The following is a 57,671-nucleotide window of genomic DNA, read 5'->3' as shown; positions in this document are numbered from 1 at the left end:
CGTGGCCGTGGAGCTCATTCTGGGCGTGGCGGCCGGAGTCGTGGCCGCCCTGCGGCCCGGTGGCGTGATCGATCACCTCGTCCTTTCCAGCACCTTGCTCGTGATGGCCATCCCGGTCTTCGTGGCTGCCCTGCTGGCGCAGACCGTCCTTGGGGTCCACCTGGGGTGGTTTCCGATAACGTCGGACGGCAGCATCGGCTCGCTGATTCTGCCCGCGATCGTCCTGGGGAGCCTTTCGACGGCGTTCGTAGCCCGCCTCATGCGGTCCAGCCTCATCGAGGGAATGTATGCCGACCACGTCCGCACGGCGGTGGCCAAAGGTTTATCCCGACGCCGAGTGGTGACCGCTCATGGCGTGCGGAACTCGCTCGTCCCGGTCGTCACACTGGTCGGCACCGATTTCGGGAGTTTGCTGGGCGGTGCCGTGGTCATCGAGATGATCTTCAACATCAACGGTCTCGGGACACTTGTGCTGCGTAGCATCCGGGGTGGCGAGATCGGCACCGTGACCGCTGTCGTGACCCTCTTGGTCCTTGCGTTCGTGCTGGTCAATCTCGCGATCGATCTCATCTACCCGCTTCTGGACCCGAGGATCCGCCTTGGCTAGCGCGCCGCACGGCGGGGCGCCGCGGGCTGGAGTGCGCGCGGTGCGACCGCGACCGGTTTGGGCAGCGTTGCGTCGCCGTCCGGCCTTCCTCATCGGGTTGGCTCTCCTGCTCGTCTTGGTGGCGATGGCTCTGGTGCCGGGGCTGTTCACGGCTCGTGACCCCGCGTTCTGCGATGTCGCCCTATCGCGGCGGGGTCCAACCGCCGGCGCCCCGTTCGGTTACAGCCTGCAGGGCTGCGATCTTTATGCGCGGGTGGTGTACGGAACTCGAGCATCCATGGTGGTGGGGGTCTGCGCCACCGCGGCGGTCGTCGTTATCGGCGGATTGGTGGGGCTGGTCGCCGGTTATGCCGGCGGCTGGGTGGACGCGGTGCTGTCCCGGTTGGCCGACGTGTTCTTCGGGATCCCGCTGCTCCTGGGCGCCCTCGTCGTGCTCGTCGCGTTCCCGTCCGACGGCTCCACACCAGCCTGGCAGACCACGGCGAAGGTCGTGTTGGCGCTGACCGTGCTCGGCTGGACCACGCTCGCCAGGATCACTCGATCGACGGCCATACAAGTCAAACAGGCCGACTACGTGTTGGCGGCGCGGTCATTGGGGAGCGGGCATACGCGCATCCTGGCCCGCCATGTGCTGCCCAGCGCCGTCGGGCCGGTTCTGGCGTGGGCAACGATCGCCGTCGGGATGTTCATCGCGGTCGAGGCGACACTGTCATTCATCGGCATCGGCCTGCAGCCACCCGTCGTGTCATGGGGCATCGAGATCGCCGAAGCCCAGCCGTACATCCGGCAGTCACCGCACATGCTGCTGTTCCCGAGTGCGTTCTTGTCGCTGACGGTGTTGGCCTTCGTCCTGATCGGCGACGCGTCGCGAGCGGCGTTGGACCCACGGACCCGTCGCTGACAAGGGGGGCTAGGCAGCGACGGGTCCGCGGAGCGGGGCGGGTTCGTGGCGTGCTGATGGGTGTGGGGCTTACGTGTTTTCAGCACGCCACGAGATTGGGTCCGCCCAACAAGACTGGGTGGACGTGGACGGGTGTCCCGGGACGTCCACCCAGCACTGCGACAAAGATAGCCACGGCGACGTTGCATCTACGTTGCGTCGCAGGTGACGTCCGATGGTGCCACACACTAGAGGGCGGCCAGCTCCGATTCCAGATGGTCGACGGCGGACTGCGCCTCGGCACGCCGGTGTGACCCGTAGGGGAGTCGATCCAGGCATGCCCGCCAGACTTCGAGGTCGTCCCGGCCGGCAGTGGAACGCAGGTACCGCAGCAAGACGTCAGCCCCGGCATGGCGTAGCAACGACTGTCGCAGCCAGCCGTGCAGGTGATCCCGGTACTCGACGACGCCAGGCGCACCGGACTTCGGTAGGACGGTGCCTCGGTACAGGTCGAGTGCACGCCGATGCGCGCCACGTTGGAGACAGTCGGCGACGCCGGCGGCATCACTCGTCATAGAAACCAGCAGGCGGTACGGTGACGCTGGGGCGATCAGCTCGGGCCACGCCTTGCGTAGTCGAGACATCTCCGCACGCACCGTGACCTCGGCGGCGTCATGCTCGTACAGCTTCCAGGCCAGCTCCGCGGCGGAGAGACCATCAGGATGCAGGGATAGTAGGAGCAGCAACTCAGCATGGCGTAGGCCGAGTTCTACCGAGCGCCCGTTGAACCCGAGCTCACCGCGTTCGCGGCCGAGAATCCGCAGGTGAGCAGCTGTACGTGGATGAGCAGCTGGGGAGGCGGTACGGCTGGACCGGAACGTCTCCGGGGATCGGCGAGGGCGGCCTGGGACTCCGGTGTGTTCGTTGGTGGTGATCCGGCCGGGCACGTCGAGTGGGGCAGCAAGGGTGCCGCGCTGTGTGTGCTGTAGGCGTAGCTCGGCCTCGACCGCGGCGATCGTGGAGCGGATGAGCAGCGCCGACTGCGGTGAGGCGACGTCATCACGGCCGGTGATGTCCAGGACACCGCACACCATGCCGGAACGGGGGTCGCGGATCGGGGCGGCGGTGCAACTCCAGGGGTGCACGCGCCGGGCAAAGTGCTCGCTACCGAAGATCTGGACTAGCCCACCCACCTCTAGGGCGGTACCGAGCGCGTTGGTGCCGGCCGTTCCTTCGTGCCACGACGAACCGCTCACGAGGTGGATCGACTCCGCCTTACGGACCAGGTGAGGGTCACCTTCGACCCATAACATGCGCGCCTGTGCGTCGGCGATGGCGACGATGACGCCGGCGTCGGTAGCGGCGTCGACGAGCAGCCGGCGGATGACCGGTAGCGCCTCACGCAGTGGATGCGACCGGCGGGCGTCGTCGAGTTCGTCGACGTCGAGCTGAATAGGTGGTGCGACGTCGGGATCGACGTGATGCGAAAGCGACCGGCGCCAGGAGTCGAGGATCACTCGGCGCAGCTCCGGGGGAGCGGTCGCGGAGTTGAGGAATGTCTCGTGTGCCCGCGCTGTGCTGCGCCAGCGCTGCATAGCGTCGACGCCCTGGGGTAACGCGAGTGCGTGTTTGGACCCTGGGCCCCACGTCTCGCGAATCGAGCTACGCGATTCGTCCATCCCGCCCCCTAGATGTTCGATGCCTGCCGCCACGATCAGGTCTCCCCGGGAGAAAGGGTATCGGGGTCGACGCCGGCGGCGCAGACCTATCGGCCCGGCTGTCACCGTGCGTGGCTATCGTTGCAGTCATGGTCGAAACTGCCGCCCAGCGCCGGCTGCTGCTGGTTCACGCTCATCCGGATGACGAGACGATTGGCACCGGCGCCACTATGGCCCGGTACGTCGCTTCGGGCGCCCACGTCACGCTGGTCACGTGCACTAAAGGCGAGCAGGGTGAGGTCTTGGTCCCTGAACTCGCCCACCTGGCCGCGGATCGTGACGATTCGCTGGGTGATCACCGGGTCAAGGAGCTGGACGCGGCCATGGCGGAGCTGGGGGTCACCGACTATCGCTTCCTGGGCGGAGCTGGGCGTTATCGTGACTCCGGCATGGTGTGGAGCGACGACGGCCGACGGGCTGGCACTCCGGAGAGTATCCGGCCGGACAGCTTCTGGGCGGCGGATCTGCTCGACGCGGCGGGGCACTTGGTCTCCGTCATGCGTGAGGTCCGCCCGCAGGTGGTGGTCACCTATGACGAGAACGGCGGCTACGGGCATCCCGATCACATCCAGGCCCACCGGGTCGCTACCTATGCGATGGCCCTGGCCGCGGCGCCGGGTTACCGGCCGGCATTGGGTCCGGCCTGGCAGGTGCGGAAGATGTACTGGACGGCGACGCCACGAAGCGTGATGCAACGTGCGATCGAACGGATGCGTGACGCCCCCGACAACCCATTTGCGCACGTCGAGTCGGCAGATGAGATGGGCTTCGTGCTCGATGACCGGTACGTGACGACCGCCATCGACGGCACCGCGTGGATGTCGCAGAAAGCGGCGGCTATGCGCGCTTACCCCACTCAGATCGACGTCAGCGGACCGTTTTTTGCCTTGTCGGACAATGTCAGCCATGAGTTGTGGGGCACCGAGTACTTCCAACTGGTCCACGGCAGCACAGGTCCGGTGGATCCGGCTACCGGACTCGAGACCGACCTGTTCGCCGGTCTAGAGCATTAGGGCGAGCTCGTTGGATCTCCTGCGGCGGAGGACCGTTCCGAGCGGCGCGTCACGCCGGTCTCGGCCGACGGCGGTGAGCGGCGCCTATCGGAGGTGGTCCCTTCGGGACGTCGGCCGTGCTCTCCTGGTGGTGGGGCTGTCCGTGGTCGCGGTGGCAGTAGCCGTGGCCGGCGCTTTTATACACCGGTGGGCCGGGATCGTGGGGTTAGGATTAGCGGTTGGTGCGGTCTTGGGGATCATGGTGCTGGCCCGGTACGCTGCTCGTACCCGGGTGGGGATCATGGGTGTCGGGCTAGCCTGGCTGGCGCCGATGTTTATGCTCGCTTTACCGCGGCCTGCGGGGGACATCGTCATCGCTGGGGACGCACCCGGATTGACGCTGTTGTTTGGTGGTGCCGCGACGGTAGCGGTGGCTCTGGGGTTGGGGGTCAGCCGCCACAAGGGGGAAGCAGGGGGCTGAAGATTCGAGGGGAACAAATCGGCACATGTCAAGTAAGATGCGCCGGGGCGGATGATCTCATCCGTACCGCCATGAAGTGGTCGACTGTTAGGTATATGCCCGGTGACCGACAAAAACATGAACGTGGCTAACTCATCTGATAGCAAAACTAACACGGACTCCTCGGCCGGCAACGGCGGCACATCCGCCGACGCCGCGGAGGAAGGCCGTACTGACGCGCCGCACCTGGATCAGCCCGGACCCGCGGATGCGCAGCGAGACGAAGGAAACGCGCCTCGAGACGGCGATCCGCCGGCTGATGCTGCGCCTACCGCAGAAGCCGAGACTACCGAGACTACCGCGGCCGATGCGGCTGAGGACGGCACACCTGCTTCGGGCGCCGAGCCTGCTTCGGATGCTGGTGACGACGGCGCACCGGCCTCGGACGCCGCTGGAGACGGCGCGCGCCCGTCGGATGCTGGTGGGGACGGCCCGGAGAGCGTGGCGGCGGTGCAGGACGGGCCGCCGGTCGCGGATGCCAACGGGTCTGATCCTCAGGGCGCCCCGGTCACACCGGGCGAGGCGCACACCTCGGATGCTGGCGGGGACGGCGTGCCGGCCTCGGACGCCGCTGGAGACGGCGCGCGCCCGTCGGATGCTGGTGGGGACGGCCCGGAGAGCGTGGCGGCGGTGCAGGATGGCCCGCCGGCCCCGGACGTCACCGATGCCGGCCCAGGATCCACATCCGATACGGACGACACCCAGACGCAGGAGATGCCGGCACCAGCCGCGCCTGTGACGCCGAGCCGCGGGCGGCCGCCAGTTGGTGCGCCGACCCACACGTCGTCGGCCACTTCCGTACTCGCCCCGATGCCCATGACTCGAAGCACAGCACCCCCTGCGGCGCAGGAGGGTCTGGCCGCGGGTGCGGCCACCCGCACGGGGGAAGGTGTGGCCGCGGGCGTTTCTCCGGACGGTCCGCCCGACGTGACGGGGCCGTCGGCCGCACCTGTGGACGAGCCGCCGCGGCGGCGCCGCGGCCGGATGGTAGCCGTCGTGGCCGGTGCGGTGATCGTCGTCCTGGGGGCTGTCTATGGCGTCATGTATCTGATGGCGGGAGACAAACTGGCCAGCAACGCCACGGTCGCCGGGGTCGATGTCGGGGGCTTGTCGCCGGCCGAGGCTGAGGCTCGGCTGACAGCTGAATTGCCGGCCATCGTCGACGCGCCCATCCAGCTTCAGCTGGGTGACACCGGCACCACGTACGAGCTGATCCCCTCCGAGGCGGGCCTGGCTGTTGATATCCCCGCCACACTGAGTGCGGTCCCCGGTGGCAGCGCTAATCCGTTGTCGCTGATTCAGGCGCTGTTCGGCGGCGACGAGGTCACCCCCCGGCCGGCGGTTGACGACGACGCCCTGCGCGGCGCCCTGAACGCCATCGCCGAGGAATCGGATACCGCACCGGTCAACGCGGCGGTTGGTTTCGACGATGGTGAGGTCGTCACCAGCGAACCCGTCGCGGGAACCTCCCTCGACGTCGACGGTGCGGCCGAGTTGCTGACCGCTGCTTTCTTCGGCACCGAGGCTCGGGAGATGCCGATCGGTCAGATTGCCGTTCCGGTTGACGAAGTCACGCCGGCTGTCGACGCGGCCGAACTCGAGCGGGCGGTCGCCGAATTCGCCGACCCAGCCATGTCCGGCCCGGTCACGGTGGTCGCCGGCACCGAGAGCGTCGACCTTCCGGCAGCCATGATCGGCGAGGTGTTGTCGTTGTCGCCGGACGAGAATGGCCGGCTGCAGCCGGATCTCGATGGTGCGGCACTGGTCGAGCAGGCCAGTGACCTACTGGCGCAGATCGGGCAGGAAGGCCAGGACGCCACGGTCCGAATCGAAGGTGGTTCCCCCACCGTGGTGCCGGCGCAGTCGGGCCGCGGCGTCGAGACCGACTCCCTGGGCGACCTCGTCCTGCTGGCGCTCACCGAGGACGGCTCCGATCGGCGTGCCGAGGTCGAGCTGGTGGAGGTCGAGCCGGAGCTGACCACTGAAGGCGCGGAGGAGCTCGGCGTCAAAGAGGTGGTGGCCGAGTTCACCACCAACTATCCAGCGGCGCGATACCGGGACGTGAACATCGGACGTGCAGCGGAGCTCATCAACAACACGCTGCTCCTCCCCGGCGACGAGTTCAGCCTGAATGGCACGGTGGGGGAGCGCACCGAGGCGAACGGCTTCACCTCGGGCATCATCATCAACCAGGGGCGCTTGGAGGATGCCATGGGGGGTGGTGTGTCACAGGTCGCCACCACCACCTACCACGCGGCCGCGCTGGCCGGCCTGGAGGACGTGGAGCACTGGCCGCACTCGATCTATTTCGACCGTTATCCGCTTGGTCATGAGGCGACCGTCGCGTGGGGCTCGAAGGACCTACGGTTCAAGAACGACACCCCGTATGGCGTCCTGATCGAGACACGGCACACGTCCAGCGCGGGTGGCGGAAACGGCAGCCTGACGGTACGGATCTGGAGCACCGAGCACTACCGGGTGGAGCTCTCCACGTCGGAACGGGGCAGCTTCACCGCGCCGCGGACCATCCACGACACCAGCTCCAGCTGTCAGGCACAGGCTGGAAGCCAAGGTTTCACGGTCACCGCCTATCGGAAAGTCTGGGGTCCCGACGGCGACCTGGTCAAAGACGAGGCCAACCCGTGGACCTACAACCCCAACCACCGCGTGGTGTGTGGGCCGGAGCCAGGCGACGACTAACACCGCCGCCTTATTGGGCAGGTTGCTGGCGGTAGTGGTAAATGTGATGGTCACCGAAGCCGAGTTTGCGATAGGCCGCCTGCGCCGGGTGGTTCGTCTCCTCCACCTGGAGGTAGACGTCGCCGGCGCCGTGGCTGAGCGCCCATTCGGCTAGGCCGGCCACCACGTGGCTGCCCAGACCTCGGCGGCGGGCCTGCGGGGCTACTTCCACCGCTGCGATACCGAGCCAGAGCCGGCCGCTCGGCGCGGGTGAGATGGCGCCGCGGGCAATAGCGACGCGCTGTCCGGCGTCGTCGACGGAGGCGAAGGCGACCCGTTCGCCGTTGGTCAGGACGTCGACCGCGACGTCGGGCAGTGCGCTGCCCCGGTAGTGGTAGGCCGCCAGCCACTCGTCGTCCGGGTGGTCGCTGATGTGTACTGGTGGGAGGTCGCCTCGGGTTGCGGCGCTGACGTGGTCCGTGGTGGCCGTCATGACCTGTACGGCTTCACTCCGCGACCACTCTGGGGAATCCAGGATCGCCGCCACGCCGCGGCCGAGTAACCCAGGGAGCTGGAACGTGACGGGCAGGCCACGTGCCTGATACCAGTCCCGGACGATGGATAGAGCATCGGGCAACGCCCGGCCTGGGTGGTCGAGCGGGATACACGAGTTGGCCCGGCGAGTGAATCCGCTGGCGGCGCGGAGGGTCCAGCCGCCGATGTGATGTATCTCAAGTGGTCGCCAGCCGAGGGTGGCGGCGGCCTCTAAGTCGCGGATCTCGCGGCGAGTGACCGGCCGGGCCGGGATCGCCTTCACCGCGATCAGGTCCGTTTCGGGGATGGCCTGCGGAGGTTGGTCGCCGCTGCTCACCAGAAGAATCCCGTCCGTCCAGCCGGTCAGGATGCCGAGGATGTCGGTGGCGACATGCGGGCCGGAACGCAGATGACGCCGGACGAGGACACGGCGACCCACGAGCCTGGCCCGTTCCTCCTCGGTGGCTGGCTGTCTCATAGGCTGACCTTCGTTGCATCGGTGTGGGGGTGCAACGCGATACTAGAGGTTGAACGGCGCTCGCAACGCGCCACGACCTGTCTGGAGGAGACCCGTCGTGACATACGTCATCGCGCAGCCGTGCGTGGATCTCAAGGATCTGGGGTGCGTCGAGGAATGCCCTGTCGACTGCATCTACGAGGGGGAACGGATGTTGTACATCCACCCCGACGAGTGCGTCGACTGTGGAGCGTGTGAGCCGGTCTGCCCAGTCGAGGCGATCTTCTATGAGGACGATCTCCCTGAGCAGTGGAAGGACTACTACCAGGCGAACGTCGAGTTCTTCGACGACCTCGGCTCGCCGGGTGGTGCGGCCAAGCTCGGCGCCATCGACAAAGACCACGCGCTGGTGGCGGCCTTGCCGCCGCAGGAAACGGGAGAACACTAGGGCAGCGCGGGCTACGCTCTCGTGATGCCGTCCGCGTATGGAATCAGCCTGCCCGCGTTCCCTTGGGACGCATTGGTGCCGTTCCGGGAACGTGCTCGTGCACATCCCGGAGGCCTGGTCGATCTATCCGTGGGCACACCGGTTGACCCCACTCCGGAGGTAGTACGGCAGGCGCTGATCGCCGCTGCCGACGCGCCGGGCTACCCCACCACAGTGGGCACCCCCGCGCTGCGTGCGGCGGCTGCGGGCTGGCTGCGTCGACGCTTCGGGGTCGCCACAGTCGATCCCGACACCGGTGTGCTGCCCACCATCGGCTCGAAGGAACTGATCGCGTGGCTGCCCACGCTGCTGGGGCTGGGCGCCGACGACGTCGTCGTGCACCCTGAGCTGGCGTACCCGACGTACGACATCGGCGCCCGGCTGGCTGGTGCGCGGCCGCGAGCCGCCGACTCGACCGTTGCGCTGGGGCCGGACCGGCCGCGGCTGGTCTGGTTGAACTCACCGGCCAACCCGCACGGGCGGATCCTCCCGGCCGAGCACCTGGCCAAGATGGTGGCCTGGGCACGTGAGTGTGGAGCTGTGCTCGCCGCCGACGAGTGTTACCTGGAGTTCGGGTGGGACACCACCGCCGTCTCGGTCCTCGATCCCGCGGTCAACGGCGGCTCGCTGGCCGGGATTCTGGCCGTCCATTCGCTGTCCAAGCGGTCCAACCTGGCCGGCTATCGTGCTGGTTTCGTCGCCGGCGACCCCGCGCTGATCAACGTTCTGTTGGAGGCCCGGAAACACGGCGGCATGATGGTGCCGGCGCCAGTCCAGGCGGCCATGACCGCCGCGCTCGACGACGACACCCACGTCGATGGACAGTTGGCGCGCTACCGGCGGCGTCGGACCCTACTCCGGTCCGCCCTCGAGGGTGCAGGCTTCACCATTGATCACTCCGAGGGTTCGCTGTACCTGTGGGCCACTCGTGGTGAGCCGTGCTGGACAACCGTCGACTGGCTGGCCGGCCGCGGCATCCTGGTAGCGCCGGGAGACTTCTACGGTCCAGCCGGCGCCCGCCACGTGCGGGTGGCGCTGACCGCGACTGACGAGCGGGTGGACGCGGCCGTGGCGCGGCTCTCGGCCTGATGATCCGGCCGGGCGCCGGGCCGGATCAGGGCGCGGACACGATGCCCCGGGCGGTGTCCGGATCCGGACCGGTACCGAGAAGCACCTCGCCGTCGGCGCAGCTGATCGCAGCCGACTGGGCGCCGCCGTCGAAGGTTACGATCCCGTCGTTCTCGGCCCTTGTGCTGTCCGGGAAGGCCGCCGCGTAGTACTCGTCGAGGGTGCCGCACAGACCGGGCCGATCGGGATGTTCGGCTAGCGCCAGCGCCATGGCGGTGTCGCCGGCGCGGTCCCAGACCGTGATCCGGCCACCGGCCCACGCTTCGGCCAAGTCTTTAGGGTTGTCGAGTGCGGCGTCGGTGTCGCCGCCGGGTGCCTCCAACAGAAACAGCAGGTCGGCTGCCCCGAACGTGTCGGTGCGGATCTCCGCCCAGCCCGCTGGGGCGGCTGGGGTGTCGACGTCGACCGCGGTTTCGCCGGCCCGATACCGGTCAGGGAACAGGATCTGTGCGCTCGTGGAGGGCAGGTTGGCGTAGGTGTCGTCCACCGCGTCCCAGCCGCCGTCCAGGTAAAGGTGGCAGCTGAACGTCATACCTTCGAGGTAGGGGAACTCCAGGTTGCGCCGGATGAAGTACGGCATCGCGTCCAGCGCGGCCTGGGAATCCGCGGTCTGTGCCTCGAGGGCCAGAAGTTCGCTCATCGGCAAGTGCGCGGAGATGAACATCTGCCCATACAAAGTGGCGTCGCCTTCAATGGCGTTGAGCGCGGCGTAGGCGGCATCGGAGCCGTGTGTTTCGGCCAACTCGGCGGTATCGGGCAGACCGAAGATCTCGTCGGCCAGCGCGTGCACCATCTCGTGGGAGGTGATGTAGGCGCCGAGGCCGTCCATCGTCTCCGAGCCGATCACCAGCTCGCCGGTGTCCGGGTTGTAGAAACCACCAACGCCGGCGTCGAGTGCGTCGAGCTGTGCCTGGACGAGATCGAGCCCGGGTTCGACGGCACCAAGCGCCGCGAGCAGGCGGGCGTCGACGGCTGCCTGCTCGCGGTCGAGTTCGGCCTCGGTCAGCTCGACCGCGCGGCGTTGGACCTCGTCGACAGTCACGAACTCGATGGATAGATCGCTGTTGGTGACCAGTCCGCGTTCGTCCTCGAGGATGTCGCGGACCGCCTGTACCTGGGTCTCGATATCGGCCTCGGGGATGGAACCCGTATTCCCGAGGCCGAGACCACCACCAGGGGACAAACACTGGAACAGGATCGGGTCGATGTCGCCGAAATCGCCGCCCAGCAGGTCACCCAGGTCACCGCCGAGCAGGTCACCGAGGTCGCCCCCGAGCAGGTCACCGAGGCCACCGAGGTCGTCCAGCCCACCCAGCCCACCGAGCAGGTCGCCAAGACCACCAAGGGGGTCGTCGGCCTGCGCTTGTGCATCGGCGAGCTCCGCCCGGACCGTGGCCAGATCGTCTTCGAGACTGGTGATCTGGCGGTCCATGAGGACGTAGACCGTGCCGGACAGGATGAGCCCGAGTCCGGCGGCCACGGCGGTGGCGACCTTCCAGCCGGCCTGACCAGACTGAACGGCGGACGGGCCGGCCGGAGGCGGGTTTTGGTCGACCGGCACGACCGGCTGATCGGGCGACGGGACAGAGCGCTCCGGTGGCGGTGGTGGCGGCGGTGTCTGATTCATCGTCGGTCCACACTATCGACAATCGGAACGTCGGATCGGTTTTTGATCTTGGCTAGAAATTCGGCCACCGAGTTAGCCATCCCGGTCACGTCATCATCGTGAACCCAATGACCACAGCCGCTGAACTCCGCGTACTCGGTTCCCGGCCGGCGTCGCACCATATCGTGCGCCTGTTGTGCGCTCAATACGGTGCTGTCGGCGCCACGGATCAGCAGCGTCGGGCATTGGATGCCGGCCCAATCCGTCCACCATTCGCCGAGAAGTAGCTCCTGCGATCGCATCATCGCCTCCGGTTCGCAGGCCAGACCCCACCCATCGGGGTAGCGCACGGCGCTCTCCAGGAAGTACGACGGATCCGGGATGCCCTGGGCCTGAATCAGCGATCCGAGTTCGGGCAGCGTGTCCGCCCTTCGGGGCCAGCCACGAATGTCGAGAACGGGAGGTTCCACGACGGCTGAGCCTTCCTCGACGATCAGCGCGGGCACGAGTTCAGGATGGCGGGCGGCGAGTTGGAACGCGTTGACGCCGCCCATGGAGTGTCCGAGCACGGCCGATGGGCGCAGTCGAGTGGTGCTCAGGAAGTTCGCCACGTCGGCGACATAGGCATCTCGGCTGAAGGGTCCATCCGAGGGCATGAGTCCATGGCCGCGCTGATCAAGTGCGACGACCCGGACCTGCCCGTGCAGCGCCCTGGCCAACCCGGCGAAGGTGCGGGCACTACCGAAGTGGCCGTGGAGCGCCAACAGCACCGGTCCGTCGCCACCGTAGTCGGTCATCGGCAAGGTGAGAGGCGACGTCATGACGCCGACCCGGCGACGACGTCGATGTGGACGTGATCGAGATGCCGCAGGGTGATGTTCTCGGTGTCACCCGACGGGTGCTCGTACTGCCGCCAGCCATCACCGGATCGCCGAGCGGTCCAGATCATGTCGTCGTAGATCACGGTGGCGACGCCGAGCCGAGACGCGTGGGCCACCGCCCAGTGCGCCACCGCCCACCCCCGCCGGTTCACGTCGGTATCGTCATGCGGGCGGAGCATGACGTCGATCGCCCGGCCGTCGTAATGCGCCGATCCGTCGATGTGTCCCGACGTGACCCCGCCGGGCTGGAAGCCGCCGACGTCGAGCTCGCCGAACACCGCGGTGAGTTCGTCGAGGAGAGTCCTGGTCCGCGGGGTGAGCCCATCGTCGCCCATCTCCTCCGCGGTGAGCTCGCTGAACACCTCCGTGCGGAACTGGCAGTGAAAAGCGCCCGGGGAGTGGCCGGTCAGAGCGGAGGCCAGCGCTCGGGCGTTGCTCTCGTGTTGAGCGTAGGCGTCGGGAAAGGCGCTGCGCTGCACCTCCTGGGCGGCGACGGTGATCTCCATCTCGCGGTAGCCGTTCACCCGGACCAGCGCGTCGTAGAAGGCACTTGCGGCGTAGATCGGATCCTGTACCTGCTCCTCGGTGCCCCAACCCTGCGATGGGCGCTGCTGGAACAGGCCGAGGGAATCGCGGTCACCGTAGTTGAGGTTGTACAGCGTCGATTCTTGGTACGCCGTGGCCAGCGCGATGGTGGCGGCCCGTGCAGGGAGTTCCCGCGCCACGGCGAGACCGGTGATCGTGGCCGCATGTTCGGCCTGCTGGAGGTCGAGGACGGTGCGGTGGTCGCCGACGGAGGCCACACATTGCTCCCTAGGACCAAATACCTGTGAACCTCCGTCGAGGCGCCAAATGAGCAGCGCGGCCAGGCCAAGCCCGAGCACCGCCAACGCGCTCAGGGTCAACAACAGGCGGGCGAAGCGAGGCATGGCGGGCGGGTCCGTCCGGTTCCGCGGTCAGTTGGCGTGAAGAGCGGTGTTGAGCCCGCCCCAGTCGCCCGACCTGGCCAGCGCCTCGACGGTGCCGGTAACGCTGTTGCGACGATAGAGCAGCCCGCCCTGTCCGGTGAGCTCACGCGCCTTGACCACCCGGCTGTCCGGCAGGCTGATCTTGGTACCGGCAGTGATGTAACAGCCGGCTTCGACGACACATCCGTCGCCGAGTGAGATACCGATGCCGGAGTTGGCCCCGAGCAGGCAGCCCTGCCCGATGGTGATCATTTCGGTGCCGCCGCCGGACAGTGTGCCCATGATGGACGCCCCGCCACCGATGTCGGTTCCATCACCAACCACCACACCCGCCGAGATACGTCCCTCGACCATCGAGGCCCCAAGCGTGCCGGCGTTGAAGTTCACGAACCCCTCGTGCATAACCGTGGTTCCGGGTGCGAGGTGGGCGCCGAGCCGGACCCGGTCCGCATCGGCGATCCGGACACCGGATGGCACCACGTAATCGACCATCCGGGGGAACTTGTCGACCCCGTAGACGATGACCGGCCCGCGCTGACGCAGGTGTAGCCGGGTAACCTCGAAGTTCTCGACGGCGCATGGGCCATGGTTGGTCCAGACGACGTTGGACAGGGTGGCGAACAACCCGTCCAGGTTGACTTCGCGGGGCCGCACCAACCGATGCGACAGCAGATGTAGCCGCAGGTATGCGTCCGCGGCGTCAGCGGGTGGTTCGTCCAGATCGATGGTGGCCTGGGTGAGGCGGATCCGAACCCCTCGGTGGGGATCGTCACCCTCCAGGTTGCGCAGCTCGATCAGCGCATCGGAACCAGATGGCGGTTTGTCGACAGACGGTGACGGGTACCAAGCATCGAGAGTTGTGCCGTCCAGGGTTGTGGTGGTGAGTCCGAATCCCCAGGCGAGGCGTGCATCGGGCATGTCTCCAGCCTAGTCGGACGGCTCGGAGTTGCTGCCCAGCGGGGCGGAGGAAGAGGCGATATGAGAACACCGAGGGTATGGATCGGCATCGGGAACCGGTGGGTTTCGGCGTTGGCCGTCGCGGCGGCGGCGTTGTTGATCATGCCGTTCATGGTCGCGGCGACGGCGAGCCCAGCCGGCGGAGCCGACGAGCTCGATGGAGCCCGTGCGGCGGAGATGGCCGACCTGCTCGAACTGCAGCCGGGTGGTGTGCAGGTGTCCGACAATGCACTGGCCTGGGACGACGGCACCGTCGTGGTGTGGCCGGATCCCGGTATGGAGCGGGCTCCGGCCGGCTTGGGCAGCAACGTGCGGCGCGATGCGGCGGAGCGAATGGGCGTGGCCGGGCTGGCTGAATCGGGGGAAGTGTCGCCAATGGGTGTCTACACCTCGTGCCCGTCGAGTTACTACTGCTTCTACACCAGCACCAACTACGACGGTGTGCGGTACCAGTTCTCGAGCACATGCTCCGGGTATGCGTCGAGTTGGGGATTCAACAACCAGACGTCGTCGTGGGTCAACCGATCCGGCAGCAAGAAGATTATTTACGCCTATGAGAGCAACGGCGGCCGGTTGTTGTGGCACCAGCCGCATCCGTCGCAGAGTTCCTACGTCGGGTCCAGCAACAACAACCGGATGAGCTACTGGCGCTGCTCCCACACCTAGAGCCCCCTCCCCATGATCATTGGCTTTTGACTACCGAATTCGGTAGTCAAAAGCCAATGATCACTGGAAGGTGGTGTAGTCGATGACGGCCGGCGCAGCGACGTCCACCGTCTCGACGTCGGCCGTCAGAACCTGCTCGAAGCCGAGGATCAGGCCGTCCTCCGGATCCAGCAGCAACACCTGCCGGACCGGCCACCCCGACACCTCGCTGTCGGCCGCCACGGCGATCGCCGTCCGACCGGCTCGATCGGTGGTACGCCCCAGCTCGATCACACCCGGCTCGGCCGCGAGGACGTCGAGCACTCCTGCGAGGACCGCTCCGGACAGAACCTGCTCGTGCCGCAGTTCGTGAACGGCCAGCAGCAGAGCGCCGGCATCATGGGCCGCATCGGGCCGTTCGGACTCCAAGAGTTCCCGCAACCGGTCTGGTTCAGCCGGGAGGTCGGCAGGGAAGGCGAAAGCGTAACTTCCGGGTGGCATCGTGTCCGAACGCACCACGGAGCCGTGTGGTCCCGGGCGGCCGGCGTCGTCCCAGGCACGTCGGTAGGCGTCGGTGGGGAATTGTGGCTCGCCGCCCACCTCGTGGACACTCACCGCACCATCTTCGTGCCGGGTGAACTCTCGAAGCACCGGGATCACCGCCGTGGTCACTGGAGGCCCGACGACGCCGGACGCTGATCCCTCGCCGTGACTCTCAACGGCCGCACCTTCGGGAGCCGCGCCCTCGGGAGCGGCACCGTCGCCGGGTAACACGCCGACCGTCACCGCCAGCGACCACCGCTCCGTCCGGATGGTGGTGTCGACACCGTCGACCGTTGGTGTGGTGGCCGCCTGCCGGGCCAGCACGCTCAACATGGTGCCGGCGGGGTCACCCGTTGCCACCTCGTGCCCCAAGAGTGGTGGGGTGGCCGCCTGGGCAACCCCACCGTCCGGGCGCAGCACGCCGCCGACGGCCAGCGCCGCGATCGCCAGCACGGACGCCGTAGCCGTCGCCAGTCCGAGCCTGGCCACCTGTCGGCGGGTCCGCCGTGGTCGGCCGGCGCGGCCGCGATCGCCCGCCGGTGCGGCGCCATGGTGGGTATCACGAACCACAGATTCGAGCAGAGCGCGGATAGCGGGTCCACGTTCGAGGGGCTGCCCGCTCGGCGGCGACTCGATGGTCTCGAGCCGAAGGATGGTGGAGCTTGTCACCGTGGTGTAGCCTCCCTGGCGCGCGCAGCGGCCAAGCCGGCCCCGGCAGCGGCCCTTGCCGGCGTTGATGCTTCCATCAGCCGCCTGAGATGTTCATGTGCGCGGGCGAGCCGGGAGCGGGCGGTGCCGACCGGGATGCCAAGTGCGATGGCTGCTTCGGCGGTGGTCCGTTCGCCCCACACGCATAGTGCGAGTACCTCTTGCTCGCGCTGCGGTAGTCGGCGGAACACCCGGAGGATCTGCTTCATCTGCTGTTCGGTCTCGGCCCGGGCGGCGGCGTTGGCCGTCGGGTCGCCGTCGACGACGGCCGGGGGGAGTTTGGCCAACAGCTTGCGGTGCCTGCGCACGGCCCGGGTGCTGTGCCGGGCGACCTGTGAGGCGATCCCGAGTAGCCACGGAACCAAGGTGGCCACGTTCGCCTCTGGCTCGCCCCGGCGCCGCCATGCCTCCAGGAACACGACCGTGGTGAGGTCTTCGGCAGTGTTCCAATTGGCGGTGAGCCGGAAGCAGAACGTATAGACGGTGTGGGCGTGGCGGGTGAACAAGTCACCGAAGGCAGAAGGATCGCCGCGTCGAGCGCGTGACCACAGCTGCTCGTCGCTCGGCTCGCGCGCGGTCGTTTCCTCCTCGACCACACTCATCGATACTAATGTCGCACTCTTCCGGCCCGGATGCCACTGGGCAAGCCGCGACCGGCCTTCGCTGGGCATTATCGTGACCCGCGTGAACACACCACTCGACCTGACTCTGTCCGCTACCGACCTGACGGTGGCTATTTGTGACATCCCGTCCGTGAGCGGCGACGAGAGGACCCTGGCCGACGCCGTCGAGCACACCTTGCGGCAGTTCGGGCACCTGGCGGTGTACCGCGACGGCGACGCGGTGGTGGCCCGCACCGACCGCCCAGGTGCGGCGGGCCGAGTGGTGATAGCCGGGCACCTCGACACCGTCCCGATAGCCGGCAATCTCCCGGTCCGCCGCGAGGGCGACGTCCTGTGGGGCCGGGGCACGGTGGACATGAAAGGTGGTGTCGCCGTGATGCTCCGACTGGCCGCACACGTCACCGAGCCGGCCCGAGACGTCACCTACGTCTTCTACGACAACGAGGAGGTCGCGGCGGAGCACAACGGGCTGGGCCGGGTCAGCCGCAGCCATCCGCGGTGGCTGGCCGGCGAGTTCGCGGTGCTGATGGAGCCCACGTCGGCCACCGTCGAAGGCGGCTGCAACGGCACGCTACGCGCCGAGGTGACGGTGCGGGGCACCGCGGCTCACAGCGCCCGCTGGTGGATGGGGCGTAACGCCATCCATGACGTCGCACCCGTACTCGACCGGCTACGCGCCTACCAACCGGCCCAGGTGGAGGTCGACGGTCTCGTCTACCGCGAAGGCCTGAGCGCGGTCGGCATCGACGGCGGTATCGCCGGGAACGTGATCCCCGACCGGTGCACCGTGTCGGTGAACTACCGATTCGCTCCGGACAAGTCCGAACAGGAGGCGTTCGGCCATGTCCGCGACGTGTTCGACGGCTTCGACGTGGTGCTCGTGGACAGCGCACCGGCTGCCCGGCCCGGGCTCGACGAGCCGGCGGCGGCGGCGTTCGTGGCGGCCGTCGGCGGTACGGTACGAGCCAAGGAAGGCTGGACCGACGTCGCGCGCTTCTCCGAGTTTGGTGTCCCCGCGGTCAACTATGGCCCCGGTGACCCCCTGCTGGCCCATGCCGACGACGAACGGGTCGACGTCGGCGACATCGAAACGTGTGAGACGCGGATGCGAGCGTGGCTCGGCTCTGCCGGCTGAGCGGGCGCTCGGGGCCGTGGCGTTAGGGTCGATACGCTGACGGCGTGACAACCACAAGACATTCCCGCTCCGCTGCCTCTGCCGACACCCCCACCGACCGGCCGGCCGAACGCCACCAAGGGCCGGTCACTCTGCGCGGCTCTCAGATTCACAGCGATACCACCGACCAGCGCCTGCTCGATCACCGCGGCCCCGGCGATTGGGTGCATACCGATCCCTGGCGGGTGCTGCGGATCCAGTCCGAGTTCGTCGAGGGTTTCAGCGCACTCGCCACCCTCGGGCCCGCGATCAGCGTGTTCGGCTCCGCTCGTACACCGGAGGACGATCCGCAGTACGCCGCGGCGGTCGACCTCGGCCGCAGGCTCGTCGAGGCTGGTTTCGCGGTCATCACCGGGGGCGGCCCCGGTATCATGGAGGCGGCGAACAAGGGGGCCAGTCTGGCCGGCGGCACTTCGGTCGGGCTCGGCATCGAGTTGCCTTTCGAGCAGGGGCTCAACGAGTACGTCGACCTCGGTATCGACTTCCGGTATTTCTTCGCCCGTAAGACGATGTTCGTCAAATATGCCCAGGGTTTCGTCGTGTTTCCCGGCGGCTACGGCACCCTCGACGAGTTGTTCGAGTCGCTCACCCTGGTACAGACCGGCAAGGTCACCACGTTCCCTATCGTGCTCGTGGGAACCGAATACTGGCGGGGCATGGTGGACTGGCTGCGCGGTTCACTCGCCGCGGAAGGAAAGATCTCAACCGCCGACATCGACCTGTTCACCGTCACCGACGATCTTGACGTGGTGGTCGACGTGCTGGCCAGCGCCGACGACGACCGGCGGGCCCGGGAGGCAGCCGCGGTCACGAGAACACCGGCCGCCGCGGAGTGAGCGGCGGCTGAGCGCCGGCGCCGGCTTCGAGCGGGAGTCGATCAGGCCAGGCCCCGCCGTGGGGCGCGGGGTGGCAGGTCGCCCTTGATCGCCGCGACCATGTCCAGTACCTGCCGGGTGGCGGCGACGTCGTGCGCCCGGAACACCCGAGCCCCTTGCCAGGCGGCCACCGCGGTGGCCGCGAGGGTGCCGGACAGCCGCTCGTCGACGGGCAAGTCGAGCGTCTCCCCGACGAAGTCCTTCCGCGACATGCTGACCAGCACCGGCCAGCCAGTGTCGACGAGCTCGCCGAGCCGGCGGCTGACCTCCAGCGAATGGTACGTGTTCTTGCCGAAGTCGTGAGTGGGGTCGACGAGGATCCCGTCCGGCCGGACCCCGAGGTCGACGGCCCGGTTGGCCAGTCCGGTCGTGCCGGTGACGACGTCGGCCATGACGTCGTCGTAGGTCACTCGGTGTGGATCGGTGCGCGGCGCGTGTCCACCGGTGTGGCTGCATACGAGACCGGCGTCCCATCGGGCCGCGACCTCCGCCAGCTTGGGATCCGCGCCGGCCCAGGCGTCGTTGACGAGGTGGGCACCGGCTTCGCACAGGACGTCGGCGACACCGGACCGGTACGTGTCGACACTGATCACGATCCGGGGGTAGCGCTCGTGGATGGCCGCCACCAGCCCCACCGTGCGCTCGATCTCGTCCGCTTCGCTGACTGGTGGTCCCACTCCGGCCTTGACGCCACCGACGTCGATGATGTCGGCCCCTTCCTCGACCACGCGATCGACCCGGTCTAGGGCGGCAGCCAGCAGGAATGTGGCGCCGCGGTCGTAGAAGGAGTCGGGGGTGCGATTCACGATCGCCATGACGGCGAACGCGCGGTGGTCGAAGACGGACGACCCCAGACGTAGTGCGGTCAGCTCACGTGGCACGATCTGATTATGTACGCCGTGTTCGCGTTGGTGGTCGCCGCGGTGGTGTTCGCGGTGGTGGCGGTGGCGCTCGGCTGGGGCCGCACGCTGGAGGACGAGGTGCCGGTCACCGCCGGACCGCAGCTCGGTGACGACCCAATGTCCGAAGCCGATGTGGCAGCCCTACGGTTCGCGGTGGTGGCTCGGGGTTACCGGATGGACCAGGTCGACGACGTTCTGCGGCGGCTCGGAGCCGAACTCGCCGAACGCGACGAGCGGATCGAGCGGCTCGAGGACACCGTACGGCGCTGGGTTGGCCCCGAAGCCGTCGAACAGCTGCGCCCGGTCCACCACGAGCCGAGTTGACCACCGGGGAGGTCGGTGGTGCGGACCAGCCCGCCGGCCGGGTCAGGTGGTTCGGGCGACGCACCCAGCCAGGTGATCGTTGACGACGCCGGTCGCCTGCATCGTGGCGTAGGCGGTGGTGGGTCCAACGAACACGAAGCCGCGCCGCTTGAGCGCCTTGGCCAGGGCGGTGGACTCCGGTGTGGTGGCCGGCACGTCGGCCAGGCTACGTGGTGCGGGATGGTCAGCCGAGTCCGGCGCGAACGACCACACCAGCCGGTCCAGGGCTCCGTCGCCCTCGGCCTCGCGTAGGCCGAGCAGCGCCCGGGCGTTGGTGATGGCAGCGTTCACCTTTGCCCGGTTCCGCACGATAGCGGCATCGGTCAACAGCCGAGTGACGTCGTCATCGCCGAATCGGGCGACGACGGTGGGGTCGAACCCGGCGAACGCACGCCGGAAACCGGCACGTTTACGAAGGATGGTCAACCACGACAGGCCAGATTGGAAACCCTCCAGCGTCAGCCGCTCGTACAACTCGGCGTCGCCATGGACCGGCCGGCCCCATTCGTCGTCGTGATACTCGATGTAGTCGGATGTACTCAGCGCCCACGGGCAGCGGAGAAGGCCGTCGGGGCCGGGCGCGGCGCCATCGGGCACGGTGTCGGTCGGCATCACTAACGGCCCTGGAAGGTGGGCTTCTGCTTGGTCAGGAAGGCCTGTACCGCGTCGCGGTGGTCAGCTGTCCGACCGGTGTGTTGCATCAACTCGGCCTCCTTCGTTGTTGCCTCGTCGAAGGTATGAGTAGCTGACCAGTCCAGCGCCTCGCGTAGGGCGGCATAGGCCACGGTTGGCCCGGCGGCGAGCTGCCGCGCCAGCTCGATGGCCCGCGGCACGACGTCGGCGGCGGGTACAACCTCGGTGGCTAACCCGATGGCGTGCGCCTCAGGAGCCTTGACGGTACGTGGCAGCAGCAGCAATTCGCGCGCCTTGGCCCAGCCAACCAGTCGGGGCAGCGTCCACGACGTCCCGGTGTCACAGGACAGCCCGATCCCGGCGAAGGCCAGGTTGAAGCCCGCGGTGTCGGCGACGACCCGGAGATCACACGCGAACGCGTACGACGCGCCGGCACCGGCCGCTATCCCGTTCACCGCCGCGATCACCGGTTTGGGCATCCGGGCGAGGGTACGCACGGTCGGGTTGTAGTACTCGTCGACGATGTCTCCGAGCCCGGTCGAGCCGTCGCGTAACCGCTCGGCGTGTTCCACGAGGTCTTCGCCCGCGCAGAAGGCACGGCCGGTGCCGGCCAGGACAACCGCACGGACCGAGGTGTCGTCGGCCGCCCGGTGGACGTGATCACGCAAGGCCGTCTTGGTAGCGATATCCAGGCTGTTCAGGGCATCGGGCCGGTTGAGCGTGATGACGGCGGTGTGGCCGTCGACGTCGTACAGGACCGGTTCGGTCACGGTGCGGCTCCTCTCGGCTGCTGGGCCATCCGGGTTCTTCCGGATGGTTCGCGAGTGACACCATCCTGCCCCGTCCTGTTCCCTAGACTTGACGCGGTCTCCCCGCAGCGGAGCTGATGCGGGATAATGAGGTTGATCGTGACGTGCCGGGTCGGCTTCCAGATCGGATCTGGAGGCGTCCGGCACGCTTGACAGGAAGGAGTGCGCGGATGGCGGCGATGAAGCCGCGGACTGGCGACGGACCGCTCGAGGTCACAAAGGAGGGACGCGGCATCGTTATGCGTGTCCCGCTGGAGGGCGGAGGCCGACTCGTCGTCGAGATCTCGCTTGACGAGGCTCACGCGCTCAGCGATGCGCTGAAGGACGTCACTGGGTGAGGCCCCGCGTCGGGTGGCAGGCATGCAGCCTGGCGGCGGTTGTTCCCGATGACATAGAAATCCTCTGACGCGCCCCGTCCGGGGTGATCGATCCCGGACGGGGCCGTACTGTGCCCGTATGGGAGGCATTGTGCTCGACCAGAACCCGGTGCGACCAACCACGGTGGTGCCCGACGCCCGGGGCGTCCTCGACGTCGATGCCCCCGTACTGGCCATCCCGGTATGGTCCGCGGATGCCGCCATGACCGCATTGGACGACGACACTCCCGGCGTGGACGACACCTCGGCCACCGGCGATCACGCCGACGGACCATGGATCGGACCTGGCGGTGCGGAGGTCGCCGACGCGCTCCAGCTCGATCTCTTCTGGCTGCTCGAACGGGAGAACGGCACGGGCCGTGCGGGTGAGATCGTCTCGTTGCCGGTCTTCGAGACGGGGCGAGGCGCCAGCAGTGTCGACGGCGACGTCGACGTCACCCGAGTTGTGCTGGTTGGACTCGGCGACGGCTCCCCGGTGGCCTACCGGAAGGCCGGCGCAGCCCTGGCCCGGTCGATGCGCGGGGTAGACAGGCTCGCCACCACTATCGGTGCCGCGGCCGAAGACGACACCCGGCTACGTGCCTTCATCGACGGCCTGATGCTGGCGACCTTCGCCCTGGGAGGTTTCCGCAGCCGTCCGGCAGACCCGGCGAAGGCACCGTTGGGAACGGCGGTGCTGGCCGGTGTCGCCGACGACGGCGCCGCCCCCGTCCGGCGAGCCGCGGTGATCGCCAACGCGACGTGGTTCGCCCGGGAACTGATCCACACCCCGTCCAACGTCAAAGATCCCGCGTGGCTGGCCGAACGGGCCCGGCAGCTCGGACACGACGGTGACCTCGAGGTTCATGTCCGGGACGAGAGGAAGCTGGCCGCGGAGGGGTTCGGCGGACTGGTGGCCGTGGGTATGGGTTCGGCCCGGCCGCCACGGTTGATCGCGGTGCGTTATGAGCCGCCCAGCGTCGGCCCCGACACACCACACGTCGTGCTGGTCGGCAAGGGCATCACCTTCGACTCCGGTGGGCTGTCGCTGAAACCAAGCGCGTCCATGGTGACCATGAAGACGGACATGTCCGGCGCGGCCGTCGTGCTCGGGGTGCTGTCCGCGCTGGCCGAGCTGGGCGTCACGGTGCGGGTGACCGGCCTGATCGCCGCGGCGGAGAACATGCCCGGAGCGACGGCGCAACGGCCCAGCGACGTGATCACCCAGTACGACGGCACAACGGTCGAAGTCCTCAACACCGATGCCGAAGGCCGCCTTGTGCTGGCCGACGCGTTGGCGTATGCCGTGGCGGAATTGGAACCGACCGCGTTGGTCGACATCGCCACCCTGACCGGTGCCGCCCTGGTGGCGCTGGGCCGTACCCACGCCGCCCTCTACGCCACCGACGACAGCTTGGCCGACGAGCTGATCGACGCCGGCGCCCGGGCGGGTGAGCGGATGTGGCGGCTGCCGCTCGTCGAGGACTATCGCGAGGGGCTGGACTCCGCCGTCGCCGACGTCGCGCACATCGATACCGGTGGGTTCGGCGCCTCGTCGATCTCGGCCGCGTTGTTCCTCGAACGCTTCACCGGTGACGTACCGTGGGCACACCTCGACATCGCCGGTGCTGGCCGCGCCGAAAAGAACAAGGTCGAGCTGGTCAAAGGTGGTACCGCGTTCGGCGTCCGGGCCCTGCTCACCTGGCTCGAATCACTCGGTGCGTCCTCCGCCCGATGACGGCGGAGCGTGCCACCCCGGGCAGTGCACCGGCTCGGTGGCGAGTACCGTCACCGAGCGACACGAGGAGAGGTAGGGCGGCAACATGTACGGATTGACGGTGCGGTGGTCGCTGGTCGACGCGGGGGCCGGTGTCGACGACGAACTACGCGAGTATGTGCACGGCACGTCACTGGAGCGGTTCACCGGCCTACCCGGGTTGCGCTTCAAGACCTGGCGGACGCGGCCCGGTGAATGGTTCGAGGGCACCTACGTGTTCGCCACTGCCGAGGCGCGTGATGCGTTCGCCGCGGACTTCGCGACGAAGGCCGCCGGTTCCCCGGGTTCGGCGATCATCGGCTCGGCTCCGGTGCTTCAGGAGACGTTCGACGTCGTCGCGGTGGCCGAAGGCGCGGACGGCTTCGCCGCCGGGCCCGGTCCGGTGAGTGGGGCTGCGGACCCCGGATGAGCACCCCGGGCCGGACCTATCCGGCCACCGGTTCGAGCCGGATCACCACTGACTTCGACGCCGGAGTGTTGCTGATATCGGCCGTGTGGTCGAGCGGAACGAGCGGGTTCGTCTCCGGATAGTAGGCGGCAGCGCAACCCCGCGCTGTCGGGAACGCCACGACCCGGAACGCGGGGGCGCGTCGCTCGCCGTCTTTCCATTCGCTGACGAGGTCGACGGACGCGCCGTCGGCGATACCTAGTTCGTCCAGATCATGGTGGCTGACGAAGACCACACGGCGGCCGTTGAACACACCCCGGTAGCGGTCGTCCAGGCCGTAGATGGTGGTGTTGAACTGGTCGTGGGACCGGATGGTCTGCAGGATGAGCCGGCCCGGAGGCACCGTCACGACGTCGAGCTCGTTGGCGGTGAAGCGGGCTTTGCCGTCGATGGTGGCGAAGCGTCGTTCGTCGCGCGGTGGGTGTGGCAGGACGAATCCGCCGGGAGTGGCGACCCGCCGCTCGAAGTCCTCGAACCCCGGCACCACCCGCGAGATCCGCTCGCGGATGGTGGTGTAGTCGGCGTTGAATTGTTCCCACGGCGTGGTGTCGTCGGGGCCCAGCACTCGACGGGCCAGCCCACAGATGATGGCGACCTCGCTGCGGAGTTCGGGGGCGGCCGGCGGCAGGTTGCCACGAGACGCGTGCACCATCGACATGGAGTCTTCGACCGTGACGAACTGCTTGCCGGCCGCCTGAACGTCGATCTCGGTCCGGCCGAGACAGGGCAGGATCAGCGATCGCCGTCCGGGAACGACGTGTGAGCGGTTGAGCTTGGTGGATACGTGCACCGTCAGTGGGACCGCCCGCAACGCCTCGGCGGTGCGATCGCTGTCTGGGGTAGCCGCGGCGAAGTTTCCACCTACCGCCATGAACAGCCGAATCTTGCCGTCGAGCATGGCCCGGATGGTGTCGACGGTGTCGAGGCCGGGTTCGCGTGGGGGTGTGAAGTCGAACTCGGTGGCCAGAGCGTCGAGGAAACTCTCCGGCATCTTCTCCCAGATACCCATGGTGCGATCGCCCTGGACGTTGCTGTGTCCGCGCACCGGGCAGGCACCTGCACCCGGACGGCCGATGTTGCCCCGCAGAAGCAGGAAGTTCATCACCTCGCGGATGGTGGGGACCGAATTCTTGTGCTGCGTCAGCCCCATGGCCCAGCACACCACGATGCTGTTCGCGGCGATCACCTCGTCGACGAACGCGCCGATCTGCCGCGAGTTCAGACCGGTCGCGGCGGCGACGGCCGCCGGATCGAGGTCTCGCCAAGCGGCCATGGCGTCGTCGAGTCCGCTGGTGTGCGCGTCGATGAACTCGTGGTCGAGGACGTCGCCGGTGCGTTCGTCGGCATCGATCAACAGGCGGTTGACGGCCTGGAACAGCGCGAGGTCGCCGCCGACGCGGATCTGGAGGAAGAGGTCGGCCAGTGGAGTGCCCTTGCCGATGACACCGCGTACCTTCTGTGGGTTCTTGAAGGTACGTAGGCCGGTCTCCGGCAGCGGGTTGATCGCCACGATACGTGCGCCCCGCCGCTTGGCCTCTTCCAGCGCGGAAAGCATGCGCGGGTGGTTGGTGCCGGGATTCTGGCCGACGACGACGATGAGGTCCGTATGGTCGGTGATGTCGGTTAGCGTCACGCTGCCTTTGCCGATGCCGATCGCCTCGTTGAGTGCGGCCCCCGACGACTCATGGCACATGTTCGAGCAGTCGGGCAAGTTGTTGGTGCCCAACTTGCGGGCGAACAGCTGGTAGAGAAAGGCCGCTTCGTTGCTGGTGCGTCCGGAGGTGTAGAAGGCGGCCTGGTCGGGGCGGTCGAGGCTCGCTACTTCGTCGGCGATCACCGAGAAGGCGTCATCCCACGAGATCGGCCGGTAATGGTCGCCGTCGGTGTCGCGGAACACGGGTGTGGTCAGCCGGCCCTGCTGGCCAAGCCAGTAGTCGGTTTTGGTGGTGAGGTCGCTGATGGGATGGGTGGCGAAGAACTCGGTACCGATGCGTCGCAGGGTCGCTTCCTCGGCCACCGCCTTGGCGCCGTTCTCACAGAACTCGGCCAGGTGGGGTTTGTCCGGCTCGGGCCAGGCACACCCGGGACAGTCGAAGCCGCGCTGCTGGTTGAGCGCGAGCAGCGTCTTCGTCCCACGGCGCACACCAGCCTGGTCGAGGACGTCGCGCAGGCCGTGAACGACTCCGGGTACACCGGCCGCTGCCCGCTTGGGTGAACGGACATTGAGCTCGGAATCGTCATAGTCGTGTTCCGGGGCGCCCTTCGTCATCCTTTGACGGTAAGACCGCACACTGCTGTTTGACCAGCGCGGGTTCGTCACACCCGGATGTACGGCGCGTGTGTTGAGGTCGTGGAAGCGGCAGCAGGCGGGATGAGCAGGAGGCTGGAGCCGTTGTGCGCGGTGGGTGGTCAATTCCGTGCGGAGTTTGGCGAAATCGCGCCAAACTGGGTTCACGGCCGCATATAGTCGCGCACACGTACCGAAGATCGTGGCAAGATGATCATGAAATGATTAACTTGTTCATCGTTTTGTGAGGAGGTCACCCTGCGTGTGTTCGCTGTTCCGGCGCCTGTGCGGGTCGTCGTGCAGCATATGAACACCTGATACTGGTGTGCGGAGCGCTGCTGTCAGGTGCCGGTGAGACTTATGGTCATGACCATAAGGATGGGCGGAGCGGTCAAAACTAGACGAAGGTGGGTCTATGGGGCGCATGACGACACGACAGCCGGTCCTCCGGTTGCGGGCGGGGCGGGCCGCGAGCCGGCCCGATACGCTGGCGATCGAGGAGCCGCTGGTCGTGCGCATCGGTGCGGAGATCGTGACCTTGACCATGCGGACACCTGGCCAAGACTTCGATCTCGTGGCCGGATGGCTGGTCAGCGAAGGCGCGGTGGCGGCCCCGGCCGACATCGTGTCGATGCGATTGTGCAGAGAAGAGGAAAATACCGTCGAGGTGGTGCTGGCGCCTGACGTCGTCCCACCGCGACCACGAGCGTTCGCCACCACAAGCGCGTGCGGCGTGTGTGGCGCGGACAGTATCGAAGCGGTACGTACCGCGATGCGCTGGCCGGTGCTCGAGGACGACACTCGATTCGACGTCGGGGTGTTGTCGTCGTTGCCCGACTTACTCCGGTCGGAGCAGAAGATCTTCGATCGCACCGGAGGTCTGCATGCCGCCGGGCTGTTCACCGCTGCCGGCGAGTGCCTGGTGGTACGTGAGGACGTCGGCCGGCACAACGCGGTCGACAAGGTGGTCGGGTCAGCTTTGAGAGACGGTCGGCTGCCGTTGTCGGCACACGTGCTACAGGTCAGTGGCCGCGCATCATTCGAGCTGGTGCACAAGGCCGCGGCGGCGGGTATCCCAGTGATCGCCGCGGTGTCGGCACCGTCGAGCCTGGCGGTCGACCTCGCCGACGAGTGCGGGCTGACCCTGCTCGGCTTCGTTCGGGGTGGCGGTATGAACGTCTACACCCACCAAGAACGGGTCCGTGTTGGCCCCTTTCCGCGGCAGCGGAACGTGTCTTAGGTCGCGGCAGCGGGCCGGTCACTGGGGCTTGGTGCGCTGGCAGCCATCAACGACGGAGCACTTCAGGACGGTGCAACTCACGACGCTGTGACCGATCGGTAGACGTCGACGGTTCGGACGGCGATCTCCGCCCAATCGAAGTCGGCCTCCGCCCGGGCCCGGCCGGCGTGGCCCATCCGGGCGGCCAGCTCCGGTTCCTCAGCGAGCTTGGTGATCGCTGCCGCGAGATCGGCCTCGAACACCTCGGGCGCGGCCTCGTCGTAATGCACCAGTAGGCCGCTGACGCCGTCGTCCACCACCTCCGGGATGCCGCCGACATCGCTGGCGACCACGGCCGTCGCGCACGCCATAGCTTCGAGATTGACGATGCCGAGTGGTTCGTAGATCGATGGACAGCAGAAGACGGTGGCGTGGCTGAGCACCTGCCGGACGTCCGCGCGCGGCAGCATCTCGCTGACGAGCACCACACCGGTCCGTTCCGCTCGGAGCCGGGCGACCAAGGCGTCGGTTTCGGCTGCGAGCTCGGGGGTATCCGCGTTGCCGGCCAGCAAGACCACCTGGACATCGGCGGGTAGACGCAGGGCGGCTCGCAGCAGGTGTGGTACCCCTTTTTGCCGGGTGATGCGGCCGACGAAGGTCACGTACGGCCGTCGTACGTCGACACCTAGCCGGTCCAACACGTCGGTGGCTGGCGTCGGACGGTAGAAGGTGGTGTCGATGCCGTTGTGGACGACGTGCACTCGGTCCGGGTCGACTCCCGCGTAGGCGTCGAGGATGTCGGCACGCATCCCGTGGCTGACCGCGATGATGGCGTCGGCGCTCTCGAAGGCGGTGCGCTCCACCCATGACGACAGCTGGTAGCCGCCACCCAGTTGTTCGGCTTTCCATGGCCGTCGAGGCTCCAGCGAATGCGCGGTCACGACGTGTGGTGTGTTGTACAGCAGGCGGGCGAGTTGGCCGGCGGAGTTGGCGTACCAGGTGTGGGAATGGACGACGTCGAGGCCGTCGAGCCGGGCGGCCATCGCGACGTCGGCACTGAGGATGCGCAGCGCCGGATTGGCATCCGCCAGTCGGGTGTCGTCTTCGCTGTAGGTGTCCGCGCCTGGGCGCTCCGGTCCGATGGCGTGGACGTCCACCGCGATGTCCGGCTGCACTCGAAGGTGTTGGACCAGGAAGTCGACGTGAACGCCGGCCCCGCCGTACACGTAGGGAGGAAATTCCCGAGTTAGCACTCCAACGCGCATGCCAGCAGCATAGAGGTGTCGCATGGGTCCGGCGATCGTTGGCCGCGACAGGTCTAGGGGGTTGGGTACGTCGGCGGTTGGGCTTAAAGTGCGGTCATGTCGAAGCGGCGGCCACATGTCCTGGGAATCGTTCTGGCCGGAGGCGAAGGCCGGCGGCTCATGCCGTTGACCGCTGACCGGGCCAAACCGGCGGTGCCCTTCGGAGGCAGCTACCGGCTGATCGACTTCGTGCTGTCCAACCTGGTCAACGGAGAGATCGACCGCATCTGTGTACTCACCCAATACAAATCCCACTCGTTGGACCGGCACATCTCCGTCACCTGGCGGATGAGCACCATCCTCGGCCAGTACGTCACGCCGGTGCCCGCACAACAGCGGCTTGGCCCACGCTGGTATCAGGGCAGCGCGGACGCGATTCACCAGTCGCTGAACCTCGTGTACGACGAGCGTCCGGACCACATCGTCGTGTTCGGCGCCGACCACGTCTACCGGATGGATCCACGGCAGCTGCTCGAAGCCCACATCGACAGCGGCATGGAGGCCACGGTGGCCGGCATCCGGGTTCCGCGTGCCGGGGCGAGTGCGTTCGGCATCATCGATACCCCCGACGGCCGGCGGATTGAAGGGTTCTTGGAGAAACCCGCCGATCCGCCGGGGCTTCCCGACGATCCCGAGCAGAGCCTGGCGTCGATGGGTAACTATGTCTTCACCGCCGACGCCCTGGTGGAGGCGTTGCGTGCGGACGCGGATAACCCGGCTTCCGCACACGACATGGGTGGCGACATCGTTCCGCTCATGGTCGAGAGGGGGACGGCGGGCGTCTATGACTTCGCGGACAACGACGTGCCCGGCAGTACCGACCGTGACCGCGGCTATTGGCGTGACGTCGGCAGCCTCGACGCGTATCACGAGTCCCACATGGACCTCGTCTCCGTGGTGCCGGTGTTCAACCTCTACAACCAGGAATGGCCCATCCTCACCAGCCATCCGCAGCTGCCTGGGGCGAAGTTCGTCGAAGGTGGCCACGCCCGCGAGTCGATCGTGGCGCCGGGGTGCATTCTGTCCGGTTGTCTAGTGGATCATTCGGTACTGGCACCGGGGGCGTTCATCGAGGAGGGCGCGGCCGTGTCGCGTTCTGTGCTGCTGGATGGCGTGCGTGTGGGGCCGCGAGCGACCGTCCGCGACGCGATCCTGGACAAGAACGTCGTGATACGCGCCGGGGCGACGGTGGGGGTCGACAAACGGGTCGACAAAGAGCGCGGGTTCACGGTCAGCGCGGGCGGTATCACCGCCGTCGGCAAAGGTGTCATCGTTGGCTGACGAGTGCCCCAAGCCGGTGCGGCAGACCCCCCAGCCACTGGGGTGCGGGCAGGGTGGTCAGTGGCGCTTCACCGCGGCGAGCAAACCGTCGCCGACGGGAAGTAGCGCGGGGGTCAAGGCGTCGTGGTCGGCGACCAGGCGGCCCAGTTCACGTACGGCCAGCGTCTCCGGGTCGCGTTGCGTGGGGTCGGCCACCCGGTTGTGCCACAGTGCGTTGTCGAAGGCCACCACGCCACCCGGCCGGAGCAGCCGCAGCGCCTGCTCAAGATAGTCGGGATACTCCGCCTTATCCGCGTCGCAGAACACGACGTCGTAGGCGGCGTCGGTGAGCCTCGGCAAGACATCTAGTGCGGAACCCGAGATGAGTCGGGTCCGGTTCGATGCGATGCCGGCCTCGGCGAACGCCTCACGGGCCAAACGTTGGTGTTCGGACTCGATGTCGACGCTCGTCAAGACACCGTCGGCCTGCATACCAGCAAGCAAGTACAGTGCGGACACGCCAGCCCCGGTGCCAACTTCGACCACGGTGCGTGCGTCGATGGCGGCGGTGAGCATGCGGAGCACGGCCCCCGCGCCGGGACTGATGGGGACGGCGCCTACCTCGGCGGCTCGCTGCCGGGCGTTGGCGGCCGCGGGATCCTCGGCGAGGTATGCCTCGGTGTAGGCCCACGATTCTGGGCTCGGCGGGTTGATGTCGCCGGCAGAGATAGCGGCCTCCTGCGAAGCTTGAGCGCACGACGTGCGCGCGGACGTATCCAGGCCGAAGCTTAGAGCATTCGGGCCGGTGCGTGGAGAGGGCCGACACGCTGCGGGTTCTTAGTGCCGAATCGGGCCGTGCGCCACGGTGCGGAACCCGGACCGGTCGTGAGCCGTTGGAATCGATAGGTCCGCGAGTACGTCGCACCGGATGTGGTTGTCCGGGACGAGGACGACCGGACGAAGACAACCAGCGTAATTGGCCAGGAAAGGGGGCGATGGGACACTATGACGGTAGTGCTCACGCGCCTGGTCGAGGGAGGTAAGCCGGTGGCGGACGTGGAAACTTGGACCCCACCGAGCTGGGAGGAGATCGTCCGCCAGCATTCGGCCCGGGTCTACCGGCTCGCCTATCGGCTCACCGGCAACGCCCACGATGCCGAAGACCTCACTCAGGACGTCTTCGTCCGGGTCTTCCGTTCGTTGTCGTCGTACACGCCAGGCACGTTCGAGGGCTGGTTGCACCGCATCACCACCAATCTCTTCCTCGACACGGTGCGGCGCAAGCAGCGCATTCGCTTCGACGCCCTCAGCGACGACGCGAGCGAGCGGCTGCATGGCCGCGAGCCCACCCCGGAGCGGGTTCTCACCGACCGGATGCTGGAGGCCGACATCCAGGCCGCACTCGATGCCATGGCGCCCGATTTCCGGGTGGCCGTGGTGCTGTGTGACATCGAGGGTCTGTCCTACGAGGAGATCGCGGCCACTCTCGGCATCAAGCTCGGCACGGTGCGTAGCCGGATCCACCGTGGGCGCGCCCAGCTTCGGGCAGCGCTGGAGCACCGCGCTCCGGACGACGCGCGTGACCTGGAATCCGGCGTCCGTCAGGACTCGCCGGGAGAACCGAACGGTTCCGGGGAGCATGCATGAAACACCTCGATGACCGCGTCAGCGATCTTGTCGACGACCGCCTCGATCACGAAGAGCGTGACCGCGCACTCGCGCACGTCGCCGGCTGCGCGCACTGCCGCGAAGCCGTCGATATGGAGCGTTACGCCAAAGGCGTCTTGACCTCGCTTCCGGACATCACTCCTCCGGCCGGGCTGACGTCGACACTGATCGGTCTGGCCGAGCCGGGCGGCCTGCTGCCGCCGGACGACCACCCGTCCGACGCCGCCGTCGAGGTGGCGCCGTGGGGACCGTCCCGCTCGACGCGCCCTGATCACCTCGGTGTCGGCACAGGTCGCCGACCCGGCATGCAGCGTAGCCACCAGCCGTCCCGGCCTAAGTTCATCGACCGGCATCGCCGGGGGGTCCGGGTCGCCGCCAGCGGCATGGTGTCGACGGGAGCGCTGTTGGTCTTGCTGGCCTCGCTCGGCGCGCCGTCCACCAACGGCCGGGATCAGACGCCTGCCTCCGTTGTACCCCCGATGGAGGAGTTCACCATGGAGCACGCGCGGTCCACCGGTGGGCTGCCGTTCGCCGAGCCGGCGTCCATCATCGTCCCGGCGTTGCGCAGCGTTGACGACGGCACGTCCGGCGTGGGGACCGCGTCTCCGGGTGCCGAGTTGCCTGGCACCCCCGGCCTGGGGCCGGCCGGGCTCGGGTGGAGCACCACGGTTGACGGAACGAGCTTGACCGGAGACGGCCCGTGAATCAGCTCTGCCGTGACCGCCTAGGGGACCGGCGAACCATCCGGCCCCGTGGCAGCCTCGGATTGCTGGCTGCGCCGATGCTGCTGGGAGCGCTGATCTTGCTCTTGCCGCCGGCGACCGCCGCTGCCGGCCCGGACAATCTGGCCGGGACCGACGATCAGCGAGCTGTCGAACTGCTGGCCCGGTCGGCCGCCGCTCCTCAGCAGACGTCGTACCACGGCACGCAGTATGTCTCGGCGTGGTCGGTGCTGGCCAAGACAGGTGCGTCGAAGAGCGCCGTGGTCCAGGTCCGGCATCAGGCCGGCGGCGCCACGGAGATCGGTCTACAGAACACTCAGACGTCCATTCTGCAGGGTCGCGACGGCACCACCTGGTTGGCTGACGGCGGCGGTCCGATCGATCTGCTGATCGACACCTACGATGTCCGGATGGCTGGCGAGGGGCAGGTCGCCGGGCGTGCGGCAGACGTCGTCGAGGCGGTCCGGGCGGACGGCTCGATTGCCGCGCGGCTGTGGCTGGACCGACAGACGAGTCTGTCGCTGCGCCGGGAGGCCTACACCCACGACGGCCACCTGCTCAGCGCTAGTGCGTTCGTGGAGATTTCGCTGGCCGCGGTTCCACCCTGTTGCCTGCGCAGCGGGATGCAGGCGATTGGCGCTCCCGCTCCCACACATGACCAGGCGGTGCTCCGGTGGGACGACATCGAACGGCTCCGCGACCAGGGCTACCACTGCATGGAGGAGTTGGCCGACGGTTTCGTGCTTTATGAGGCCCGACAACTCGGTGATGCCGTGCAGCTCAGCTACTCCGACGGCGTGATGTCGATCTCGGTGTTCGAGCAGCCGGGACGGCTTGATCCCGGGCACCTCGAGGGTTATGTGGTGAGCGAGGTCGGCGACGGCTTCGTCTATGCCAGCCCGGGGCCGCCGGCGCGATTTACGTGGTCGTCGCAGGGGAGGGTGATCACGGTCGTCGCCGATGCCCCGTTGGAGATGGTCGACGGGATTCTGGCCGCGTTGCCCCCGGATGGACCGGAGCCGGAGGAAGACAACGGCGTCATTTCCCGCATCGGCCGGGGTGCGCAGAAGGTCGGCACCTGGTTGAACCCGTTCAACTGAGCCGCCCATCCCCGTGATCATCGCGGGATTTCTGCCCTCAGACGCGGTGATCGTCGTCGCTTTCATGTCGCCCCAGCGACCCAATCGTGGTTTTGATCACTGGTGGCCAGCGTCACGAAACCGGCAACGATCACCGCTGTGAGCGATGAGCGCCCCGGAAGCCGAACCCGTATGATTAGGTCCTGTGAAGGGCGGATGGTCCATTCCCGACGACGAGACGCCGGGCGGCCCGGCGTCTGGATCGCCGCGTCGAGTAGATCCCTGGGCGAGGGGAGATTGGACTGTCGCCGCGCCAGGTGTGCGTCCTTCACCGCCCGCCGGGCGAGACGGTCTTACCGGCACTGAGCCGTCGGAGTCGACTGGAAACGTCCGCCCACGGGTGGTCCCGGACCGTGGATCCGGTTGGCAGGCCCCGCAGGCCACCTCCATCCTTTCCGATGCGGGTGTGCAGCCGTGGCCGGGTGGATCACCCAGCCACGTAGGTGGGGCTCGGCCGCCCGTGGCCACCGGACCTCGGCGAACTCGACGGTGGACGGTCGCCGTCGGCATGGTTGCCATCGCGCTGGTCGCCGGCGCGGCGGGGGGCATCGTGGGTATTCAGCTCACCGAATCCGAGTCCGGCTCGAACGAGACCGTCACCGTCATCGGTTCGGACCCGGCCAACGTCGGCGAGCGCCCGGACACCTCGACCGCGGGTGTCGCGAGTATGGTGCTGCCCAGTGTGGTGTCCATCGCCGCGGCCGACGGCAACGGATCGGGCTTCATCATCTCCGACGACGGCTACATTCTGACCAACCATCATGTCGTCGCTGCCGGGGCTGGTATCGACGGTGGAGCCATTGGTGTCGAATTGTTCGACGGCCGGGAGTTCGACGCCGATGTCGTCGGCAGCAGCCCGAGCTACGACCTCGCGGTGGTACGGATCGACGCCGACGAGTTGCAGCCAGTGGTCCTCGGAGAGTCCGCGTCGGTGGCCGTCGGAGATCCGGTCATCGCTATCGGTAGTCCGCTCGGCCTGGACAGCACGGTCACCAGTGGCATCGTGTCGGCTCTGGACCGCCCGGTCACCGCGGGCGAACGATCCGAGCAGTCGTACATCAACGCCTTGCAGACCGACGCGGCCATCAATCCGGGCAATTCCGGTGGACCTCTGGTCGACTCCGGTGGACGGGTCGTGGGAGTCAACTCGGCTATTGCCACGTTGGGTTTCGGTGGCGACATCGGCAGCATCGGGCTTGGCTTCGCGATCCCGATCGACCAGGCACGTCGCACCGCTGAGCAGATCATCAGCAGCGGAGAAGCGGTCTACCCGATCATCGGCGCGTTGTTGGAGAACGGACACCAAGGCCCGGGCGCGCGGGTGGCCTCGGACGACGACGAACAACCGGGAATCACGCCGGGCGGGCCCGCCGACGAAGCCGGTGTGCGCTCCGGCGATGTCATCACCGAGATCAACGGCGACCGAGTGCGCGGCCCGGGCGAGCTGATCGTCATGCTGCGCTCATACGAACCGGGCGATGAGATCACCCTGACCGTCGATCGTGACGGCGACGTCATGGAGATCGCGGTCACCCTGGGCGCGAACGTAGGTTGACCGTGCACGTACCCTGGACGTACGCGCTGGACGAGTGAGGTGAGCGACATCGGTATCGGCGAGATCGCTGTCATCCTGGTGGTGGCCCTGCTCGTCTTCGGGCCAGACAAACTGCCTACCATGATCAAGCAGGCCGCGTCGTTTGTCAGTGACCTCCGAAAGATGGTCACCAGCGCCCGGCGTGATCTGACGGAGAGCGTCGGTGATCTTGGGATCGACGAGCAAGATCTCAAGATGTTGACCGACCTGCGTAATCCGAAGTCGTACCTGCGGCAGAAGGTATTGGACGGAGTCGATCCGAAAGACCTCGGCCTCGACGAGTTCGAAGAACTCGGTGAGCAACTGGAACTCCCAGGCAGGAACAAGCGCCGACCCAGCGCCAACGGCACTACGCGCCGCTCCGGCGCGGCCACCAAGCCGGCCGCCAAAAACACCACCAAACCGGCTACCAAGAGTGCCACCAAACCGGCTTCCCGCGCTGAGTCGCCGTCGACCACCGAACCATCAGGTTCCGCGCCGGCCGAGGCGGTCCGAGCATCGGCGACGGATACCGCTGGTGATCCGACGCCGGCTCCGTCGAATCCGGTCACGGCCCCCAGTGGGGCCCGGTTCGACCCCGAGACCACCTGATCGCGGCCGCACGTGTGCGGCCCCAGCGCTACCCCGAACCCCAGACGTCGGGCAACGATCACCCGGCCGGGCTGAGGTCCAATGACATGCCGGACAGACCGCGCTCGCGGTGTGACAGCCGGTGGGCAACCGCCCGCAGCGCCGTGGAAGCAGGCGCCTCCGGCTCTTTGAGCACGAAGGGGATGCCGACGTCGCTGCTCTCGCGCAGACCGGTGTCGATGGGCACCTCTCCCAGCAGCGGAACCGTGGTACCGAGGCGTCGGCTCAACCCGTCGGCGACCTGTTGTCCGCCGCCGGAGCCGAACAACTCGAGCCGATGCTCCGGTCCGCAGTGTGGACACGGTAGGTACGACATGTTCTCGATGACCCCGTTGACCTGCTGATGGGTCTGGAGCGCGATCGACCCGGCCCGCTCCGCGACCTCGGCCGCGGCGAGCTGTGGTGTGGTGACGACGACGATCTCCGCGTTGGGCATGAGCTGTGCCAGCGAGATGGCGACGTCGCCGGTGCCGGGCGGGAGGTCGAGCAGCAGAATGTCGAGGTCGCCCCAGAAGACGTCGGTGAGGAACTGCTGAAGGGCGCGGTGCAGCATGGGACCGCGCCAGGCGACCGGGGTGTCGCGGTCCGGTTTGAACATCTCGGTGGAGACCAGTTTTACGCCGTGGGCGGGTACCGGCATGATCATGTTGTCGACGACGGTGGGCCGGGAGCCGTCGACCCCGAGCATGCGGGGGGCCGAGTGACCGTAGATGTCGGCGTCGACCAGGCCGACCCGGACACCGTCAGCGGCCATCGCGGCCGCGAGATTGGCCGTGATCGACGACTTGCCCACGCCGCCTTTGCCGGAGGCGATCGCATACACACGGGTCAGCGAACCGGCTTGGACGAACGGGTTCTCCTTCTCCGGCCGACCCCCGCGCAACTGCTGCGAGAGCTCCTTACGTTGCTCGTCGGACATGACGTCCAGCACCACGTCGACGGAGGTGACTCCGTCAAGGGCTTGAACGGCGGTGGTGACGTCGCGGGTGATGGTCTCGCGCAGCGGACAGCCGGCGATGGTCAGGTACACCTCGACCCGCACGGTGCCGTCATCCCCCACATCGACGGACTTCACCATGCCGAGTTCGGTGATAGGGCGTTTGATCTCCGGGTCTTTCACACCCGCGAGCGCCTCGGTGACACGCTCGGCGGTGGGCAACGACGTCATGCCACCGATGCTACGTCGCCACCTGGTCGCTACGCTCACGCCGCCCCCACCGGCCGAGCCGTCCGAGGGTACGGAGCTGGATCAGCGCGATGCCGAGGGCGGCGATACAGAGCCCGGCGACCTCGCGGGCGCCGAGCTGTTCGTCGAGGAAGATCCACGCGAGAATGGCGATCTGGATCAACATGGTGTTGTTGATCGCGCTGGACTCGGTCGCACTGAGGATGCGCAGCGTGAGGTTCCACAGCGTGAAGGCGAAGGCCGTGTTGATCACCGCGAGCCATCCGACGATCGCCCAACTGCTCACGCTCAGCGTCGGCAGGCCCTGGGTGCTGACCCCGCTGACCAGCAGAATCGCTGAGCCGACACCCATACTGATCACGGTGACGACGAGTGGACTGAGCTGACCCCCGCGGTTGGCCGAGCGGCCGAGCACCGCGGCGGCGGCATTGGCGAGGAGCCCACCGACGGCGATCACGATGCCGATGATCTGCTGAGCGGGAAAATCGACCGGGTAGAGGAACACCGCGGCGCCGACCAGGTAGAGGCACACGCCCACCCATTGCAGGCTACGCAAGCGCTCGGCGAGAAACACCATCCCCAGCAGCGCCACCATCGCTGGCGTGAAGCTGAGCAGCAGACTCGTGGTGGTGGCCGGCAGCCGGTCCAGGGCGAGGAACTGCGCCCCTTGAGTGGCGGTGTACATGACGACACCGAGCGCCGTCAGCCGAGCCCAGTCGCGCCGGGTCAGCCGGCGGATCTGCCTGCGATGGTGCGGGCGTAAGGCGAACGGGAGCAGGCACAGGAACGCGAGGACGTATCGCAGGCCGGCGAACGTCAGCGGCGGGATCTCGTCCAGTCCGGTCTTGATCAGGATCCATGACGTGGACCACAGGAACGTGACGAGAAGCGCCTGTAGCAGGGCAGACAGGTGCGAGTGGCCGTGGTGAGGGACGAGTGGTGCAACAGGAGGCACGAGGATCAGCCTTTCGGTGCGAAGTGGGCACACGTAACCGTGTGTCCACGTCTCCCCTCGAGGCTTTTATCCCAAATAAGGTGCGGGCCGACGCCTGGGGTGCCCTCCTTGTGTCATGGTGCACGTCGATGTCGACGCGCAGCGGGCGCTCCACCACGTCGGCGTTCTATGGCGCTTGGACCAGACCGGTCAACTAGCCACCACACCGGGCACTAGTAAGCCGCGGAACCCTAGCCATCCTTCAGCGGACGAGACTCAGCATAGTGTCAGGCGAGGCCCCGCGTCACGGTGCCGGTGGCTTCTTCCACGCAGGCGTGCGGTAGAGGGTGACGGCGTCGGTCACCGGCGTTCTCGGAGAACGTCGAGATTGCGAAAGACGGGCGGTTCATCACACAGTTCGGCCATCCGGGTGGCGAAGTCGTGGGTAGCCGGGAGGTCGTTGTTCTTCTGCGCGTCCTCATAGGAGTCCCAGACGACGATACCTACGTAGGTATCCGGCCGGTCGCGGTCGGTGCCCCAGAACTCGACGCTGTATGGGCGGGCTCCCTCGGTCCGCTCCGTCCATTCCTGGTCCAGTTCCATGATCTCGTCCAGTCGCCCGGTCTTCAGTTCGATGACCTGTGCGAACTTCATATGGTTCTCCTTGTTGGATGATGGCCGGCAAGCCTGGTGACCCACCGAATCCACGTGCCGGCCGACGTTCCACCTCGGTCAAGCCAACCGTCAACTTCTCGCCGTGGGCCGGGCCACCACCGGTCACCACCGGGACCAGCACCGACCTAAGTCCGACCCGCAGCCCCGCCAAGCGACCCCTGGGCCGTTGGCGGTCTACCGCCGGCTGTGACGGCGTTGCCGTGCAAAGCCCCCCGAGGCCTACGCACATCACAGCCGGCGGTCATAGAGCCAGCATCTGGGCTGACCCTAGCCCCCTGCGATACTGTGGCCCCGAACGGTCAAGGATCGGTCATAACCGGGTAAAGGCCGACGGCTGGCGGGTGACTGTGGGCATAGCGCAGGGGATCCAACTCCGAGTGCTGGGGCCGCTCGAGGCGCGGCGGGCGGGCCGTCCGGTTGCCGTTCCCGGTGCCAAGCCGCGTTCGCTCTTGACTGTTCTGGCGCTCAACGCGGGTCAGGTACTCCCCGCCCCCTACCTTCAGGCGGTGCTGTGGGGCGACGAGACCCCGCGAACGGCGCACAAAGCGTTGCAGACTCACATCTCCGCACTGCGGCGGGTGCTGGGCGAGACCGCTCTGATCACCCGTGGAGCAGGCTGGCTGCTGTCGGTCGAGGCCACCGATGCCGGGGAATTCCAGCGCGCCGCCCGAGCGGGCCGGGAAGCCACCGATCTGGGAGACATGGCTGGGGCGGTAGCCCATTTCACGGCGGGTCTGCGGATGTGGCGCGGATCCCTGGAGCTGCCGGCGACGCCGCGAGCACAGGCCGAAATCACCCGCTGGGATGAGGCCCATGACTCTGTCGTAGACGACCGTACCGACGCCCTGCTGGCCTGCGGACAAGCCGCGGAGTTGGTCGGCGATCTCGAATCGGCGGTCGCCGAGGCGCCCCTGCGGGAGCGTCGCTGGGCTCAGTTGTGCTTGGCGTTGTATCGCGCCGGGCGGCAAGCCGACGCCCTTGCGGCTTATCAGCGCGCGCGGGTAGTGCTGGCTGACGAACTGGGAGTAGAGCCTGGACCGGAGCTGCGCCGGTTGGAGGCGGCGATTCTGGCACAAGACGCCACGCTCGACGTTCCGGCGGTGCGTACCCTGCTGACTCGCGGTGCCCAGGCGGAGGTCGTCGAAGCCGGCACCAACCCGTCAGATGGTGCGACGGTCCCCGCGTCGGTCGGCGCGTCGAAGGCTGAGACGGACCGCTCGGACGGATCTCCCGCGGAAGTGGACACGGAGGAAGTGGCGACGGACGGAGTCCCCGGCGGCCACGAGCCCGTCACCGCTCACGGCGACGACGCTGACGAGCCAGCAAGCATTGTTGCCGGGGTGCCCTCCACGACGTTCGTCGGCCGCGGCGCCGAGCTGGAGCAAATAGACCGGCTGTTGGCCGCGCACCGGTTGGTCACCGTGGTCGGCCCCGGGGGTGTCGGCAAGACCCGCCTTGCCGTGGCGGCCGCTGATGCCGCCTCGGTTCCGTTCCCGGCCGGGGTACATTTCGTCGACCTCGCGGCATGTGAACGACTGTTGCCCGAGGCGGTTGCCGCCGCGATCGGCATCGTCGAGCGGCCTGGTCGGCCGTTGGAACGGGCCGTGTACGAGTTCCTCGGTACTCGGCGTTCCCTGCTGATCCTCGACAACTGCGAGCGTCTGGTCGGAGAGGCCGGCTCGTTCGCCGAACGATTGGTCGCGGCGTGTCCGCACGTCGTTGTTCTCGTCACCAGCCGGGAACGCCTGGGGGTGCCGGGGGAGCAGGTGCTGCGCGTGCCACCACTGTCGATGGTGGCACCGGGTACCGGCGGGCCCAAGGGATCGGACGCGGAGACACTCTTCCTGGACCGGGCGCGGGCAGTCGAGCCGGAGTTCGACGCCGACCCGCAGTTGATCGCGGACGTCTGTGCCCGCTGCGACGGGTTACCGCTGGCTATCGAGTTGGCCGCGGCACGGTGTGGGTCGCTGGGTATCGATGGCCTGCTGACCGGCCTGGACGACCGGCTGCGGCTGCTCGTGGGTGGACGGGGGACGGCCGGCCGGCACCGATCGCTGCGGACGGTGCTCGACTGGAGCCATGACCTCCTCGATCCGGACGAGCAAACGGCCTTCCGCCGGATCGGTGTCTTCGCCGGCAGCGCTGACCTGCCCGCGCTTGCCGCGGTGATCGGCGATCAGAGCGTTCCGGAGCAGCGGACCGGTTCCTCGCCGGCTGCCGTGTCCACCGTCGGTTCCGCATCGGCGAGCGGCCACCACACTGCCGGCGGGTGCGGATCCGCGGGACGTTCCGCGCTGGCCGATGCGGCCGACGTCGTCGGCCGGCTGACCGACAAGAACCTGCTGAGCCACGAGGCAAGTTCGGTCGGCAGCCGCTGGCGAATGCTCGACGTCGTGCGGAGTTACGCGCGTGACCGATTGGGTGCCAGCGGAGACGCACCCGCGGCGTGGGGACGCTACCTGCGGTGGGCCCGCAGTACGGCGGTCGATCTGGAGCGTCGCTTGGACACTGGTGTTGCCTGGCGGGACGATTTCGACGCCGTCGCGGTCGATCTGCATTCGGCGTTGACGTCGACGGGCGGGCCGCCGGGCGGGCCGTTGGTGACCACCCCCGACGGGGAATCCGGTAACCCGGACCGTTTACACCTTGCCCTGGCTCTCGCGCGGCTGGAGGCGCGGCGTGGTGCGTTCACGCTGGCCCAGACGGCGTACGAGGAGGTTGTCTCGATGGCCCGGGCGGCCGGTGACGCCGAGCAGCTCGCCCAGGCCGCGCTGGGCGCGTCGATGGCCGGGATGTTGTTCGGGGTGACCCAATCCGGTCGCGTGTCGCTGCTCGAGGAGGCGCTCGCGGCATATGGCACGGAGCCGACGGCCACGCGGGCCAGGCTGCTGGCTCGGCTGGGTACCGAACTCTATTGGGCACCGGATCGTAGCCGGAGCCTGGCGCTGGCCGACGAGGCGCAGGAGGTGGCGGAGAAGCTGGGCGACGACAGCGCCCGCGCCCACGCGTTGTACGCCCGCTACTACGTGACGAGGGGGCCAGGGCCAGGGCAGGCGCGGCTGCTACTCGCCGAGCAGATCATGACGTTGTCTCGGCGGGCCGGAGAGAGTCAGCTCGAGCTGGCCGGGCTGGCCGCTCACGTCGTCGGCAACCTGGAGGCCGGCAACATCGTCGCCGCCGAGTCCGATATCGCCGCTCTGAGGGAGGGCGCCGACGGGCTGCACTATCCGGAGTTCCGGTGGTACGCCGCGGTCTACCAGCTCGTCCTGGCGTTGCTGGCAGGGCGTTACGGCGAGGCCGATCAGCTGGCCGCGGATGCGGCCGTCTCCGGACAGCAGGCTCCGGAGTTCCCCGTCGATCTGTTCTTCGCCATGGCGGTGACCGATCTTCGACAGCTGACGGGCATCGCGCTGCGGCAGCGTCGGTCGAGACTGACCGAGATGGCTCGGAGATTTCCCCGGGTAGTGGTGTGGCAATGCCTTGGCCTCCTTGACGACATCGCGGCGGACCGGCGGATCGGAACCGGGGAGCAGACCGCTTCGCTGGTCGATGAGGTGCTCGACCAGCCACGGGACGGGCACTGGCTCGTGGCCTGCTGCCTGTTGGCGGAGGCCGCGGCGGCGCTGCGACAGCAGGAGCTGTCGGTGAGACTGGCCGACGCTCTGGCTCCCTACCGTGAGGACCTCGCCGTCGCCGGTCGGGTGGCCGCGTTCCGCGGTTCGGTGGCACACGCATTGGGAGTCCTGGCGCTCGCGGCCGGCGACGTCGAGCAAGCAGTGGAGACGCTCGAGGTGGCCGTCGAACACCACCGTCGGATGGGCGCGCAACCGTTCCTGGCGCGCAGCCTAGGTGCGCTGGCCGACGCATACGGAGTTCGGGCGGCCGACGGCGATCGCACCCGTGCCGCAGCCATCCGCAGGCAGCTAACGAACCACTAGTGCCGTGCCCCGGATCTCCGGCGCGACACACTAGGCGAGTGCATGCCATCGCGGGATAGAAGGGTGGGGTGTCTGGGGCGGGGGCTGGTGTTCTCTTAGGTGGGTGTCGGCCGTTGTGGGCCGGTGTTTGTTGGGTTGGTTTGTGTGGGTGTGTTGGGGGCGATGCGGGGGAGGGTGACTGTGCTGGTGTGGCCGGTGGGGCTGGTCCATTGTTGGCGGCCGTTGCCGAGGTGTTGGATGGTCCATCCGGCGCGGTGTTTCTGTATGTGGCAGGGTTTGCACAACGCTGAGCAGTTGCACGCTGAGGTGGGGCCGTTGGGCCAGGGGGTGCGGTGGTCGATCTCGCATCGTTGGGCGGGGTGGTGGCAGCCGGGTGCGATGCATTCACGGTCACGGAGGAGGACGAAGTCCACGAGCTCTTGGGGTGGGGTGTAGCGGGTGGTGCCGTAGTTGAGGGCGTGTCCGCCGGCGGGGTGGGTGCCGACCCAGCGCCATACTCCGGTGGCGGCGAGGGTGCGGGTGGTGTCGGCGTCGATGGGGCCGTAGCCGTCGAGGTGGGCGGGGTGTTCGTCGAGGCCGAGCAGGGTGGACATGGGTAGGGTGAGGTTGACCGTGACCGGGCGGGCGTGGGTCGTGGATAGGCGGGTTCCGGCCGGGGCGCCACAACTAGCGCATTCGCGGCCGCCCAGGTGTCCGGTGGTCAGCGACATCCACCCGAACGAGGCCAACGCGTCCGCACGCCGCTGCCCCCTCGTCCGGGCGCCGTGTTCTGTCCGGGTGTCCCGCCCCGTCCGGGGGTCCTGTTCCGTCCGGGCGCCGTGTTCTGTGTGGGTGTCCTGCTCCGGGTGCGGGTTACGGGTGGTGCCGGAGCCGTGTCCCGGGTGGGGGTTATGGGTGGTGGCGGCGTTGAGTGCGGCCATGATGGCGGTGGCTTCTTCGGCGGGTAGGTAGGCGATCAGCCAGGCCATGCCGTCCTCGCCGGGTTCTACCCATACCCCGCGGCGGTCGCGGGCTTGGCGGTGTCGGCGTTTGGTTCCGGCGGTGTCGAGTTCGTGGAGTAGCTCGTTGATCACGCGGGACAGTTTCACCTCGGTCCAGGTGTGCACGAACGGCAGCACGGCCTTCTGGATCAACGCGGCCACGTCGGGGTCGCATTTGGTCAGGGCACGGGTCACGATCCGGGCCTTGGACACGTCCAAGCGTCCTTCGTCCAGCGCGCGGTGCACGCCGGGGTAGTCCTCGACCAGGGTGACTGCCTGATCGACCAGTTTCTCGGCTTGGGGTTTGGTCCACGGCCACACCACACACAACGCCGCCGCGGTCACCGGCACCGGATGCAACGAGGAGAACCGGCCACCGCCGTCGTCCGGGCGTAGCTCCCGGCGATGGGTCAACTCCGCCACCGCTTCGGCCTGTTTCGCCGCGCACCAGGCGATCATCCGTTCCCACGCCGCTACCGTGTCGGCCAGCTCATGCACACTCAACCCGGCCGGGCGGGCAGCATCCAACGCCACGGCCAGCTCGGTTCCCGGCACGACCCCCGCGAACCTCGACCCGTCCACCCCCGGGATCGGCCCCACCACCCCGTCCAACCCGTCCTGGCTGTGCGGGCCATCACGGACCCCGTGCGGGTCGTCGCGGTGCAGCCCGTCCGCGGCAGCGCCATAAAGCCGGGCCGGGTCGTCGTCCAGCTCATCCGGGCCGGCATCGGGGCCAGGCGGTGAGAACCACCGGCCCGCACGATCTGCACCGTCGCGATCTGCGCCGGTGTTATCGGTGGCGTCCCGCCACACATCAACCGGCTCAAACCTGCCCAGCTCGGTGGCCACCAGCCGCGCCCATTCAGCATCCACATCGTCTGCACCACCAGCTACACCAGCCTGGCCCGCCAGCGGTGTCGGTTGCGCGGCGGCGTCGGTGCGGGGTGCGTCCGTACCCACACAATAATCGAACATCAGTTCTGATTCAATCGAATAAACTGGAATGATAGTGGCCAGTCGGGGGTGTATGGTGGGTGGGGTGGCTGGAGGGTAAGGGAAGGGAGGTGGTGGCCAGGTGAGGTCTCCTGCGGGCAGAGTTCGCCCTGGCTAGGCCGCGCCCAGTACAGCGGACGTCCGGCAATCACGTCTAGTTCGGGCAGTCACGGCGCGCCCTGCACCGTGCGAGTGATTTCCTTGTTCGGTTTTGAGTGGCGTGGCGACGTCGCTTCAGGGCGGAGCTGGAACACTGGCGGTGACCTGTCGTGAAGGGCGTCGGTACAGGTGTCGTGACCCGCTCCGTGGTGGATCCTGATACATCGGGTAACGAATTGGTCGCGGACGATGCACAGTTGTGCCCGCCTGTTTACCCGTTGTTCGCCTCCAAGTAGCATCCGATGCTCTACCTGGCGAAAGTGTGGGTTTTCGGCACACCGGGTGTCTCGCCGGAGAGTTTCCGGTACGGGACGCTCACCACCGGTGAGTTGAACGACTCGTCACGGGCGGGTGATGTGCTGAATATAAGGTGTCCGGTGTTTTCGGCCTCGTCGCAAGGAGTGAGTATTCGATGAAGATCACGAAATGGCTCGCGGTAGCCGCCGCGGTGGCATTGTTAGCCGCGTGCGGTGGCGACGACAACGGTAACGGCGACGACGCTGACACCGACGTCACCACCGACGACAACGGGGAGGCCGAAGGCGAACCCGAGGCGGGGGCCGACTGGCCGGACGAACTCGTCCTGGTCTTCACCCCGTCGAGGGAAGCACAGCAACTCGTCGATGACGCCGGGCCGCTGGCCGAGATGCTGGAGGAGCGCCTCGACATATCGATCGATCCGTTCGTCGCCACGGACTACGCCGGGGTGATCGTCGCGCTGGAGGCGGGGCAGGCTGGCATCGCTGGTGGCCTCGGACCGCAACAGATGGTGCAGGCTGAGGCTCAGGCCGGGGCCGACCTGATTCTCCAATCGGAGCGCTTCGGCGACGTCCAGTACGTCACCCAGTGGTTCACCAACGACCCCGATACCTACTGCGACACCGACCCGGTCGACGTCGATGGGTTCCTGTTCTGCAATGGTGTCGAAGACGCGACCGGCCCCGGCGACGGCCCCATCGGCGAGGACGCCATCGCCCGGGCCGCCGGTGAGCCGGTGGCGTTCGTCTCCCAGGGGTCGGCGTCCGGTCACCTCGTGCCGTCGTTGCAGCTGTTCGAGGCCGGGATCGATCCCCAGACCGGGGTCGAGCCGATCTTCGCCGGTGGTCACGACAACGCGGTTCTCGCCGTCTACCGAGGTGATGCGGCCGTTGGTGTGTCGTTCAACGACGCGCGCGGTGAAGTAGTCGACCAGTTCGAGGACGTCGGCGAGGAAGTCGTCGTGTTCGCGTGGTCGCCGCCGATTCCCAACGACGGCTTCGCCGTGGCCCGTGACCTGCCGGACGATCTGAAGCAGGCGATCACCGACGCGTTGATCGAGATCGCGGAGACCGATGAGGGCCGTGAGGTGCTGAACAGCCTGTACAACATCGACGGCCTGGTCCCGGTCGACTCCGCGGCCTACGATCCCATCCGTACGCTGGTGTCCGAGCTCGGCGAGCTGCTGGACGATTGAGTGTGAGTCTGGGGCCGTCGGCCTGTGATGTACTCGACCCACCCGAACGGCGGGCCACTGCCAGCATGGGGTCGGGCGGTCCACGTACCGCCCGACCCGCGGGTTTGCCGTGGCGGCTGGACGGTGGTTCACCACCTCGACAAGGGGGACTGGCATGATCCGCTTCGAACAGGCGACGGTGACCTACCCCGGTGGCGTGAAAGCGCTGGACGGCGTGGATCTGGAGATCCCCGACGGTGAGTTCGTCGTCATCGTGGGCTTGTCTGGTGCCGGCAAGTCCACTCTGATCCGCACGGTGAACGGATTGGTGCCACCCACCGGGGGTTCAGTCCACGTCGGAGACCGCGAAGTTGGTCAGCTCTCGAAGCGCCAGCTACGTGCCCTCCGGGCAGACGTCGGCATGATCTTTCAGCACTTCAACCTGGTGAACCGGACCACCGTGCTGAACAACGTCTTGATGGGGCGGCTGAACCGGGTCCCGAGTTGGCGTTCGCTGCTCGGCTGGTGGGGCGCGGCCGAGGTCGAGGTGGCCATGCAGGCTCTGGAGGTCGTCGAGATCGTCGACAAGGCCTACGTACGGGCGGCGAACCTCTCTGGCGGACAGCAGCAGCGGGTCGGCATCGCTCGGGCATTGGCTCAGCGGCCCACGGTGCTGCTCGCCGACGAGCCGGTCGCGTCACTCGACCCGCCCACGTCGCACTCGGTGATGCGGTACCTGCAGAAGGTCAACCGCGAACTCGGGATCACCACCCTGGTCAATCTGCACTTTCTGGACCTGGCCAGGGAATACGCGGATCGGGTGATCGGCCTGCGGGGCGGTCGGCTGGTGTTCGACGGGCCGGGCCGGGAAGCCGACGAGAAAGTCTTCGAGCAGATCTATGGCCGGAGCCTGACGGCCGACGACGTCCTCGAGGCCGAGGCGGCCTTGTGAACGAGCCGGACTCCGCGCCCGGCGCTGAGCTGAGCACTGCGGCCGCGGACCGTCCCCGTACCGAGCGCCCAAAGAAGCCCCGGCCGAGCCTGTTCATGCTGGGTGGCCTGATCGGGCTGGCCGCCGTGACCATCGCCGCCGGCGCGGACTGGCGGTTCGGCGTCGGGTTTTCTCTGACCGAGATCTGGGACGGGTTGACCAGGCCCAACGCACCGATGCGCGGGCTCGGCGAGATCGACTTCGGTGTGCTCACCGGAACCCGGGCCCGCAACGGCTTCCTGGAGACGCTGCAGATGGCGTTGGTGAGCACCATCTCCGGTGCCCTGGTCGCGTTGCCGCTGGCCCTGTTCAACTCCAAGCTGGGCGCGCCGAACCGGATCGCGTATGCGGCGATCAAACTGTTCAACAACGTCATCCGGTCGATTCCCGACCTGCTGTGGGCTTTGCTGTTCGTCGCGGCGGTCGGCATCGGTGCTCTGCCGGGCATGCTCGCTCTGTTCTTCTTCTCCATCGGCGTGGTGACGAAGCTGACGTCCGACACCATCGACGGGATCGATCACGGCCCGGTCGAGGCGGCCCGGGCAAGTGGCGCATCACACCTGCAAATGCTCCGGACGGCAGTGTTCCCGCAGGTACTGCCCGCCTACACGTCGTTCTCCATGTATTGCTTCGAGCTGAATCTGCGGGCGTCGGCGGTACTGGGCTTCGTCGGCGCCGGTGGCATCGGCGCTGTCATCAACGACTACCGGATAAGCGGCCAGTGGGACCGGGTCTGGGGTGTCGTCGTCGGCTTCCTCATCGTCGTCATCGTTGTGGAGAGGATCTCGATGATGTTGCGGAGGCGGCTGCTGTGAGCCGGGCGCGGATCCAAACAGCCAACGAAGCGCGGTTCGAGCGGGCAGTACGCCCGGAAAAACCGTTCAACTGGTTCCGGCTGGTCGTCACGGTGGCCGTGGTCGGCGGCTTCCTCGGCGCCGCCCTCAGTGTGGACGCCAGGTGGGAACGGCTGCCGGAGGCACCGGGCCAGCTGTGGAACATCGCTAGGTTGATGTTCACCGATCTCGACCTCGATGACCTGCCCGACGCGCTGGAATCGATGTGGGAGTCGGTCGCCATTGCCTGGCTCGGCACCATGATCGCGGCGGTGCTCTCCTTCCCGCTGGCGTTTCTTGCCGCGCAGAACATCTCCGGGCGGGTCAGCGTCGTCGTCACCCGTCAGTTGCTGAACATCCCCAGAGCCATCCCGGAGATCATCTTCGCGGTGGCGCTCATTCCGATCTTCGGGCTGGGGCCCCTCGCGGGGACGGTCGCCATTGGGCTCAGTTCTACCGGCACCATCGGCAAACTCTCGGCTGAGATCATCGAAGGGTGCGGCAAAGGCCCGGTCGAAGCGGCCGCGGCGGCGGGTGGCTCGAAGGTTCAGCGCATCAGATGGGCGGTAATTCCGCAGGTGATGCCGGAGATCGTCGCGTTCTGGCTGTACCGATTCGAGATCAACATCCGGGCGTCGGCCGTCCTCGGGGTCGTGGGCGCCGGTGGAATCGGGACGATGTTGCAGCAGAACATCGAGTTCCGCAACTGGGGCACCGCCGGGATGGCGCTGATCGTCGTCGTGCTCGTCACCATCATCATCGACACCGTCTCCGGGGCGATCCGGCGACGGATCATCCGGGGCCCGCGGTCGGTGTACGGCCATGTGGTCCAGGATCCCCAGCAGATCGTCTGATCAGGTCGACCGGCAGCCGATGCCAGTACCGGGAAGTCATCGACGGCATCCGACACCATGGCACTAGGAACGAAAGTCACCGCCACCTCTGGCTGCGGCTGGCGATTCGGCTAGCCGTGAACGAGTGAAAGCCTGGCCCCGCGGTGCCTCGTGGACTCGGTGAGTGGGGAGACCCTCGCCGTCGGCTTCGTAGCAGCAAAGGAGTGGAAGTTGAGACCAGCCCGACCCGGGTGATGGTGGCCCGCAAAGGGGCATGGAGGCCAGCTCACAGCTCTTTCAGCGCTCCGGCAAGGTCATCAATTGGGTACCATGTAAACGCCTTTCCTATCTTGATTTTTCGCATAAGATCCATATGTTCAAGGGCTAGTAGGTCTTGCCTGGCAGTCTCAACCGTGATGTTGTGGCTGCTGGCGTGCGATTGTGCGGTGTACTGCGCAGATGGGTTGTGAACGGCATGCTCGAGGACTGACAGTTGACGATGGTTGAACTGCCCCGGCCGAAGCGCAAGGGAGCGTTGGAATTCTCGAACCTCAAACATCTTCCGTTTCAGGTACTCATTCAGGCCTTTAATGGCCCGTTCAAGGACTCCGAGCTGATATATATAGAAGTATGTTAGGTCGCTCTCGTCTTGCTCTGTGTGGAGATAGCTGCGAGCGTATTTTGCTGGAGCGTTCTTCAGAATCTGTGAAATGGTAACGAACTCCGTCAGCCAATATCCCTGCTTGAGCATCGACCAGTAGAAGAGCAACCTCGCGGTGCGCCCGTTGCCATCCTCGAACGGATGATCGTAACCGATCATGAAGTGGCTCGTGATCGCACGTAATACGGGCGGTAGGTAGCCGCCATCTTCTTGACCATTCGCAAATCGGCACAGGCGATCCAGGCGCTCCGGCAGCTCGACCGCGGGTGGGGGTTCATGAAGCACCTGGCTGTATCCATCGTCATACACGGCAACTCGAACTTCATCCTCATGCTGTAATCGACCTGCTGCAGATGGCTCGTCAAGCGTGCCCTCGGTGACGATTCGGTGGAGCTCAAGGATTCGGTCAGGCGTGAACTCGGCGTCTCGCAGTTCCGTAACGCGCCGCATTGCATTGAAGTTGTTGAGGATCATTTGTTCGCTGCGGTCGACTGGTGCGCGCCCAGTCCTGATCATCTCTTTCGCGACTAAGCGGGATGTTGAGGCGCCTTCGAGCTGACTTGACGTGATCGCCTCTTCGATCAGTGAACTAATAAGATACCTGTCGCGTGTGGCTGGATTAGTTACCTGCTCGCTCAGGGAAATGTTGCCGCTCAAGCTGCTGTTGACGGACTCGATTGACTTGAGCACTACGTCGGGCAGCGTGTAGTTGAACTGTGAGCTGTTCTTGTCCAGCAGTGGCAACATCCTTCGCATGCCGCGCCGGGTAAACTTGACGCGCAGCCACCATTCTTCGGATGTGAGGCCATCCGGAGGTTGTCGATGCCTGAGTTCGTCCCACGGTAGGTATGGGTCGGCGGCTCCATCACCTTCGCCCATGGCCCGAAGCACTTCCATCATGCGGCCACGTTGCTCAAGATCACGCAGGATGTCTTGGACAGCGGGCGGCGGCATCGGTATCCGCACGTGGACCTCCACAACTCCAACTCCAAGCCACGCTTGGACTAGGAGTAAGAGCTTACTGCTAGTTGCTGCTAATTGCTCCAAGTCTTGGAGCAACGTATCGCGTGTATCCGCATGAGCATCCGCAACATCACTGCCCTCGGCTTCATCGCCGTGGGCGGTGTTGGTGTAACTGGTATGCCGGGGTCGCGCGAGTCTCGCGCCAACGGCTAGTTGCTGCTAGTTGCTCCACGTCTTGGAGCAACGCGTCGTGCGTACATAGGCTGGTGGCCCCGAGTGACGAGCCGTGGGGCAAGCTGTACCGATCGACGCAGTGTTTCTTATGGGGGCGCTGGGGGCCGCCCGGGCTCGACGTGATCCATCCGCGGATGGTAGGCGAGCACTGACGTGACGCAGCTCGTCTACCCTCGCTGAGAACGTGCATGGTTGGTGGAGGATCTACGGCAGGGGTGGCGTATCGTGAGATGGATGTCTCGCATCATGGACGGATGGCGCTAGATCCTCCGCCGTTCGCCGACACTGGATCCGGTCGATGTTAGAGGAGGACGCACATGAGCACTCCAGGGCCCGTCCTGCGCGTGGCGCTCCTTGGTTGTGGCGTCGTCGGGTCCGAGGTTGCCCGGCAGCTCAACGATCACTCCACGGACCTGGCCGCGCGCATCGGCGCCCGGCTCGAGCTGGCCGGGGTGGCGGTGCGCCGCCTCGACCGCGACCGATCCGATACCGGCATCGACCCGAGCCTGTTCACGGCCGACGCCGCCGGCTTGGTCGCCCGGGACGACGTCGATCTCGTCATCGAAGTGGTGGGCGGGATCGAGCCGGCCCGTAGCCTCATCCTGACCGCCATGGAGCGCGGCAAGTCGGTTGTCACCGCCAACAAGGCATTACTCGCCGACGACGGATACGCGCTGCACACGGCCGCCGACAAACACGGCGTCGACCTCTACTACGAAGCTGCCGTGGCCGGCGCCATCCCACTGCTGCGCCCCTTGCGCGAGTCGTTGGCCGGCGACCACATCACCCGTGTGTTGGGCATCGTCAACGGCACCACCAACTACATCCTGGACCAGATGGACTCCCAGGGCACCGGGTTCGCCGAGGCTCTGGAGGAGGCCCAGGCACTCGGGTACGCCGAAGCTGACCCCACCGCTGACGTCGACGGTTTCGACGCCGCGGCGAAAGCCGCGATCCTGGCGGGGATCGCCTTCCACTCGCCGGTGAGCGCCGCCGACGTGCACCGCGAGGGTATCTCCGACGTCACCACCGCCGACGTCGCCAGCGCCAAGGCGATGGGTGCGGTCGTCAAACTCCTCGCCATCTGTGAACTCACCGGCGACGGCAGCACCGTCGGCGTGCGGGTGCACCCGGCCATGATCCCGCGCTCGCATCCACTCGCCGGCGTACGTGGCGCCTACAACGCCGTCTTCGTCGAAGCCGCGGCAGCCGGTCAGCTGATGTTCTATGGCCCGGGAGCCGGCGGGGCCCCCACTGCCAGCGCGGTCCTCGGTGACGTCGTGACGGTGGCTCGGCATCGGGTCGGCGGTGTCACCGGTCCGGGAGGGTCCTGGTATGCCGACCGTCCAGTCCGGTCCATGGGGCAGACCGTCACCCGCTACCACATCAGCCTCGACGTCGACGATCGTCCGGGTGTGCTGGCCGCGGTAGCCACCGAGTTCGCCCGGCACGACGTCTCCATCGAGACCGTGCGGCAGCGCACCGAGGGCCCGGACGGCGCCGACCTCGTGATCGTCACTCATCAGGCCACCGACGAGGCCCTGACCGCCACCGTCAACGGGCTCAGCCAGTTGGACACGGTCCGCGAGGTCATGTCGGTGATGCGCGTCGAAGGCGAGTAGCTTTCGTGCCATCCGGCCATCCGCCCCAGGTTGCAGCCCGGGCTGGCTCGCTGGCCGGTCGGGTGGATAATGGACGTCGTGCCTAATGGACCTGGTGGAATGGTGAAGACCCGGAGCCGGCTGTGGGGCGGCGTGATCGAGGAGTACCGGGAGCGGCTCCCGGTCACCTCCAGCACCCCCGTCGTCACGCTCCGCGAAGGTGGCACCCCGCTGGTGCCGGCGCCGTGGTTGTCCGAGCAGACCGGGTGTGAGGTCCACCTCAAGGTCGAAGGGGTCAACCCGACGGGTTCGTTCAAGGATCGCGGTATGACGGTGGCCATCTCCAAGGCCGCCGAAGAGGGCGCCGAGGCCGTCGTCTGCGCCTCGACCGGTAACACCAGCGCGTCGATGGCCGCGTACGCGGTACGGGCCGGCATGCGGCCGGTGGTGTTGGTGCCGGACGGCAAGATCGCCGGCCCCAAGCTCGCGCAGGCCGTCGTGCACGGCGGGGTCATCGCCGCCGTCGACGGCAACTTCGACGACTGCCTGCGATTGGCTCGAGAGTTGGCCGAGACGTATCCGGTGGCGCTAGTCAACTCCGTCAACCCGTACCGGATAGCGGGGCAGAAGACAGCCGCGTTCGAGGTGGTCGATGACCTCGGTGACGCACCCGACATCCACGTACTCCCGGTGGGCAACGCCGGCAATATCTCGGCGTACTGGTTGGGGTACACCGAATACGCCGCCGACGGCCCCGCCACCCATCGCCCACGCATGTGGGGGTTTCAGGCCGCTGGCGCGGCTCCGCTGGTGGATGGGGTTCCCGTGGCCGCACCCGAGACGGTGGCAAGCGCGATCCGGATCGGCAATCCCGCCTCCTGGGAGACCGCCGTGCAGGCGCGGGATCAGTCTGGTGGCCTCATCGAGGCCGTCACCGACGAGCAGATCCTTGCCGCGCAGCAGGAGCTGTCGGGTCGCGAAGGCCTGTTCGTCGAACCCGCGTCCGCCGCGGGAGTGGCCGGCCTACTTCAGTTGGCGCAGCAGGGCCGGATCAACCGCGGGCAGCGCGTCGTCGTCACGGTCACCGGGCACGGCTTGAAGGACGTCGACACCGCCAGTTCGTTCTACGGCGAGATCCGCCCGTACCGGATCGCAGCCGAAGCTTCCGCGGCCGCGGAGGCGCTCGGGCTCGGTGAATGACCAGGAGCCGGACGTGACCACCTCGGCGCACCGCTGGGTCCGGGTGCGGGTACCGGCCACCAGCGCGAACCTAGGGCCTGGGTTCGACGCCTTCGGACTCGCCTTGGGCCTGCACGACGTCGTCGAGGTGCGGGTCGGCGGTGCGCCCAGTGCGGCTGGAGCGCCTACGATCTCCGTGTCGGTTCAGGGTGCGGGTGCCGGCGAGGTCCCGCTCGACGATGGGCACCTCGTCGTCCGGGCCGTGCAGGCGGGCTTCGCCGCAGCCGGCGCCACACTGGGCGGGCTTGAGTTGACCTGCCACAACGTGCTCCCTCACGGACGTGGCCTGGGCTCGTCGGCCGCCGCCATCGTGGCGGGAGTCCTGGCCGCCCATGTGCTGACCGCGGACCAGCCGGTCGACGACGAGTCGCGGGCCGGCCTGCTGGGTCTGGCCAGCCACCTGGAAGGGCACCCCGACAACGTCGCACCATGTCTCGTGGGAGGTCTGACGATCGCCTGGACCGATAGGTCCGGTGTGGTACGGGTCACGCGGCTCGAGGTCCATCCCGACGTCACCCCGGTGGTGTGTATCGCCCCGGAGGCGGTTTCCACCAAAGCAGCGCGTGGCCTGTTGCCCGCGTCGGTGCCGCATGCGGACGCGGCCCGCAACGCCGGCCGGGCGGCGCTGCTCGTCGAGGCGCTGACCCGTCAGCCCAGCCTCCTGCTCGACGCAACCGAGGACCATCTACACCAGGAGTACCGGAGGCCGGCGATGCCGGCCACGTTGACACTGGTCAGCGCCTTGCGAGAGCAAGGTTTGGCGGCGGTGGTGTCCGGCGCCGGACCGACCGTACTCGTCCTAGGACGGGCTGGCGACGTCGCCCGGGTGCGCGGGATCGCCACCGGATGGGATGTCCGCGAGCTACCCGTCGACGCCGCGGGAGCGACCGTCGAGGCGTCCTCCGGAGGACTAGTGGAAGAGGGCTTCGACGTGGGTGTAAAAGGCGGGTCAGGATCGGCGGTCGGCCCGAGATGAATTGGGCGTGGCGAGTCTGGGTCAAACGGCCTGTGGCGTGCTACGCTCGGTTACGCACCGACGCACTGCACGGTCGGTAACCATGGCATAGCGGATTCTCCGCAGCGGGCCGTGGATCTGAAACCTCTTCCAGGGCTTGCCTGTGCTAGTTCCGAAGCAGGGTTGACCATCAGTTGCATCGTGCAATATCACGTACTCGGGGATACATCCCCGAGGTGTTAGACGCGCCGGCAGATCTAGCCGGTGCTGCCCCAGGGAAGGACCCTGAGTGACAAACACCGAGATTCCCGGCGTCTCCGAGGCGCTGGACTCCACCACGGCACCATCAGCCGCGGGCGACGGCACTGCGCCCAAGCGGCAACGTAAACGTGCGCCTGGTCTGGACGGCATGGTGCTGGCTGAACTCCAGCAGGTGGCGGCCCAGCTGGGTATCAAGGGCTCCGGCCGGATGCGCAAGGCACAGCTCGTCGACGCGATCAAAGCGACGCAGGCCAATCTCCCGGCCGCGGGCGCTGCGCCGTCGAAACAGAAGGCTCCGGCCAGCCAACCGGCCCTGGGTAACGACGCTCCGGCTACCGCGCCGTCGGCAGCGGCCAGCGGGGATTCCACTAGTGGCGAGACCGACGGCGAGCCGGCCGTCGCGCCGGCCCGTTCGAGCCGGCGCGGACCGCGCCGGGCCACCAGGCCGCAGGCCGCACCAGAAACCCACGGTGACGACACCCCCTCGATGACGGACGACGCGTCGACCGCCGGTGCGCAGGCAGCCGCCACCGACCAGCAGGCGCGCTCCGACCAGCAGAACCGCGACGAGCGGCCGGCAGCCGAGTCGGACGAAGGACGTGGCGATAACCGCCGGCAGGACAACCGTCGGCAGGACAACCGCCGCTCGGAGAATCGTCGGCCGGACAACCGTCAGGATGATCGTCGGCCGGACAACCGTCAGGACGACCGTCGCCAGGACAACCGCCAGGATGATCGTCGGCCGGACAACCGCCCGGACGACCGTCGCCAGGACAACCGCCAGGACGGCCGCGACGCCGACTCCGACCGGCGGCGTGACCGCGTCGACGATGACGACGAGGCTGGGCGGGGCCGCCGCCGGCGACGTGACCGCGGGCGTAACAGCCGGGACCGTCGCAGCAGCGGAGGCGGCCGGGAGCGGCCCGAGGAGCCACAGATCCTCGAGGACGACGTCCTGATTCCCGTCGCCGGGATTATCGACATCCTCGACAACTACGCGTTCGTCCGGACGTCCGGTTACCTGCCTGGCCCGAACGACGTGTACGTGTCGTTAGCTCTGGTTCGCCGGCATGGTCTGCGGAAGGGCGACGCCGTCACCGGTGCTGTGCGCCAGCCGCGGGAAGGCGAGAAACAGCAGAAGTTCAACGCCCTGGTCCGGGTCGATACCGTCAACGGCGCTGACCCGGAGGCGGCCAAGCAGCGCCCCGATTTCGCCCGGCTCACTCCGCTGTACCCGCAGGACCGGCTCCGTCTGGAGACAGAGGCCGGTGTCCTGTCCACCCGCATCGTCGACCTCGTGGCGCCCATCGGCAAGGGGCAGCGTGGGCTCATCGTCTCGCCGCCGAAAGCCGGCAAGACGCTGTTCATGCAGGCGCTGGCCAATGCGATCACCACGAACAACCCCGAGGCCCACCTCATGGTGGTGCTCGTGGACGAGCGGCCGGAAGAGGTCACCGACTTCCAGCGTTCGGTGAAGGGCGAGGTGATCGCATCCACGTTCGATCGCCCGGCTGACGATCACACCACGGTCGCGGAGCTGGCTATCGAGCGGGCTAAGCGGCTGGTTGAACTCGGCCACGACGTCGTCATCCTGCTGGACGGCATCACCCGGCTCGGGCGGGCCTACAACCTCGCGGCACCGGCCAGCGGACGTATCTTGTCCGGTGGTGTCGACTCCGCGGCGCTGTACCCGCCGAAGAAGTTCTTCGGAGCGGCCCGCAACATCGAGAACGGCGGCTCGCTGACCATCTTGGCGACCGCGCTCATCGAGACCGGCTCCAAGATGGACGAGGTTATCTTCGAGGAGTTCAAGGGCACCGGCAACATGGAGCTGCGGTTGCGCCGTGACCTCGCCGACAAGCGCCTTTACCCGGCTATCGATGTCGACGCGTCCAGTACTCGGCGCGAGGAGATCTTGGTCTCGAAGGAAGAGCTGGTCATCATGTGGCAGCTGCGCCGGGTCTTGTCGGCCTTGGATCCGCAGCAGGCCATCGAGCTCATGCTGGACCGGTTGAAGAAGACGAAGAGCAACGCCGAGTTCCTCATGAACGTCCAGAAGACCACGCCCACCATCGGCGGGAACGGCTCGAAGGACGACGAGTAGACGTTGCCCCACCCCCGGTGATCGAACCCAAGATGAGGTCGCTATAGCGACCTGAAGGCGGCAACGATCACCGGGGGTAGTTGGTACTCGGCTGAGTGTGACCGAGCACGTTCGGCGCGAGTGGTAGGCCCGGTTTGGTGCAGACGTGACGGGCTGGAATACTTGATAGGCGGTGCCGGTTCACGGCTGGGCACGTCCGCCCTGACCGACCCGGCGCTCGTCGAGACCCAGGAGTGCATGACATGAAAAACGACATCCACCCGCCGTACGTGGAGACCACGGTCACGTGTACCTGTGGTAACACGTTCACCACGCGGAGCACGTCGGCCAATGGCGTCATCCACGCCGACATCTGCTCCAACTGCCACCCCTTCTACACGGGTAAGCAGAAGATCCTCGACACCGGTGGCCGGGTTGCCCGGTTCGAGTCCCGGTACGGCAAGAAGAAGTCCGACTAGGAGTTCGACTCGGAGCACTAGTCGACATAAGGCGGGTGCACGCACAACGAGCGTGCACCCGCCGTAGTCGTCTTGTAGAGGTGATCGTTGCCGGTTTCGGGTCGCTATAGCGACCCGCAACCCGCAAAGAACACGGCCGGGGTGGAGA

At 67.4% G+C, this 57,671-nt stretch carries 50 protein-coding genes (1 of these 50 running past the window's edge); 31 read left to right on the top strand and 19 right to left on the bottom strand.

What is annotated here, in order from left to right; translation table 11 throughout:
* Both G8760_RS07040 and G8760_RS07035 read left to right on the top strand, forming a co-directional pair.
* Positions 1-607, top strand: the 3' portion of a protein-coding gene (locus G8760_RS07040; RefSeq protein WP_166348891.1) for an ABC transporter permease. The gene continues 311 nt to the left of window position 1, outside the view; the window shows 607 of its 918 coding nt (coding positions 312-918); its start codon lies off the left edge, out of view; the stop codon is at positions 605-607.
* A gap of 40 nt (positions 608-647) precedes the next feature.
* Positions 648-1,508 carry an ABC transporter permease gene (locus G8760_RS07035; protein ID WP_166348888.1) on the top strand — a complete coding sequence of 287 codons (861 nt, stop codon included), beginning with the start codon at positions 648-650 and terminating at the stop codon, positions 1,506-1,508.
* 227 nt (positions 1,509-1,735) lie between these two features.
* On the opposite strand, the gene G8760_RS07030 is transcribed toward G8760_RS07035, so the two are convergent.
* Complete coding sequence (locus G8760_RS07030) at positions 1,736-3,199, bottom strand: sigma-54-dependent transcriptional regulator family protein (RefSeq protein ID WP_166348885.1); 1,464 nt, start codon at positions 3,197-3,199, stop codon at positions 1,736-1,738.
* Between the two features lie 95 nt (positions 3,200-3,294).
* On the opposite strand from G8760_RS07030, the gene mshB reads away from it, so the two are divergent.
* From mshB to G8760_RS07015, 3 genes are all read left to right on the top strand, one after another.
* Positions 3,295-4,218, top strand: a complete 924-nt coding sequence (gene mshB / locus G8760_RS07025) for an N-acetyl-1-D-myo-inositol-2-amino-2-deoxy-alpha-D-glucopyranoside deacetylase (protein WP_166348882.1) — start codon at positions 3,295-3,297, stop codon at positions 4,216-4,218.
* A gap of 73 nt (positions 4,219-4,291) precedes the next feature.
* Positions 4,292-4,678, top strand: coding sequence for a DUF6113 family protein (locus tag G8760_RS07020; protein ID WP_207782100.1), 387 nt, complete (start codon positions 4,292-4,294; stop codon positions 4,676-4,678).
* A 123-nt stretch (positions 4,679-4,801) separates the two neighbouring features.
* Positions 4,802-7,417, top strand: coding sequence for a VanW family protein (locus tag G8760_RS07015; protein ID WP_166348875.1), 2,616 nt, complete (start codon positions 4,802-4,804; stop codon positions 7,415-7,417).
* 10 nt (positions 7,418-7,427) lie between these two features.
* On the opposite strand, the gene G8760_RS07010 is transcribed toward G8760_RS07015, so the two are convergent.
* Positions 7,428-8,408: a GNAT family N-acetyltransferase gene (locus tag G8760_RS07010; protein WP_166348871.1), complete on the bottom strand. Its 981-nt coding sequence runs from the start codon at positions 8,406-8,408 to the stop codon at positions 7,428-7,430.
* Between the two features lie 97 nt (positions 8,409-8,505).
* Here G8760_RS07010 and fdxA point away from each other — a divergent pair, with 97 nt between their 5' ends.
* The gene (gene fdxA / locus G8760_RS07005) at positions 8,506-8,835 is read left to right on the top strand and encodes a ferredoxin (protein WP_166348868.1); all 330 of its coding nucleotides are present in this window, start codon (positions 8,506-8,508) and stop codon (positions 8,833-8,835) included.
* A gap of 24 nt (positions 8,836-8,859) precedes the next feature.
* A complete protein-coding gene (dapC, locus tag G8760_RS07000) occupies positions 8,860-9,963 on the top strand; it encodes a succinyldiaminopimelate transaminase (protein WP_166348865.1) in 1,104 nt (367 codons plus the stop codon).
* A gap of 25 nt (positions 9,964-9,988) precedes the next feature.
* On the opposite strand, the gene G8760_RS06995 is transcribed toward dapC, so the two are convergent.
* From G8760_RS06995 to dapD, 4 genes are read right to left on the bottom strand one after another with little or no spacing between them, the layout of a single operon-like run.
* Positions 9,989-11,629, bottom strand: coding sequence for a hypothetical protein (locus G8760_RS06995; protein WP_166348221.1), 1,641 nt, complete (start codon positions 11,627-11,629; stop codon positions 9,989-9,991).
* On the bottom strand, positions 11,626-12,429 hold the full coding sequence (locus tag G8760_RS06990; RefSeq protein ID WP_166348861.1) for an alpha/beta fold hydrolase: 804 nt from the start codon (positions 12,427-12,429) through the stop codon (positions 11,626-11,628). The genes G8760_RS06995 and G8760_RS06990 overlap by 4 nt, the downstream gene beginning before the upstream one ends.
* Complete coding sequence (locus G8760_RS06985) at positions 12,426-13,418, bottom strand: VldE C-terminal domain-containing protein (protein ID WP_166348858.1); 993 nt, start codon at positions 13,416-13,418, stop codon at positions 12,426-12,428. The genes G8760_RS06990 and G8760_RS06985 overlap by 4 nt, the downstream gene beginning before the upstream one ends.
* Before the next feature lie 27 nt (positions 13,419-13,445).
* Positions 13,446-14,375, bottom strand: a complete 930-nt coding sequence (dapD, locus tag G8760_RS06980; protein WP_166348855.1) for a 2,3,4,5-tetrahydropyridine-2,6-dicarboxylate N-succinyltransferase — start codon at positions 14,373-14,375, stop codon at positions 13,446-13,448.
* A gap of 60 nt (positions 14,376-14,435) precedes the next feature.
* On the opposite strand from dapD, the gene G8760_RS06975 reads away from it, so the two are divergent.
* Positions 14,436-15,080: a peptidase inhibitor family I36 protein gene (locus tag G8760_RS06975; protein WP_166348852.1), complete on the top strand. Its 645-nt coding sequence runs from the start codon at positions 14,436-14,438 to the stop codon at positions 15,078-15,080.
* 60 nt (positions 15,081-15,140) lie between these two features.
* Here G8760_RS06975 and G8760_RS06970 read toward each other — a convergent pair whose 3' ends face one another.
* Together G8760_RS06970 and G8760_RS06965 are read right to left on the bottom strand one after the other, a co-directional pair.
* Complete coding sequence (locus tag G8760_RS06970) at positions 15,141-16,271, bottom strand: hypothetical protein (protein WP_166348849.1); 1,131 nt, start codon at positions 16,269-16,271, stop codon at positions 15,141-15,143.
* Entirely contained in the window at positions 16,268-16,912 is a 645-nt protein-coding gene (locus tag G8760_RS06965; protein WP_166348845.1) for an RNA polymerase sigma factor, read from the bottom strand. The genes G8760_RS06970 and G8760_RS06965 overlap by 4 nt, the downstream gene beginning before the upstream one ends.
* Positions 16,913-16,994: 82 nt before the next feature.
* Here G8760_RS06965 and dapE point away from each other — a divergent pair, with 82 nt between their 5' ends.
* Together dapE and G8760_RS06955 are read left to right on the top strand one after the other, a co-directional pair.
* Complete coding sequence (gene dapE, locus G8760_RS06960; RefSeq protein WP_166348842.1) at positions 16,995-18,068, top strand: succinyl-diaminopimelate desuccinylase; 1,074 nt, start codon at positions 16,995-16,997, stop codon at positions 18,066-18,068.
* Between the two features lie 44 nt (positions 18,069-18,112).
* Positions 18,113-18,943, top strand: a complete 831-nt coding sequence (locus G8760_RS06955; protein ID WP_207782099.1) for an LOG family protein — start codon at positions 18,113-18,115, stop codon at positions 18,941-18,943.
* Between the two features lie 41 nt (positions 18,944-18,984).
* Here the strand turns inward: G8760_RS06955 and folP are convergent, their stop codons facing one another.
* Positions 18,985-19,797: a dihydropteroate synthase gene (gene folP, locus G8760_RS06950; RefSeq protein WP_166349970.1), complete on the bottom strand. Its 813-nt coding sequence runs from the start codon at positions 19,795-19,797 to the stop codon at positions 18,985-18,987.
* Positions 19,798-19,872: 75 nt separating this feature from the next.
* Between folP and G8760_RS06945 the strand changes: the two genes are divergently transcribed.
* Positions 19,873-20,208: a DivIVA domain-containing protein gene (locus tag G8760_RS06945; RefSeq protein WP_166348838.1), complete on the top strand. Its 336-nt coding sequence runs from the start codon at positions 19,873-19,875 to the stop codon at positions 20,206-20,208.
* A gap of 42 nt (positions 20,209-20,250) precedes the next feature.
* On the opposite strand, the gene G8760_RS06940 is transcribed toward G8760_RS06945, so the two are convergent.
* Together G8760_RS06940 and G8760_RS06935 are read right to left on the bottom strand one after the other, a co-directional pair.
* Positions 20,251-20,859, bottom strand: a complete 609-nt coding sequence (locus G8760_RS06940) for a DNA-3-methyladenine glycosylase I (RefSeq protein ID WP_166348835.1) — start codon at positions 20,857-20,859, stop codon at positions 20,251-20,253.
* A 2-nt stretch (positions 20,860-20,861) separates the two neighbouring features.
* Positions 20,862-21,650: an enoyl-CoA hydratase-related protein gene (locus G8760_RS06935; protein WP_166348832.1), complete on the bottom strand. Its 789-nt coding sequence runs from the start codon at positions 21,648-21,650 to the stop codon at positions 20,862-20,864.
* 209 nt (positions 21,651-21,859) lie between these two features.
* Between G8760_RS06935 and G8760_RS29765 the strand changes: the two genes are divergently transcribed.
* From G8760_RS29765 to G8760_RS06920, 3 genes are all read left to right on the top strand, one after another.
* Positions 21,860-22,027 (top strand): DUF3117 domain-containing protein, encoded by a 168-nt coding sequence (locus G8760_RS29765; RefSeq protein ID WP_162452433.1) that lies wholly within the window; start codon positions 21,860-21,862, stop codon positions 22,025-22,027.
* A gap of 118 nt (positions 22,028-22,145) precedes the next feature.
* Complete coding sequence (locus G8760_RS06925; RefSeq protein ID WP_166348826.1) at positions 22,146-23,783, top strand: leucyl aminopeptidase; 1,638 nt, start codon at positions 22,146-22,148, stop codon at positions 23,781-23,783.
* An 85-nt stretch (positions 23,784-23,868) separates the two neighbouring features.
* On the top strand, positions 23,869-24,231 hold the full coding sequence (locus tag G8760_RS06920; RefSeq protein WP_166348823.1) for a hypothetical protein: 363 nt from the start codon (positions 23,869-23,871) through the stop codon (positions 24,229-24,231).
* Between the two features lie 16 nt (positions 24,232-24,247).
* Here G8760_RS06920 and G8760_RS06915 read toward each other — a convergent pair whose 3' ends face one another.
* Positions 24,248-26,539, bottom strand: a complete 2,292-nt coding sequence (locus G8760_RS06915; RefSeq protein ID WP_166348821.1) for an FdhF/YdeP family oxidoreductase — start codon at positions 26,537-26,539, stop codon at positions 24,248-24,250.
* A 433-nt stretch (positions 26,540-26,972) separates the two neighbouring features.
* Here G8760_RS06915 and fdhD point away from each other — a divergent pair, with 433 nt between their 5' ends.
* On the top strand, positions 26,973-27,797 hold the full coding sequence (fdhD, locus tag G8760_RS06910) for a formate dehydrogenase accessory sulfurtransferase FdhD (RefSeq protein WP_207782098.1): 825 nt from the start codon (positions 26,973-26,975) through the stop codon (positions 27,795-27,797).
* Between the two features lie 77 nt (positions 27,798-27,874).
* Here the strand turns inward: fdhD and glgA are convergent, their stop codons facing one another.
* Positions 27,875-29,041, bottom strand: coding sequence for a glycogen synthase (gene glgA, locus G8760_RS06905; protein WP_246222463.1), 1,167 nt, complete (start codon positions 29,039-29,041; stop codon positions 27,875-27,877).
* 96 nt (positions 29,042-29,137) lie between these two features.
* Here glgA and glgC point away from each other — a divergent pair, with 96 nt between their 5' ends.
* Entirely contained in the window at positions 29,138-30,361 is a 1,224-nt protein-coding gene (gene glgC, locus G8760_RS06900) for a glucose-1-phosphate adenylyltransferase (protein ID WP_166348815.1), read from the top strand.
* A gap of 57 nt (positions 30,362-30,418) precedes the next feature.
* Here the strand turns inward: glgC and G8760_RS06895 are convergent, their stop codons facing one another.
* Entirely contained in the window at positions 30,419-31,069 is a 651-nt protein-coding gene (locus G8760_RS06895; protein WP_166349969.1) for a class I SAM-dependent methyltransferase, read from the bottom strand.
* Between the two features lie 285 nt (positions 31,070-31,354).
* Between G8760_RS06895 and sigE the strand changes: the two genes are divergently transcribed.
* The 5 genes from sigE (at position 31,355) to tatB (ending at position 36,054) form a co-directional block, all read left to right on the top strand.
* Positions 31,355-31,987, top strand: a complete 633-nt coding sequence (gene sigE, locus G8760_RS06890; protein WP_246222461.1) for an RNA polymerase sigma factor SigE — start codon at positions 31,355-31,357, stop codon at positions 31,985-31,987.
* The gene (locus G8760_RS06885; RefSeq protein ID WP_166348812.1) at positions 31,984-32,712 is read left to right on the top strand and encodes a zf-HC2 domain-containing protein; all 729 of its coding nucleotides are present in this window, start codon (positions 31,984-31,986) and stop codon (positions 32,710-32,712) included. The genes sigE and G8760_RS06885 overlap by 4 nt, the downstream gene beginning before the upstream one ends.
* The gene (locus tag G8760_RS06880) at positions 32,709-33,830 is read left to right on the top strand and encodes a sigma-E factor regulatory protein RseB domain-containing protein (protein ID WP_166348810.1); all 1,122 of its coding nucleotides are present in this window, start codon (positions 32,709-32,711) and stop codon (positions 33,828-33,830) included. Before G8760_RS06885 ends, G8760_RS06880 begins: the two co-directional genes overlap by 4 nt.
* A gap of 499 nt (positions 33,831-34,329) precedes the next feature.
* Positions 34,330-35,424 (top strand): S1C family serine protease, encoded by a 1,095-nt coding sequence (locus tag G8760_RS06875; protein WP_166348808.1) that lies wholly within the window; start codon positions 34,330-34,332, stop codon positions 35,422-35,424.
* Between the two features lie 39 nt (positions 35,425-35,463).
* On the top strand, positions 35,464-36,054 hold the full coding sequence (tatB, locus tag G8760_RS06870; RefSeq protein ID WP_166348805.1) for a Sec-independent protein translocase protein TatB: 591 nt from the start codon (positions 35,464-35,466) through the stop codon (positions 36,052-36,054).
* Positions 36,055-36,112: 58 nt separating this feature from the next.
* Here tatB and G8760_RS06865 read toward each other — a convergent pair whose 3' ends face one another.
* The 3 genes from G8760_RS06865 to G8760_RS06855 all read right to left on the bottom strand — a co-directional run bounded on the left by G8760_RS06865 (position 36,113) and on the right by G8760_RS06855 (position 38,867).
* Positions 36,113-37,261, bottom strand: a complete 1,149-nt coding sequence (locus G8760_RS06865) for an Mrp/NBP35 family ATP-binding protein (protein WP_207782097.1) — start codon at positions 37,259-37,261, stop codon at positions 36,113-36,115.
* Between the two features lie 10 nt (positions 37,262-37,271).
* Positions 37,272-38,234: a DMT family transporter gene (locus G8760_RS06860; protein WP_166348802.1), complete on the bottom strand. Its 963-nt coding sequence runs from the start codon at positions 38,232-38,234 to the stop codon at positions 37,272-37,274.
* A 339-nt stretch (positions 38,235-38,573) separates the two neighbouring features.
* Positions 38,574-38,867, bottom strand: a complete 294-nt coding sequence (locus tag G8760_RS06855) for a hypothetical protein (protein ID WP_166348799.1) — start codon at positions 38,865-38,867, stop codon at positions 38,574-38,576.
* 362 nt (positions 38,868-39,229) lie between these two features.
* On the opposite strand from G8760_RS06855, the gene G8760_RS06850 reads away from it, so the two are divergent.
* Positions 39,230-42,826: an AfsR/SARP family transcriptional regulator gene (locus tag G8760_RS06850; RefSeq protein WP_166348796.1), complete on the top strand. Its 3,597-nt coding sequence runs from the start codon at positions 39,230-39,232 to the stop codon at positions 42,824-42,826.
* 95 nt (positions 42,827-42,921) lie between these two features.
* On the opposite strand, the gene G8760_RS06845 is transcribed toward G8760_RS06850, so the two are convergent.
* Positions 42,922-44,766: an HNH endonuclease signature motif containing protein gene (locus tag G8760_RS06845; protein WP_166348793.1), complete on the bottom strand. Its 1,845-nt coding sequence runs from the start codon at positions 44,764-44,766 to the stop codon at positions 42,922-42,924.
* Positions 44,767-45,370: 604 nt separating this feature from the next.
* Between G8760_RS06845 and G8760_RS06840 the strand changes: the two genes are divergently transcribed.
* From G8760_RS06840 to phnE (G8760_RS06825), 4 genes are all read left to right on the top strand, one after another.
* Positions 45,371-46,411, top strand: coding sequence for a phosphate/phosphite/phosphonate ABC transporter substrate-binding protein (locus G8760_RS06840; protein WP_166348790.1), 1,041 nt, complete (start codon positions 45,371-45,373; stop codon positions 46,409-46,411).
* A 154-nt stretch (positions 46,412-46,565) separates the two neighbouring features.
* Positions 46,566-47,342 (top strand): phosphonate ABC transporter ATP-binding protein, encoded by a 777-nt coding sequence (gene phnC, locus G8760_RS06835; RefSeq protein ID WP_166348787.1) that lies wholly within the window; start codon positions 46,566-46,568, stop codon positions 47,340-47,342.
* Positions 47,339-48,196 carry a phosphonate ABC transporter, permease protein PhnE gene (gene phnE, locus G8760_RS06830; RefSeq protein ID WP_166348784.1) on the top strand — a complete coding sequence of 286 codons (858 nt, stop codon included), beginning with the start codon at positions 47,339-47,341 and terminating at the stop codon, positions 48,194-48,196. Before phnC ends, phnE (G8760_RS06830) begins: the two co-directional genes overlap by 4 nt.
* Entirely contained in the window at positions 48,193-49,068 is an 876-nt protein-coding gene (gene phnE, locus G8760_RS06825; RefSeq protein WP_166348781.1) for a phosphonate ABC transporter, permease protein PhnE, read from the top strand. The genes phnE (G8760_RS06830) and phnE (G8760_RS06825) overlap by 4 nt, the downstream gene beginning before the upstream one ends.
* Before the next feature lie 265 nt (positions 49,069-49,333).
* Here the strand turns inward: phnE (G8760_RS06825) and G8760_RS06820 are convergent, their stop codons facing one another.
* On the bottom strand, positions 49,334-50,674 hold the full coding sequence (locus G8760_RS06820; protein WP_166348778.1) for a Fic family protein: 1,341 nt from the start codon (positions 50,672-50,674) through the stop codon (positions 49,334-49,336).
* A 548-nt stretch (positions 50,675-51,222) separates the two neighbouring features.
* On the opposite strand from G8760_RS06820, the gene G8760_RS06815 reads away from it, so the two are divergent.
* The 5 genes from G8760_RS06815 (at position 51,223) to rpmE (ending at position 57,523) form a co-directional block, all read left to right on the top strand.
* Entirely contained in the window at positions 51,223-52,527 is a 1,305-nt protein-coding gene (locus tag G8760_RS06815) for a homoserine dehydrogenase (RefSeq protein WP_166348775.1), read from the top strand.
* Positions 52,528-52,626: 99 nt separating this feature from the next.
* Positions 52,627-53,706: a threonine synthase gene (gene thrC, locus G8760_RS06810; protein ID WP_166349967.1), complete on the top strand. Its 1,080-nt coding sequence runs from the start codon at positions 52,627-52,629 to the stop codon at positions 53,704-53,706.
* Positions 53,707-53,719: 13 nt separating this feature from the next.
* Complete coding sequence (gene thrB / locus G8760_RS06805; protein WP_166348772.1) at positions 53,720-54,721, top strand: homoserine kinase; 1,002 nt, start codon at positions 53,720-53,722, stop codon at positions 54,719-54,721.
* A 268-nt stretch (positions 54,722-54,989) separates the two neighbouring features.
* Complete coding sequence (gene rho / locus G8760_RS06800) at positions 54,990-57,065, top strand: transcription termination factor Rho (protein ID WP_166348769.1); 2,076 nt, start codon at positions 54,990-54,992, stop codon at positions 57,063-57,065.
* Between the two features lie 242 nt (positions 57,066-57,307).
* Complete coding sequence (rpmE, locus tag G8760_RS06795; protein WP_166348766.1) at positions 57,308-57,523, top strand: 50S ribosomal protein L31; 216 nt, start codon at positions 57,308-57,310, stop codon at positions 57,521-57,523.
* Positions 57,524-57,671: the final 148 nt, after the last annotated feature.

The organism is Phytoactinopolyspora limicola (genome assembly GCF_011320225.1).
Taxonomy (GTDB): Bacteria; Actinomycetota; Actinomycetes; order Jiangellales; family Jiangellaceae; genus Phytoactinopolyspora; species Phytoactinopolyspora limicola.
This window is presented reverse-complemented; position numbering and strand designations above follow the sequence as displayed.

Coding starts and splice junctions, on each gene's coding strand:
- fdhD (WP_207782098.1), top strand. CDS start 26,973: ATGGGGCGCATGACGACACGACAGCCGGTCCTCCGGTTGCGGGCGGGG.
- G8760_RS06940 (WP_166348835.1), bottom strand. CDS start 20,859: ATGCCGACCGACACCGTGCCCGATGGCGCCGCGCCCGGCCCCGACGGC.
- G8760_RS07010 (WP_166348871.1), bottom strand. CDS start 8,408: ATGAGACAGCCAGCCACCGAGGAGGAACGGGCCAGGCTCGTGGGTCGC.
- dapC (WP_166348865.1), top strand. CDS start 8,860: ATGCCGTCCGCGTATGGAATCAGCCTGCCCGCGTTCCCTTGGGACGCA.
- thrC (WP_166349967.1), top strand. CDS start 52,627: ATGGTGAAGACCCGGAGCCGGCTGTGGGGCGGCGTGATCGAGGAGTAC.
- glgC (WP_166348815.1), top strand. CDS start 29,138: ATGTCGAAGCGGCGGCCACATGTCCTGGGAATCGTTCTGGCCGGAGGC.
- G8760_RS06840 (WP_166348790.1), top strand. CDS start 45,371: ATGAAGATCACGAAATGGCTCGCGGTAGCCGCCGCGGTGGCATTGTTA.
- folP (WP_166349970.1), bottom strand. CDS start 19,797: ATGGCGATCGTGAATCGCACCCCCGACTCCTTCTACGACCGCGGCGCC.
- G8760_RS06965 (WP_166348845.1), bottom strand. CDS start 16,912: ATGAGTGTGGTCGAGGAGGAAACGACCGCGCGCGAGCCGAGCGACGAG.
- G8760_RS06815 (WP_166348775.1), top strand. CDS start 51,223: ATGAGCACTCCAGGGCCCGTCCTGCGCGTGGCGCTCCTTGGTTGTGGC.
- G8760_RS06885 (WP_166348812.1), top strand. CDS start 31,984: ATGAAACACCTCGATGACCGCGTCAGCGATCTTGTCGACGACCGCCTC.
- G8760_RS06920 (WP_166348823.1), top strand. CDS start 23,869: ATGTACGGATTGACGGTGCGGTGGTCGCTGGTCGACGCGGGGGCCGGT.
- G8760_RS06855 (WP_166348799.1), bottom strand. CDS start 38,867: ATGAAGTTCGCACAGGTCATCGAACTGAAGACCGGGCGACTGGACGAG.
- rpmE (WP_166348766.1), top strand. CDS start 57,308: ATGAAAAACGACATCCACCCGCCGTACGTGGAGACCACGGTCACGTGT.
- dapD (WP_166348855.1), bottom strand. CDS start 14,375: ATGCCCGATGCACGCCTCGCCTGGGGATTCGGACTCACCACCACAACC.
- mshB (WP_166348882.1), top strand. CDS start 3,295: ATGGTCGAAACTGCCGCCCAGCGCCGGCTGCTGCTGGTTCACGCTCAT.
- G8760_RS06990 (WP_166348861.1), bottom strand. CDS start 12,429: ATGACGTCGCCTCTCACCTTGCCGATGACCGACTACGGTGGCGACGGA.
- G8760_RS06985 (WP_166348858.1), bottom strand. CDS start 13,418: ATGCCTCGCTTCGCCCGCCTGTTGTTGACCCTGAGCGCGTTGGCGGTG.
- phnC (WP_166348787.1), top strand. CDS start 46,566: ATGATCCGCTTCGAACAGGCGACGGTGACCTACCCCGGTGGCGTGAAA.
- G8760_RS06995 (WP_166348221.1), bottom strand. CDS start 11,629: ATGAATCAGACACCGCCGCCACCACCGCCACCGGAGCGCTCTGTCCCG.
- G8760_RS06865 (WP_207782097.1), bottom strand. CDS start 37,261: ATGACGTCGTTGCCCACCGCCGAGCGTGTCACCGAGGCGCTCGCGGGT.
- G8760_RS06975 (WP_166348852.1), top strand. CDS start 14,436: ATGAGAACACCGAGGGTATGGATCGGCATCGGGAACCGGTGGGTTTCG.
- G8760_RS29765 (WP_162452433.1), top strand. CDS start 21,860: ATGGCGGCGATGAAGCCGCGGACTGGCGACGGACCGCTCGAGGTCACA.
- G8760_RS06915 (WP_166348821.1), bottom strand. CDS start 26,539: ATGACGAAGGGCGCCCCGGAACACGACTATGACGATTCCGAGCTCAAT.
- G8760_RS06945 (WP_166348838.1), top strand. CDS start 19,873: ATGTACGCCGTGTTCGCGTTGGTGGTCGCCGCGGTGGTGTTCGCGGTG.
- G8760_RS06925 (WP_166348826.1), top strand. CDS start 22,146: ATGGGAGGCATTGTGCTCGACCAGAACCCGGTGCGACCAACCACGGTG.
- glgA (WP_246222463.1), bottom strand. CDS start 29,041: ATGCGCGTTGGAGTGCTAACTCGGGAATTTCCTCCCTACGTGTACGGC.